Annotated in this window: 54 protein-coding genes and 1 pseudogene (2 of these 55 cut by a window edge); 28 read left to right on the forward strand and 27 right to left on the reverse strand. The window is 72.2% G+C overall.

The features are described from left to right. The 3 genes in view from KF708C_RS10995 to KF708C_RS11005 are tightly spaced (at most 45 nt apart) and all read left to right on the forward strand, a layout consistent with a single transcriptional unit that may run on beyond the window. Positions 1-456, forward strand: the 3' end of a protein-coding gene (locus tag KF708C_RS10995; protein ID WP_059411787.1) for a copper oxidase. It extends 855 nt beyond the left edge of the window; only the last 456 of its 1,311 coding nucleotides appear in the window; the start codon falls outside the window, past its left edge; it ends in the stop codon at positions 454-456. A gap of 14 nt (positions 457-470) precedes the next feature. Further along, positions 471-965, forward strand: coding sequence for a cupredoxin domain-containing protein (locus KF708C_RS11000; RefSeq protein WP_059411788.1), 495 nt, complete (start codon positions 471-473; stop codon positions 963-965). 45 nt (positions 966-1,010) lie between these two features. Beyond that, positions 1,011-1,358, forward strand: coding sequence for a copper-binding protein (locus tag KF708C_RS11005; protein ID WP_059411789.1), 348 nt, complete (start codon positions 1,011-1,013; stop codon positions 1,356-1,358). Between the two features lie 78 nt (positions 1,359-1,436). On the opposite strand, the gene KF708C_RS11010 is transcribed toward KF708C_RS11005, so the two are convergent. The 7 genes from KF708C_RS11010 to KF708C_RS11040 form a co-directional block, all read right to left on the reverse strand. Then, positions 1,437-1,760, reverse strand: coding sequence for an H-NS family nucleoid-associated regulatory protein (locus KF708C_RS11010; protein WP_029044000.1), 324 nt, complete (start codon positions 1,758-1,760; stop codon positions 1,437-1,439). Between the two features lie 285 nt (positions 1,761-2,045). Continuing rightward, positions 2,046-3,008 (reverse strand): phosphatidate cytidylyltransferase, encoded by a 963-nt coding sequence (locus tag KF708C_RS11015; RefSeq protein ID WP_020204855.1) that lies wholly within the window; start codon positions 3,006-3,008, stop codon positions 2,046-2,048. Positions 3,009-3,013: 5 nt separating this feature from the next. Beyond that, complete coding sequence (locus KF708C_RS11020; protein WP_020204854.1) at positions 3,014-3,649, reverse strand: lysophospholipid acyltransferase family protein; 636 nt, start codon at positions 3,647-3,649, stop codon at positions 3,014-3,016. 6 nt (positions 3,650-3,655) lie between these two features. Then, entirely contained in the window at positions 3,656-4,135 is a 480-nt protein-coding gene (locus tag KF708C_RS11025) for a hypothetical protein (RefSeq protein ID WP_231586440.1), read from the reverse strand. After that, positions 4,116-5,519: a phosphatase PAP2/dual specificity phosphatase family protein gene (locus KF708C_RS11030; RefSeq protein WP_059411791.1), complete on the reverse strand. Its 1,404-nt coding sequence runs from the start codon at positions 5,517-5,519 to the stop codon at positions 4,116-4,118. Before KF708C_RS11030 ends, KF708C_RS11025 begins: the two co-directional genes overlap by 20 nt. Then, entirely contained in the window at positions 5,519-7,315 is a 1,797-nt protein-coding gene (locus KF708C_RS11035) for a bifunctional alpha/beta hydrolase/class I SAM-dependent methyltransferase (protein WP_231586442.1), read from the reverse strand. The genes KF708C_RS11030 and KF708C_RS11035 overlap by 1 nt, the downstream gene beginning before the upstream one ends. Before the next feature lie 6 nt (positions 7,316-7,321). Next, positions 7,322-7,981: a CDP-alcohol phosphatidyltransferase family protein gene (locus tag KF708C_RS11040; protein WP_059411792.1), complete on the reverse strand. Its 660-nt coding sequence runs from the start codon at positions 7,979-7,981 to the stop codon at positions 7,322-7,324. Positions 7,982-8,438: 457 nt separating this feature from the next. Here KF708C_RS11040 and KF708C_RS11045 point away from each other — a divergent pair, with 457 nt between their 5' ends. Continuing rightward, entirely contained in the window at positions 8,439-8,714 is a 276-nt protein-coding gene (locus tag KF708C_RS11045; protein ID WP_059411793.1) for a hypothetical protein, read from the forward strand. 32 nt (positions 8,715-8,746) lie between these two features. On the opposite strand, the gene KF708C_RS11050 is transcribed toward KF708C_RS11045, so the two are convergent. Together KF708C_RS11050 and KF708C_RS11055 are read right to left on the reverse strand one after the other, a co-directional pair. Continuing rightward, entirely contained in the window at positions 8,747-9,589 is an 843-nt protein-coding gene (locus KF708C_RS11050) for a 3-keto-5-aminohexanoate cleavage protein (RefSeq protein WP_059411794.1), read from the reverse strand. A gap of 49 nt (positions 9,590-9,638) precedes the next feature. Continuing rightward, a complete protein-coding gene (locus KF708C_RS11055; protein ID WP_059411795.1) occupies positions 9,639-10,613 on the reverse strand; it encodes a 3-hydroxyacyl-CoA dehydrogenase family protein in 975 nt (324 codons plus the stop codon). A 160-nt stretch (positions 10,614-10,773) separates the two neighbouring features. Here KF708C_RS11055 and KF708C_RS11060 point away from each other — a divergent pair, with 160 nt between their 5' ends. From KF708C_RS11060 to KF708C_RS11070, 3 genes are all read left to right on the forward strand, one after another. Next, positions 10,774-11,700: a LysR family transcriptional regulator gene (locus tag KF708C_RS11060; protein ID WP_020204846.1), complete on the forward strand. Its 927-nt coding sequence runs from the start codon at positions 10,774-10,776 to the stop codon at positions 11,698-11,700. Positions 11,701-11,938: 238 nt separating this feature from the next. Then, on the forward strand, positions 11,939-14,128 hold the full coding sequence (locus KF708C_RS11065; protein ID WP_059411796.1) for a cation:proton antiporter: 2,190 nt from the start codon (positions 11,939-11,941) through the stop codon (positions 14,126-14,128). Between the two features lie 210 nt (positions 14,129-14,338). Further along, the gene (locus tag KF708C_RS11070; RefSeq protein WP_020204844.1) at positions 14,339-14,827 is read left to right on the forward strand and encodes a hypothetical protein; all 489 of its coding nucleotides are present in this window, start codon (positions 14,339-14,341) and stop codon (positions 14,825-14,827) included. Positions 14,828-14,934: 107 nt separating this feature from the next. On the opposite strand, the gene KF708C_RS11075 is transcribed toward KF708C_RS11070, so the two are convergent. After that, a complete protein-coding gene (locus tag KF708C_RS11075) occupies positions 14,935-15,324 on the reverse strand; it encodes a hypothetical protein (protein WP_020204843.1) in 390 nt (129 codons plus the stop codon). A 414-nt stretch (positions 15,325-15,738) separates the two neighbouring features. Between KF708C_RS11075 and KF708C_RS11080 the strand changes: the two genes are divergently transcribed. The 3 genes from KF708C_RS11080 (at position 15,739) to KF708C_RS34510 (ending at position 17,193) form a co-directional block, all read left to right on the forward strand. Further along, a complete protein-coding gene (locus KF708C_RS11080; protein WP_059411797.1) occupies positions 15,739-16,599 on the forward strand; it encodes an NAD(P)-dependent oxidoreductase in 861 nt (286 codons plus the stop codon). A 212-nt stretch (positions 16,600-16,811) separates the two neighbouring features. Next, entirely contained in the window at positions 16,812-16,994 is a 183-nt protein-coding gene (locus KF708C_RS11085; protein ID WP_059411798.1) for a glycine zipper 2TM domain-containing protein, read from the forward strand. A gap of 40 nt (positions 16,995-17,034) precedes the next feature. Then, positions 17,035-17,193 (forward strand): DUF3309 family protein, encoded by a 159-nt coding sequence (locus tag KF708C_RS34510; protein ID WP_020204840.1) that lies wholly within the window; start codon positions 17,035-17,037, stop codon positions 17,191-17,193. 156 nt (positions 17,194-17,349) lie between these two features. Here the strand turns inward: KF708C_RS34510 and KF708C_RS11090 are convergent, their stop codons facing one another. The 4 genes from KF708C_RS11090 to KF708C_RS11105 all read right to left on the reverse strand — a co-directional run bounded on the left by KF708C_RS11090 (position 17,350) and on the right by KF708C_RS11105 (position 21,027). Next, on the reverse strand, positions 17,350-18,522 hold the full coding sequence (locus KF708C_RS11090) for an acyl-CoA dehydrogenase family protein (RefSeq protein ID WP_059411799.1): 1,173 nt from the start codon (positions 18,520-18,522) through the stop codon (positions 17,350-17,352). A 7-nt stretch (positions 18,523-18,529) separates the two neighbouring features. Continuing rightward, on the reverse strand, positions 18,530-19,522 hold the full coding sequence (locus KF708C_RS11095) for a tripartite tricarboxylate transporter substrate binding protein (RefSeq protein ID WP_370552803.1): 993 nt from the start codon (positions 19,520-19,522) through the stop codon (positions 18,530-18,532). A gap of 66 nt (positions 19,523-19,588) precedes the next feature. Next, positions 19,589-20,566, reverse strand: coding sequence for a Bug family tripartite tricarboxylate transporter substrate binding protein (locus KF708C_RS11100; protein WP_059411801.1), 978 nt, complete (start codon positions 20,564-20,566; stop codon positions 19,589-19,591). Between the two features lie 65 nt (positions 20,567-20,631). Further along, positions 20,632-21,027, reverse strand: a complete 396-nt coding sequence (locus KF708C_RS11105; RefSeq protein ID WP_020204836.1) for a cupin domain-containing protein — start codon at positions 21,025-21,027, stop codon at positions 20,632-20,634. A gap of 292 nt (positions 21,028-21,319) precedes the next feature. Between KF708C_RS11105 and KF708C_RS11110 the strand changes: the two genes are divergently transcribed. From KF708C_RS11110 to KF708C_RS11135, 6 genes are all read left to right on the forward strand, one after another. Beyond that, entirely contained in the window at positions 21,320-22,003 is a 684-nt protein-coding gene (locus KF708C_RS11110; protein ID WP_020204835.1) for an ABC transporter ATP-binding protein, read from the forward strand. Next, positions 22,000-22,797 carry an ABC transporter permease gene (locus KF708C_RS11115; protein WP_020204834.1) on the forward strand — a complete coding sequence of 266 codons (798 nt, stop codon included), beginning with the start codon at positions 22,000-22,002 and terminating at the stop codon, positions 22,795-22,797. Before KF708C_RS11110 ends, KF708C_RS11115 begins: the two co-directional genes overlap by 4 nt. A 25-nt stretch (positions 22,798-22,822) precedes the next feature. Further along, the gene (locus tag KF708C_RS11120) at positions 22,823-23,506 is read left to right on the forward strand and encodes a response regulator (protein ID WP_020204833.1); all 684 of its coding nucleotides are present in this window, start codon (positions 22,823-22,825) and stop codon (positions 23,504-23,506) included. Next, on the forward strand, positions 23,503-24,858 hold the full coding sequence (locus KF708C_RS11125) for an ATP-binding protein (protein WP_059411802.1): 1,356 nt from the start codon (positions 23,503-23,505) through the stop codon (positions 24,856-24,858). The genes KF708C_RS11120 and KF708C_RS11125 overlap by 4 nt, the downstream gene beginning before the upstream one ends. Positions 24,859-24,957: 99 nt before the next feature. Next, positions 24,958-26,010, forward strand: coding sequence for a bifunctional UDP-4-keto-pentose/UDP-xylose synthase (locus KF708C_RS11130; protein ID WP_059411803.1), 1,053 nt, complete (start codon positions 24,958-24,960; stop codon positions 26,008-26,010). Positions 26,011-26,041: 31 nt separating this feature from the next. After that, positions 26,042-26,809, forward strand: a complete 768-nt coding sequence (locus KF708C_RS11135) for a COG4705 family protein (protein ID WP_059411804.1) — start codon at positions 26,042-26,044, stop codon at positions 26,807-26,809. A gap of 12 nt (positions 26,810-26,821) precedes the next feature. Here the strand turns inward: KF708C_RS11135 and KF708C_RS11140 are convergent, their stop codons facing one another. Continuing rightward, positions 26,822-27,820: a GlxA family transcriptional regulator gene (locus KF708C_RS11140; RefSeq protein ID WP_059411805.1), complete on the reverse strand. Its 999-nt coding sequence runs from the start codon at positions 27,818-27,820 to the stop codon at positions 26,822-26,824. Positions 27,821-28,084: 264 nt separating this feature from the next. Between KF708C_RS11140 and KF708C_RS11145 the strand changes: the two genes are divergently transcribed. From KF708C_RS11145 to KF708C_RS11175, 7 genes are all read left to right on the forward strand, one after another. After that, positions 28,085-29,143, forward strand: a complete 1,059-nt coding sequence (locus tag KF708C_RS11145) for an ABC transporter substrate-binding protein (protein ID WP_197090341.1) — start codon at positions 28,085-28,087, stop codon at positions 29,141-29,143. Further along, positions 29,124-30,158 (forward strand): ABC transporter permease, encoded by a 1,035-nt coding sequence (locus tag KF708C_RS11150; RefSeq protein WP_063922991.1) that lies wholly within the window; start codon positions 29,124-29,126, stop codon positions 30,156-30,158. The genes KF708C_RS11145 and KF708C_RS11150 overlap by 20 nt, the downstream gene beginning before the upstream one ends. Beyond that, on the forward strand, positions 30,152-30,958 hold the full coding sequence (locus KF708C_RS11155; protein ID WP_020204940.1) for an ABC transporter ATP-binding protein: 807 nt from the start codon (positions 30,152-30,154) through the stop codon (positions 30,956-30,958). Before KF708C_RS11150 ends, KF708C_RS11155 begins: the two co-directional genes overlap by 7 nt. Positions 30,959-31,000: 42 nt before the next feature. Next, on the forward strand, positions 31,001-31,918 hold the full coding sequence (locus KF708C_RS11160; RefSeq protein ID WP_020204941.1) for a transporter substrate-binding domain-containing protein: 918 nt from the start codon (positions 31,001-31,003) through the stop codon (positions 31,916-31,918). 55 nt (positions 31,919-31,973) lie between these two features. Next, entirely contained in the window at positions 31,974-33,245 is a 1,272-nt protein-coding gene (locus tag KF708C_RS11165) for an acyl-CoA dehydrogenase family protein (RefSeq protein ID WP_059411806.1), read from the forward strand. Between the two features lie 7 nt (positions 33,246-33,252). Further along, complete coding sequence (locus tag KF708C_RS11170; RefSeq protein ID WP_059411807.1) at positions 33,253-34,698, forward strand: FAD/NAD(P)-binding protein; 1,446 nt, start codon at positions 33,253-33,255, stop codon at positions 34,696-34,698. A gap of 225 nt (positions 34,699-34,923) precedes the next feature. After that, the gene (locus KF708C_RS11175) at positions 34,924-36,153 is read left to right on the forward strand and encodes a GGDEF domain-containing protein (RefSeq protein ID WP_059411808.1); all 1,230 of its coding nucleotides are present in this window, start codon (positions 34,924-34,926) and stop codon (positions 36,151-36,153) included. Positions 36,154-36,166: 13 nt separating this feature from the next. On the opposite strand, the gene KF708C_RS11180 is transcribed toward KF708C_RS11175, so the two are convergent. The 5 genes from KF708C_RS11180 to KF708C_RS11200 form a co-directional block, all read right to left on the reverse strand. Further along, complete coding sequence (locus KF708C_RS11180; RefSeq protein WP_059411809.1) at positions 36,167-37,441, reverse strand: TolC family protein; 1,275 nt, start codon at positions 37,439-37,441, stop codon at positions 36,167-36,169. Further along, on the reverse strand, positions 37,438-40,578 hold the full coding sequence (locus KF708C_RS11185; protein WP_059411810.1) for an efflux RND transporter permease subunit: 3,141 nt from the start codon (positions 40,576-40,578) through the stop codon (positions 37,438-37,440). The genes KF708C_RS11180 and KF708C_RS11185 overlap by 4 nt, the downstream gene beginning before the upstream one ends. Continuing rightward, positions 40,578-41,645 carry an efflux RND transporter periplasmic adaptor subunit gene (locus tag KF708C_RS11190; protein WP_020204947.1) on the reverse strand — a complete coding sequence of 356 codons (1,068 nt, stop codon included), beginning with the start codon at positions 41,643-41,645 and terminating at the stop codon, positions 40,578-40,580. The genes KF708C_RS11185 and KF708C_RS11190 overlap by 1 nt, the downstream gene beginning before the upstream one ends. A 94-nt stretch (positions 41,646-41,739) precedes the next feature. Continuing rightward, complete coding sequence (locus KF708C_RS35585) at positions 41,740-42,225, reverse strand: hypothetical protein (RefSeq protein WP_052165978.1); 486 nt, start codon at positions 42,223-42,225, stop codon at positions 41,740-41,742. 8 nt (positions 42,226-42,233) lie between these two features. Beyond that, the gene (locus KF708C_RS11200; protein ID WP_059411812.1) at positions 42,234-43,337 is read right to left on the reverse strand and encodes an AraC family transcriptional regulator; all 1,104 of its coding nucleotides are present in this window, start codon (positions 43,335-43,337) and stop codon (positions 42,234-42,236) included. 168 nt (positions 43,338-43,505) lie between these two features. On the opposite strand from KF708C_RS11200, the gene KF708C_RS11205 reads away from it, so the two are divergent. From KF708C_RS11205 to KF708C_RS11225, 5 genes and pseudogenes are all read left to right on the forward strand, one after another. After that, positions 43,506-44,639 (forward strand): acyl-CoA dehydrogenase family protein, encoded by a 1,134-nt coding sequence (locus tag KF708C_RS11205; protein WP_020204950.1) that lies wholly within the window; start codon positions 43,506-43,508, stop codon positions 44,637-44,639. Positions 44,640-44,705: 66 nt separating this feature from the next. Beyond that, a complete protein-coding gene (locus tag KF708C_RS11210; protein ID WP_059411813.1) occupies positions 44,706-46,232 on the forward strand; it encodes a CoA-acylating methylmalonate-semialdehyde dehydrogenase in 1,527 nt (508 codons plus the stop codon). A 25-nt stretch (positions 46,233-46,257) separates the two neighbouring features. Continuing rightward, a complete protein-coding gene (gene mmsB / locus KF708C_RS11215; RefSeq protein WP_020204952.1) occupies positions 46,258-47,154 on the forward strand; it encodes a 3-hydroxyisobutyrate dehydrogenase in 897 nt (298 codons plus the stop codon). Further along, a pseudogene (locus KF708C_RS11220) lies at positions 47,151-47,922 on the forward strand (enoyl-CoA hydratase). The gene mmsB and the pseudogene KF708C_RS11220 overlap by 4 nt, the downstream one beginning before the upstream one ends. 10 nt (positions 47,923-47,932) lie before the next feature. Next, a complete protein-coding gene (locus KF708C_RS11225) occupies positions 47,933-49,066 on the forward strand; it encodes an enoyl-CoA hydratase/isomerase family protein (RefSeq protein WP_059411814.1) in 1,134 nt (377 codons plus the stop codon). Positions 49,067-49,079: 13 nt separating this feature from the next. Here KF708C_RS11225 and KF708C_RS11230 read toward each other — a convergent pair whose 3' ends face one another. The 7 genes from KF708C_RS11230 to KF708C_RS11260 form a co-directional block, all read right to left on the reverse strand. Further along, positions 49,080-49,913 carry an IclR family transcriptional regulator gene (locus KF708C_RS11230; protein ID WP_059411815.1) on the reverse strand — a complete coding sequence of 278 codons (834 nt, stop codon included), beginning with the start codon at positions 49,911-49,913 and terminating at the stop codon, positions 49,080-49,082. Between the two features lie 59 nt (positions 49,914-49,972). After that, positions 49,973-50,740, reverse strand: a complete 768-nt coding sequence (locus tag KF708C_RS11235; protein WP_197090342.1) for an amino acid ABC transporter ATP-binding protein — start codon at positions 50,738-50,740, stop codon at positions 49,973-49,975. An 11-nt stretch (positions 50,741-50,751) separates the two neighbouring features. Continuing rightward, positions 50,752-51,444 (reverse strand): amino acid ABC transporter permease, encoded by a 693-nt coding sequence (locus tag KF708C_RS11240; protein WP_020204958.1) that lies wholly within the window; start codon positions 51,442-51,444, stop codon positions 50,752-50,754. Between the two features lie 64 nt (positions 51,445-51,508). After that, on the reverse strand, positions 51,509-52,309 hold the full coding sequence (locus KF708C_RS11245) for an ABC transporter substrate-binding protein (RefSeq protein WP_020204959.1): 801 nt from the start codon (positions 52,307-52,309) through the stop codon (positions 51,509-51,511). A 65-nt stretch (positions 52,310-52,374) separates the two neighbouring features. Further along, a complete protein-coding gene (locus tag KF708C_RS11250) occupies positions 52,375-53,292 on the reverse strand; it encodes an arginase family protein (RefSeq protein ID WP_059411891.1) in 918 nt (305 codons plus the stop codon). A gap of 557 nt (positions 53,293-53,849) precedes the next feature. After that, on the reverse strand, positions 53,850-55,106 hold the full coding sequence (alaC, locus tag KF708C_RS11255) for an alanine transaminase (protein WP_020204961.1): 1,257 nt from the start codon (positions 55,104-55,106) through the stop codon (positions 53,850-53,852). Between the two features lie 154 nt (positions 55,107-55,260). Continuing rightward, positions 55,261-55,606: the 3' portion of a winged helix-turn-helix transcriptional regulator gene (locus KF708C_RS11260; RefSeq protein ID WP_059411816.1), read on the reverse strand. It continues 134 nt past the right edge of the window; only the last 346 of its 480 coding nucleotides appear in the window; its start codon lies off the right edge, out of view — the gene reads right to left on this strand; it ends in the stop codon at positions 55,261-55,263.

The raw sequence follows: 55,606 nt of genomic DNA on the forward strand, positions 1-55,606 counted from the left end.
GCGCGCTGGCCCGAAGTCACCGCCGACGTGGCCGTGGGCCAGATGCGCGCCATCGAGTTCGTGGCCGACAACCCGGGCGACTGGGCCTTCCACTGCCACAAGTCGCACCACACCATGAACGCGATGGGCCACCAGGTTCCCACCATGATCGGCGTCCGGCAAGAAGAGCTCACCAAACGCATGAGCGCGCTGGTGCCGGACTACATGTCGATGGGCGAGGCCGGCATGGCGGACATGGGCAGCATGGAGATGCCGCTGCCCGACAACACCCTGCCGATGATGAGCGGGCAAGGCCCGTTCGGGCCGATCGAGATGGGCGGCATGTTCAGCGTGCTCAAGGTGCGCGCCGGCCTGGGCCGCAACGACTACCGCGACCCGGGCTGGTACCGCCATCCCAAGGGCACGGTTGCCTTCGAATACACCGAGTCCGCCGGCAAGCCGGCGCGACGCCCCTGACCAGGAGACCCGACATGAACCGACCGAAATCCCGCGCGGCCCGCGCACTGCTGGCGCTGGCCGGCGCGCTCGCGCTGTCTTCCACGCTGTCTTCCGCGCTGGCCGCCGGCAACCATGCCGGCCACCATGACGATGCCGGCACCGCCGGCCAGCCCGGCGACGCCGCCCGGGTCACGCGCACCATCGCCATCGACATGGGCGACGACATGCGTTTCTCGCCGCCGCACGTCGAGGTCCGCGCCGGCGAAACGATCCGTTTCGTGGTGCGCAATGCCGGCCGGCTGCGCCATGAGATGGTGATCGCCGACGAGGCCGACCTCAAGGCCCATTACGCCGCCATGCTGAAGATGCCGGAGATGGAGCACGCCGATCCCGGCGCCGTCACGCTCGACGCCGGCCAGAGCGGCGAGCTGGTCTGGCGCTTCCCGCGGGGCGGCCGCGTGCCGTTCGCGTGCCTGCAGCCCGGCCACTACGACGCCGGCATGCGCGGCGAAGTGCGCGTGCGCTGAATCGGGCCGCGCCTGCTGAATATCAACACACAAGGAAAACACGACATGAAGACCAGTCGATACCTGATCGCCCTGCTGGCGCTGCTCGGCGCCGCCGCCGCGCTGCCCGCCGTCGCAGCCGGCAACACCGGCGCTGACGCCACCGCCGCCGCGCAGGCGCAAACCCCGCTGACCGAAGGCGAAATCCGCAAGGTGGATGCCGCGGCGGGCAAGCTGACCATCAGGCATGGCCCCATCGTCAACCTCGACATGTCGGCCATGACCATGATCTTCCGCGTGCGGGACCCCGCCATGATCGGGCGGGTCAAGGAAGGCGACCGCGTGAGATTCACCGTGGAGCGCGTCGACGGCGCGCTGACGGTCACGGCGCTGGAGGTGGCGCCGGCGCAATAGGCGCGCCTTGCCGCGCGCGAACCGGCGGCTGTCCGGCGATTGTCCGCCGATTATCTGGCGGCGCGTGGCTGCCGGCGGCTATTCGACCCGGAAGAACTCCACCGACTGGCCGGCGTTTACCGCGCGCTGCAGCCATTCCGGGCGCTCGCCGGTGCCGTCCCAGCTCTGCCCGAGGGCGTTGCGGTAGAGGGGCTTGGCCGGCTTCGGGGCTGCCGGGAGCGTGGCCGCTTCCGCCGCGCCGGCCGCCGGCGCACTCGGCGCATCGGGCTCGTCGCCCTCGTCCGGCTGCGCTTCGGCAAAACAGCCGGCTTCAACCAAATCGTCGAACGTGAGGCCGTGGCGATCCATCTGCTCACGGACCCACGCCGCCGCGGCTATTCTGGCTTCATCAGACTCTGACATGGACTTTCGTAATTGACCTTGCCGGCAAGGATGGGCCGGCAAAGCGAAGGAAGGGGGGTAATCCGGCGGGTCGTGCCGCCTGTCGCCCGAGATTTTACAGGGTCTTGCGCCAATGCTGGCAGAGACAATTCCTACGGATTATTTCACGACAGGTTCCGCGCCCGCATGGCCGGGCCAAGGCGCGCCGGCGCTTGCACCACAATGGCGCCAGTTGCCCTTGATCCCCCTCATGCCGGCAGGGAATTTCCGCCAGAGGCATCAGGCCGGCAAAATCCCGGCGGCGCCTCAGGGCACCCACCAGTAGCGCGTGATGTGGAAGAACACCGGCGCGGCGAACACCACCGAGTCGAGCCGGTCGAGCATGCCGCCGTGGCCCTGGATCATGTGGCCCCAGTCCTTGATGCCGCGGTCGCGCTTGATGGCCGACATCACCAGCCCGCCGAGAAAGCCCATCAGCGCGATCACCAGCGCGATCAGGCCAGCCTTCCACGGCGAGCCGTAGGGCGTGATCCACCACAGCGAGGCGCCCAGCGCGGTGGCGCTGGCCACGCCGCCGACAAACCCTTCCACGGTCTTGGACGGCGACAGCAGCGGCGCGATCTTGCGCCGGCCGCACAGCTTGCCCCACACGTACTGGAGCACGTCGCTGCCCTGCACCACGATCACCAGGAAGGCGATCAGCAGCAGGTTGCGGTCCTCGAAGCCGGGAATCGGCAGCGTCAGCAGCGCGGGCACGTGTGAGACGCAGAACACGCACACCATCACCGCCCACTGCACGCCCGCGCAGCGCTCCAGGAAGCGCGTGGTTTCCTCGGAGAGCGCCGACAGGATCGGCAGGATCAGGAAGGCGTAGACCGGGATCAGGATCGAGAACAGCCCGTACCAGCCGATGTAGACCAGCACGTATTGCAGCGGCAGGAACACGAAGAACGCCGCCACGATGGCGCGGTGGTCGCCGCGCCGCGTGGTGGTGATGGTGACGAACTCGCGCAGCGCGAAGAACGACAGCAGGTAGAACAGCACGATGATGGCGGTGCGCCCCAGCACGAAGGCCACGCCCAACACGCCGATCATCCACCACCACGCCGACACGCGCGCGCCGAGGTTGTCGATCACCGCGTGCGGGCGGCCGCCGGCGACGCGCCAGCGCAGCAGCGCCGTCACCGCGGAGGCCAGCACCAGCACGCCGAACACCGCCGCGAACAGCAGCCAGGTCTCGCGCAGCACAGCCGGATACGAATGCATCATGGTCCTTACTCCAGCGCCGGCGCCAGCGCCAGCAGGCCCGCGCGGCAACGCGCCAGGAAATCGTCCTTGGCTTCTTCCGCGCCGAGGGTCAGCGGCTTGCCGAACGTCACCGTGCACAGCAGCGGCACCGGCACCACCTCGCCCTTGGGCATCACGCGGTTGAGGTTGTCGATCCAAACCGGCACGAACTCCACGTTGCCGCACACGCGCGCCAGGTGATAGATGCCGCTCTTGAACGGCAGCAGCCGCGCGTCGGTGGTGTTGCGCGTGCCCTCGGGAAACAGGATCAGCGAATCGCCCCGCAGCACCGCCGCCTTCATCAGCGCCACCGGGTCGGTGGCGCCGCCCTCGTGGCCGCCGCCGCTGCGGTCGATCAGCAGGGCGTTGAACACGTCCCGCCCGATGAAGCGGCGCACGGCCGACCGGTTCCAGTAGTCCGCGCCAGCCACCGGCCGCGTCAGCCGGCGCAGGTCCGGCGGCAGGCAGCCCCAGATCAGCACGAAGTCGCCGTGGCTGCTGTGGTTGGCAAAATAGACGCGCTGCACGGCCGCCGGCAGGCAGCCGTTCCAGCGGGCCTGCATGCCCGTGAGCAGGCGCGCGAACAGGATGATGGCGCGCGCCACCAGCTTGGAAAACCACATGGCTCGTTATCTCAGCAGAAGCAACAGCAGGGCCGCCAGCAATTGCAGCGCGGCCAGCGCCGCGGCCCACGGAAGGAAGCGCAGCGCGCCGCGGGCGCGCTGCGCGAGACTGCGGCCGGGCTCGCCCGGCGCGGCGCGCCGCAGCCAGCCCAGTTGCCGCAGCGCATGGTCCAGCGCCGCCAGCGGCGCGCCGGGCGCGGGGTCCGCCGCCAGCGCCGCGAACAAAGGCCGGTCGATGGTGACGCGCACCAGCAGCCACAGTTGCAGCGCGCCGGCCAGCGCGGCGACGATGCCCAGCGCCAGGTAGACCGTGCCCGCCGGCGACAACGTGCCGGCCAGCAGCACGTTGATCAGCGCCAGCACCAGCCCGGCCCAGGTCAGCCGGGCCGCGGCGTCGAGGCCACCCACCGCGGCCAGCGCGACCCAGCGCGCGGCCTCGGCGTCGCGCCGGCTGTCGTCGTCCTCGTTATCCAATGCGTCCGGCATCGCTTGCCTCTCCCGAAAACTGCGCGGCCTGCCTGCGGCCGATGAATGCCGCCAGCGCCGCCACGCTGTCCGCTCCCAGCACCACCTGCGGGCGGCGCTCGCGCAGCAGCGCCAGCGGCTCGCCCGTGGCGCGCGCGGCCAGCCACGCGGCGGCCACCAGCGCGCTGCGCGAATAACCGAGCGCGCAGCAGACCAGCACCTTGCGGCCCTGGCCGTGCCATGCCTCCAGTATGGCCACCGCTTCGTCCAGTTGCGCGGGCGGCGGCACGGTCAGGTCCAGCACCGGCACGCAGCGGTAGGCCACGGCGGCGGGCGCCAGCCGCGGCAGCTCCGCGGTCAGGTCGAGCACGGCGTCGGCGCCGAGCCGGCGCAGTTCCGCCGCATTGGGGAAGCGGCCCACCCACACGCCCGGCGCGATCTCGCTGGCCTGCGGCCGGCGGCGCGTCCACCAGCGCGAATTGGCGAAGGCGCCGAGCTGGTACGGCGCCAGCACCCAGCGCGCGGCCATCGGCATGCTGCCGTCCGCCTGCTTCTGGAACAGCGCCGGCAGACCCTGCCGGTAGATCGCCGCGACGCAGCCGAGCGCCAGCGCCAGCCAGCCCAGCAGCAGCGCCGCCGGCACCGAGCCCGGCAGCGCCAGCCAGGCCAGCGCGGCGGCCGCCAGCGCGCCGGCGGCGTAGCGCAGCGCAAGCCGGCGCGTGCGCGCCGCAGGTTCGGCCGCGGCGTGGCGCGCGCCGAATGGAAACAGGAAGACGCACAGCCAGCCCACCAGCCAGCCGGTCGGCACGTCGATGGCGTGATGCTGGTAGGTGGTCAGCACCGAGACGCCGATCAGCGCGAACCAGCCATGCAGCAGCCAGCGCCAGGCGCCGCGCGCGTGCATGGCATAGGCCACCCACAGGATCACCAGCAGGCTGATGTGCAGCGACGGCGCCTGGTTGAACGGCTTGTCGAAGCCGCCCAGCAGCGTGAACAGCTGCCCCGGCAGGCCGTCGGCGGCCGGGCGCTCGAAGGCGAAGCGCAGCGGGAACGCGATGAAGCACGCCACCGAGATCAATTGCGCCGCCAGCAGCCGCTTCGCGTGCGTGAGGAGCGCCGCGCGCGTGCGCCACAGGAAGAAGGACAGCCCGTAGAGCAGGTCGATGGACCAGTACGGCACGATGCTCCACGGCACGAACGGAATATGGCGCTCCCACGCGAAATGGAAGTACGGCACCGCCGCGCGCTGGCTCGCCAGCCAGTTGGCCAGCCCGTAGGACGAGAAGAACAGCGCGCCCATGCCGGCGAGCAGTACCAGCGCCAGCGCCCAGGGACGGCCCTCGGCGGCATCGGTCGATGCCGCACGCGCCCTCCGCGCGCGGCCGCCTTCGGCTGCCTGCCGCATCACGCGACCCGGCGCGCCAGGCTGACCGTGAAGATGCCCCACGGATCGATGCGCTGCGCGATCTTCTCGAAGCCGGCCTGGCGCACCAGTTCGTCCATCTCCGCCTGCGGGCGCCGCCGCATGACCCAGGCCGAGCCCGCGCGGTGGCTGGTCAGCGCGCGCGCGATGAACTCCAGTTGCGGATGCCACGGCTGCCCGGTATAGACCAGGTAGCCGCCCGGCGCCACCGCGCGCGCCAGCCCGCCCAGCGAGCGCGCCACCAGCGCGTTGTCGCCGAACAGCTCGTACAGGCCGGAGACGATGGCCAGCGTGGGCGCGGGGTCCAGCGCGGCGAGGCCGTCGCCGTCGAAGGCGTCGCCCTTCTCGAAGCGGGCGATGTCCGCCAGCCCCTTGGCGCGGATCAGCGCGCGGCCCTGCGCGACGTTGATGTCACTGTAGTCGCGCAGCAGGATGCTCTGCACGTGCTGCGCGGCCGAGCCGTTGAACGTCCGGGCGGCGAGCGCCTCCAGCACGTAGCGGCCGTGGCCCGCGGCGATGTCGACGATGCGCACCGGCACGCCCGCGCCATGCAGCGCGCCGATGGCCTGGCCGAGCAGTTCCTCGACATGCACCTTGCGCTGGCGGATGCCGCGCCAGCCGATGGCGTCCAGGTAGCCGCGGTCGACCAGCGCGCCGATGCCGAAGCGGCCCCGCGCCTGGTTGCAGTACACATAGTCCAGCGTGGAGCCGGAATCGAAGCCGGTCTGGTGGCCGAGCCGCACGCCCTCGGACAGCAGGCCGCCGAACTTCAGGCCGGCCCGCGTCAGCGCCCAGTACAGACCGGCGGGGCTGGCCACCGCCAGCGGCCGGGCCAGGCGCTCGGACTCCTCCTTGAACGCGCCGCGGCGGTCCGCGTCGAGCAGCGAGACCGGCGCCGTCGGCGAGGCGAACTCGCGCGCGATGAAGCGCCGCGCCGCCGCCACCGCCACCGCCTGCGCGCGGTCGCGCTCGCCGAGGGTGTCGTGGTAGAAGCCGTCCAGCACGATGCGTTCCTTCACGGCCGAGCCGAGCCGCTCGAAGAAGGCGTCCTGCGGCGCGCGGTGCACCACCCAGTCGGCGCCCGAGATCAGCAGCTGCGTGGGCACCGTGATGGCGGCGGCATCGGCCACGATGCGCTCGGCGGTCTCGTACAGGTCCAGCAGCACGTTGACGGCGATCGGGCGCGTGATCAGCGGATCCTGCTCGAAGCTGGCGATGCGCGCGGGATCGTGCGTGAGGAATTTCGCCTTGACGTAGCTGTTGACGAAGAACTTGCCGCGCAGCTTGTGCAGCAGCTTCAAACCCGGGCGCGCCAGCGGCACGTAGAGCTTGACCTTGAACGCCGGCGAGGCCAGCACCAGCGCGCGGATCGGCGGCGCGTAGTCATGCACCCAGGTGGCCGCGAGCACCGCGCCCACGCTCTGCGCCACCACCGCGATGCGGCTGGCCGGAATGCCGTGCACGGCGGCGATGTGGTCGACGAAGGTCTGGATGTCGCGCACCGAGGTGGCCAGTCCCGGGCTGTAGCCGCGCTCGCCGGGCGAGCGGCCGTGGCCGCGCGCATCCCACGCGAAGAAGGCGTGGCCGGGCAGGTCGAGCTCGTCGACCAGATGGGCGATGCGGCCCGAATGCTCGTGCCCGCGGTGGAACAGCACCACGGCGCCCTGCGCCGCGCCGCCGCTGGCCGGCCAGTGGCGATAGAACAGCGACTGGCCATCATGCGTCTCGAACTGCGCCTCGACGGCGGTGCGCCCGGTTTGACTATCCAGACTGTCCACGTAGCTTTACTCCACGGGTTGCGAAGACGGTTCCGCGGGCGGCGGCGTGGCGGCGCGGCGGGCCTGCCCGGCCTCCTCCACGCCGTGGCGCACCCGGTTGACGATGGTCGCGACGGACAGCAGCGAAAGCAGCCCCCACAGCCAGTGGGCCGCCGGCGCCACGCCCAGGCCCAGCCCGATCCACAGGCCGAGCGCGCCGAGCACCAGCGCGCGGTCGCTCTTGCCGAGCGGGCCGTCGTAGCGGCGGCTGGCGCCGGCCAGCGGCCCGATCAGCCCCGCGCATTCGACCACCACCGCCAGCAGCGCGAAGCCGACCACCTCGCCGGCGCCGAAGGGTGCCACGGCAGCGAACGGCAGGATCAGCGCCAGATCGGAAACGATGTCGCCGAGTTCGTTGAGATAGGCGCCGAGCACGCTTTGCTGGCCATGCTCGCGCGCCAGCATGCCGTCGATGGCATTGAGGCCCATGCGCAGGAACAGCCACAGCGGCATCAGCAGGAACACCGCCGGCAGCCACGCCAGCGCCGCCGTCAGCGCGCCCACCACCAGCGAGCCGCCGGCGGCCGCGAGCGTGACCTGGTTGGCGGTCACGCCGCGCGCGGCAAGGCGCTTCACCAGCGGCCGCAGCAGCGCCTGGAATTTAGGTTTGATCTGATAAAGCGTCATGTTCGGGGCCTTTCCGGCGTCCGCCGGGGCCTTATGGTTCTTGGTCTGTCCGTCACGATCACCAGCATGGTTTGGCTACCGCCATGCCAGCGCCCTGCCTCCCGGGGCGCCTTGCGGGGGTGCGCAAAGCCCGACAATCGGCCAAGCATAGCCGGATTGTGCGTTTCCGCCAATCATTAAGAACTTACGAGATTTTTGGCACATTTTCGACACAGTTGCGCGGAGGCCCGGCCGCCTTGCCGCCCCCTTGAGCGAAGATGCCGGCCAGTACGCGAATCCGGAATGCCGGAAGACGGGCGTTGCGCGAAGCTGCGGGAAAAACGCGATGCGTATCGCGGGCGGCCATTGATGCATGACAGCATTGTCATGCCGGAGTCATGTTGTCGTGGGCGCGCCGTTCCTAGACTCGCTTCCGTGGTCGATCGATGGCGATCGGCAAATCCCAAGGAGAACAACGATGCGTACTCTCAAGCTCAGGCAAGCCCTTCTGCTCACCGCCACTGCCGCCACGCTGGCCGGCGCCGCCGGCCTCGCCAGCGCCGCGCCGCGCAGCGTGGACCCTTACCTCGACGGCGCCGCCACCGCGCAGCGCGCCGACATGGTCTCGCAGAGCGCCAACCCGCACGGCCCGCGCGACCCGTACACCGACGGCGGCGGCAACATCAGCCCGCGCGACGTCTACGTCGACGCTTCCCGCAACGGCCCGCGCGATCCGTTCACCGACGGCGCCTGAAGCCGGCGCCCACGCGGGGCGAGCGGCCCGGCTCAGCGGATCGCGCCGTAGAGGCCGCGCGCCTCGGCGGCCGAGGCCAGCGGGCGGCCCAGCGCCCGCGCCCCTTCCGCGGCCTGCCGGACCAGCGCCGCGTTGCCCGACGCGATGCTGCCGTCGCGCAATTTCAGGTTGTTCTCGAAACCCACGCGCACATGCCCGCCGAACGCCGCCGCGGTAGTCACGCAGGCATGCTCCTCCTGCCCGAAGGCGCAGATCGCCCACGGCAGCGAGCCATCGAACACCTGCAGGAACGGCAGCAGGTCGCGCGGCGACGAGACCTGGCCGGCCGCGTACCGGCCCAGCACGAACAGCACCGACCACGCGCCCGGCGGCACCAGCCCCCGGGCGCGCAGCGCTTGCCAGCGCGCCACGTCGGCGGCGTCGTACAGGATGATCTGCGTCATCACGCGCTCGCGCGCGAGCCACGCCAGGAAGGCGGCCAGCTCGGCCTCGGGGATGTCCGGCACGGCGATCTCGCGCAGGCCGATGGACACCGCCTCGGGCCGCAGTTCGCGCACCATCGCGATCTGCTCGGCGGCGCGGTAGACGCCGGCGGCCTCGCTCGTCACCTGCACCAGCAACCGGTCTCCCACCGCCTGCTTCACCGCGGCGAGCGCCTCGCGGTAAAGCTGCGCGTCGAGCGAGTGGCGGCCATCGGGCTGGCGCACGTGCATGTGCATCATGGCGGCGCCCGCATCCAGGCAGGCGCGCGCCTCGGCCGCCAGGGCCGCGGCGGTCAGCGGCACGGCCGGGTGGTCGGCGGCGGTCTTGTAGGCGCCGTTGGGCGCGACGGTGATGATCAGCGGCGAATCCGCCAGCAGGGCTTGTCCGGTCATGTGGCTTCGGTAGGGATGGTGGGGGGAGCGTGGGGAACGTGGCTGCGGCTCAGGGTTCGATCTTCGGCAGCTCGGGCGCGATCAGGTCCAGCCCCGCGCGCAGCAGCCGGTCATAGCGCTGCCGCTCGGCCGCGACCGACTGCGGCGTCCACGGGTAGAAACCTTCGCCGGCCTTCATGCCGTGGCGGCCGTCCGCGGCGCGCTCGCTCAGGCAGCGCGCCGGCTCGGCGGCGTTGCAGAACGTGGGGTACATGGTGGCGCCCGCGGCGGCGTGCACGTCGATGCCGGCATGGTCGCGCTGCAGGACCGGGCCCGCGGCCAGGAAGCGGAAGCCGAAACCGAAGCGCACCGCCGCGTCCACGTCCTCGGGCGAGGCAATGCCGCGGTCGATCAGGTCGAAGGCCTCGCGCGACAGCGCGTGCTGGAGCCGGTTGGCCAGGAAGCCGGGCAGGTCCTTCCTGACCTTGACCGGCACCATGCCGCAGCGGCGCATGAAGGCGATCAGCGCGTCGGCGCCGGCTTCGTCGCTGTCGTCGCCCATCACCACTTCCACCAGCGGCACCAGGTGCGCCGGCATGAAGAAATGCAGGCCGAACATGCGCTCGCGCGTGGCCAGTCCCGCGCCGATGGCGCTGATCGGAAAGCTGGAGCTGTTGCTGGCCAGCACGGCGTCCGGGCGCGCCCGCCGCACGAGGTCGGCGAACAGCGCGCGCTTGAGGTCGAGGCGCTCGGGAATGCACTCGATCACCAGGTCCACCGCGCGCCAGTCGATGGCCTCGGGCGACGCCGCCACGGCCAGCCCGGCCATGCCTGCCTCGGCATGCGGCCCGATCGCGGCCAGGTTGGCGCCGACCCGGGCCGACACCGCAGCGGCGCGCCCGGCGTCGGGCTCCACCACGGTGACGCGGCAATGCGCGCGCGCCAGCACCACGGCCACGTCGGCACCCATCGTGCCGCCGCCGGCCACCACGGCGTGGGCCTTGCCGGGCGCGGCGAGCGGGGAAGTTGCGGGGGTGTCCGGCATGGGAGGGAATCCTTGTCTGTCGTGGCTGGCGTTTTGTGGCTGGCGGTATCCGCCGGCGTTGTCCGCCGGCGTTCCGAATCGGACCGCCAGTGTAGACAAGGCGCTTTGATTGATGAATCAGTATTTACGGATAAACTGATCTACAAACGAGATCAATCGCATGAAAATCAACCTGTCGATGCGCGACATCGAGACCACGCTGGTGCTCGGCCGCACCCTCAACTTCCGCCAGGCCGCCGCCCAGTTGTACCTGTCGCAGTCGGCGCTGTCCACGCAGATCCTGCGCATCGAGGAAGCGCTCGGCGTGCGCCTGTTCGACCGCACCACCCGCACGGTGCGGCTCACCGCCGCCGGCGAGGTCTTCCAGCAGCAGGCCGCCGTGCTGCAGGCGGCTTTCCGCGATGCCATCGACGCGGTCGGCGGCATCGCCAGCGCCGAGCGCGGCCAGGTTGCCGTGGCGGCCCTGCCCTCGCTCGCGGCGCGCCTGCTGCCGCGCGTGCTGATGGCCTTCCGGCGCGGCCACCCGGCGGTGGCGCTCAAGGTCTGCGACACGCTGTCCGGCCCCGCCTTCGACCTGGTGCGCGCGGGCGAGGTGGACTTCGCGCTGACCGCCGCCGACCCGCAGCAGGCCGACCTGCACTACGAGCCGATGATGTCGGACCGCTTCGTGCTGCTGATCCCGGCCGGCCACGCGCTGGCGCAAGGCGCCGGGCCGCTGCGCTGGGCCGACACGCTCGACGCCGAGCATGTCTCGATGACCCATCCCAGCAGCGTGCGCCAGTACGCCGAGTGGGCCTTCCTGCAGAACCGCATCCGCTTCCAGCCCGGCTTCGAGGCCGAGCACCTGGCCACCATCGCGGCGATGGTCGAGTGCGGCTTCGGCGTGGCCGCGCTGCCGGAGATCGCGGCGGGCACGGTGCGCCAGCCCGGCATCGTCGAGCGGCTGCTGACCGAGCCCGTCACCGAGCGCTCGATCGGCCTGGTGACGCCGCGCAACCGCAGCCTGTCGCCGGCCGCGGCCGCGCTGGTGGCCGTGCTGCGCGAGCACCTGGCGCAGGCCGGCGGCGGCGTACGCGAGGCGAACTGACGCGCGCCGGGGCCGCGCGGCGCTTGAATGTGCGCGGCAATTCGCGGTATGGTCTGAACCGGCAGCCGCCCGAGGAACCCGCAGTGACATCTCCAGCCACAATCCCCGCCGTACCCCTTGTCTGTGCCGCCGGCGCGGCCATGTCCGTCGCCATGCCCGCCGCCATGCCTGCCTCCATTGCCGCCGCCATCTCCACCGCCATTCTCGCCGCCCTTCCCGCCGCGGTACGGAGGCGCGCTTGAACATCGTCGTCGACGTGCTGATCCTGGCCGGCGCGCTGCTGGCCATCGTGGCCGTGGTGCAGGTCGCCGCGGCCAGGCTGACGCTGCCGGAGTCCACGCTGCTCTCGGCCATCGGCATCGCCATCGGCGCGGGCTACGTGGCCATCGACGCCGCCGCCCCGCAGTTCGCCCAGCATTTCCTCCATCCGCTGATCGACCCGGCGCTGCCGCCCGAGGCCTACCTGTGGATCTTCCTGCCGCCGCTGCTGTTCCACGCCGCGCTGACGGCCGACGTGCGCAACATGCTGCCGGACGCCGCGCCCGTGCTGCTGCTGGCCATCGTCGCGGTGATCGTGGCCACCGGCGTGATCGGGCTGGTCACTTCGCTGGCCAGCGGCACCAGCCTGGTGGTGTGCCTGCTGCTCGGCGCGGTGGTCGCCACCACCGACCCGGCCGCGGTGATCGCCATCTTCCGCGACGTGGGCGCGCCGGCCCGGCTGATCCGGCTGGTCGAGGGCGAGAGCCTGCTCAACGACGCGGCCGCCATCGCCATCGCCGGCGTGCTGGTGGCCATGCTGACCGGCCACGGCACCGAGGCCACGCTCGCCGCCGGCCTGCGCCAGCTCGGCTGGTCCTTCGCCGGCGGCGTACTGTGCGGCGCCGTGGCCGGGCGGCTGGTGGCCGACCTGCTGCCGCGCCTGGCCGGGCTGGCGATGGCCGAGGGCGCGCTCACGCTGGCGCTGCCCTACCCGCTCTACCTGCTGGCCGAGCAGATGCTGGGCGTGTCCGGCGTGGTGGCGGTGGTGTGCGCCGGCCTGATGGTCAGCGCGCTCGGGCCGACCCGCCTGAGCCCGCGCAACTGGGGCCACCTGCGCATGATCTGGGAGCAGTTCGCCGGCATCGCCGGGGCCATCGTCTTCCTGCTGGCGGCGGTGCGGGTGCCGTCGCTGCTGGCCGGCGTGACGCCGCACCACGGCCTGATGCTGGCCGTGCTGGTGCTGGCGGCGCTGGCCGCGCGCCTGCTGACGCTGTTCGGCCTGCTGCCGCTGCTGTCCTGGCTCAATCTCAGCACGCCCATCAACGGCGCCTACAAGCTGGCCATCGCCTGGGGCGGGCTGCGCGGCGCCGTCACGCTGGTGCTGGCGCTGGACATCGCCGAGAACGCGTCGCTGCCCTACGCATCGCGCCATTTCATCGCCATCCTGGCCACCGGCTTCGTGCTGGTCAGCCTGCTGCTCAACGGCACCACGCTGCGCTGGCTGATCCACCAGCTCGGCCTCGACCGGCTCTCGCCGCAGGACCTGGCGCTGCAGCGCCAGGCCATCCAGCTCTCCACCGAGGAGGTGGAGACCACGCTCAACCACATCGCCGAGACCTTCGTGCTGCCGCCCGCGGCGGCGCGCGAGGTGGCGCTGCACTACCGGCGCGAGATCGAGCTCGGCTCGGTGGAGTTCGACTTCGACACCGCGCTGTCCGAGCGCGACCGCCTCAGCATCGGCCTGGTCACGCTGGCCACGCGCGAGCGCGAGCTGATCCCCGAATACGGCGACGGCGTGATCTCGGTCGCCAACCTCGACGCGATGGTACGCAACACCACGCGCATGATCGACGCCGCGCGCGAGCAGGGCCGCCTCGGCTACAACCGCGCCGCCCGCCATATCCTCGACTACCAGCTGGGCTACCGCATCGCGCTGTTCCTGCACCGCCGCCTGTCGGTCGACCGCCCGCTGGCGCGCGCGCTGGCCGACCGCTTCGAGCTGCTGGTGTGCCGCCAGACCGTGCTCGAGCGCCTGCGCCAGTACAACCGCTCGCTGCTCACGCCGGTGTTCGGCGTGCGCCTGGCGACGGTGCTGGACGGCGTGCTGGCCGAACGGAACAAGGCGGTGCTGGCCGGCCTGGACGAGATGCGCACGCAGTTCGGCGGCTACACGCTGGCGCTGGAAAAACGCCTGCTGATGCTGTTCGCGCTGCGCAAGGGCGAACGCTCGCTGGAAGCCATGCGCGAGGAGAACGTGATTTCCAAGGAGGCCTACAACCAGATCGCGCAGGTCATCCGGCGCGCCTGGCAGGCCAACCTGGCGCGCCCGCCGCTGCGCAGCGCGTGGGACGCCGCGCCCGCGGCGGCGCCGGCGGGCACCAGCGCCCCGCAGACGCCGTCGCCGCAGCCCCAGCCGCAGCCCGTGCCGGAAACGCGCGAGCCTTACTAGCGCTGGCGCCGGCAACCTCCGCGGCATCGCCAGCCGGCCCGCCGGCGCCACCCCGTGTGACGGCCGCTGCGCGCGCGCCGGCGCGTTTCACGTCTTGACTCCGGGTCGAATCCGCCTATGCTGACTAGCAGCGATGCTGCGGCGCAGCAGGCCACCATGCCGCCCCGGGAATCCTTCCGGGCGCCGCTTGTCGCATTCCCGGAGACATTCATGGCGCAACCCTCTCGCTCCGCTGCCGTCGAGGCGGAACTGTCGTACCGCGGCCCGCTGCTGGGCCTCTCGGACATGTGGGCGCAGGCGGCGGAGAAGATCGGCGCGCTGAACGCGCAGACGGCGGCGGCGCTGTTCGCCGAAGGCGCGGAGTACGCGGCCGAAACCGCGGCGCGGCCATTCTCGTTCGGCATGTTCCGGCCGGAGATGACCGACGTGATCGGGCAGCGCATTGCCGCCTATGTCACCAGCCTCAACGAGATCCTCCATGCGGCCCACCAGCAATGGGCGCAAGGCGTGCAGCAGCAGTTCGCCTTCATGACCGGCGGCGACCCGTTCCAGTTCTGCGTGATGGGCCGCGACTTCCTGCCCGAAGGCACCTCGCTGCCGGCCGTGGGCGAGGCGATGACGCAATGGGTCACCGCCTGCCTGCCCGGCGCCGCGCCGCTGCTGCCGGCCCCTGCCGGCGACGGCGCGGCGCCGGCCTGAGCGGCGCTGCCGAGAGGACAATGCCGGTGTCGCTGCGCGGCGCGGCAGATGCCACCTGACTTGTACCTCCGGCGGCCGCGCGAAGCATGCTTCCTTCCCGATGGCGCTCAATGGCAGGCGGTCCCCGGCACCGGCTTGCCCGAGTTGGTCGCGCCCTGGCAGGCGCCGCCCACGGCGGTGTCGGCGGGCAGGCTGCCGTATGGGCGGAGCTTGCCGGCCACGGTGCAGCAGAACAGCGGATCGTCGGCGGCCGGCGGCGCGCTCCGGCTAGCGCGGGCCGAGGCGGGGGTCGCGGTGGCGGGTGGCACCTGGGCGGATCGGGACGCTGGCGGGCGGGCCTGGTCCCCGTCCGTATCGTCGTCGGGCGCGACGCACTGTCCCTGCTGACAGATCCGCTCGCCCTTGCACTGCATGTCATATTGACAACCCGCCGCGCCCGCGCGCAGCGGCAACGCCATCGCCACCGAGGTGGCCAACAGCAAGCCCAGCGTTCTCATACACCCTCCTGCACAACCGCCAGCGCGCAATGCCCGCGCCAGGCATCGGCATGCCGCCGCCGCGTCGGTGCGGGCGCGGCTTGCCTTACTACGCCTTAAGCATAGGCACCGGCGCCGCGCGCGGGGAACCTCGCCGCGCGGGCTTGTGAGCGCCGTCCCACCATCGGCATCGGCGCCGCGGCGGCATGCGCGCGCGCACGTTCATCGAGGCCGGCGCGGCGCCCCGCGAAGCCGGGCGGACCGTCAGCGGCACGCCTGCGCCGGCGCGGTTGACGTTGCAGTGCAAGAATGGCAGCATTCGCTGCTTCGGCGGGCTTGCCGCCCGGTTCTTCATGCGCGTGCGGGCCGCCACGGCCGCACCGCACCACGCGCAGGCGCGCAACGTCGGCCTGCCGGTCTCGGAGTTTTCCAGTCATGCGTGTTGCATTTATCGGCCTCGGCGTCATGGGCTATCACATGGCGGGCCATCTCGCCGCCAAGGGCCATCAGGTCACGGTCTACAACCGCACGGCCAGCAAGGCCGAGCGCTGGGTCGCCGAGTTCGGCGGAAAGTCGGCCGCGACGCCGGCGCTGGCCGCGCGCGATGCCGAAGTGGTCTGCGCCTGCGTGGGCAATGACGACGACCTGCGCGCGGTGATGACCGGCGCCGACGGCGCCTTCACCGAAGCGCCGACCGGCTGCGTGTTCGTCGACCACACTACCGCCAGCGCCAACGTGGCGCGCGAACTGGCCGCCGCCGCCGCGCAGCGCGGCCTGCATTTCGTCGACGCGCCGGTCTCCGGCGGCGAAGTGGGCGCGCAGAAGGGCATCCTCACCATCATGTGCGGCGCCGACCCGGCCGTGTACGAGCGCGTCGAACCCGTGCTGGGCGCCTACGCGCGCGCCGTCACCCGCATCGGCGACAGCGGCGCCGGCCAGTTGGCCAAGATGGTCAACCAGATCTGCATCGCCGGCCTGCTGCAGGGACTGTCCGAAGCCATCGCCTTCGGCGAGCGCGCCGGGCTGGACATGAAGGTGGTGCTGGACGTCATCAGCAAGGGCGCCGCCGGCTCGTGGCAGCTGGAAAACCGCGGCCCGACCATGATCGAGAACAAGTTCGATTTCGGCTTCGCGGTGGACTGGATGCGCAAGGACCTCGGCCTGTGCCTGGACGAGGCGCGCCGCAACGGCGCCAGCCTGCCGGTCACGGCCGTGATCGACCAGTTCTACGCCGACCTGCAGCAGGACGGCTGCGGCCGCGCCGACACCTCGTCGCTGATCAAGCGGCTGCGCTAAGCCCCCTCAGTCCCCTCAGTCCCCTCCCTCCTTCGCGCGCCTCCCGCGCCGGCGGCGCCGCACCCGCGGCGTCGTCCGATTCCTACAGCCATATCAGCGCCCGCCCCGCAGGGCGCGGCGCCCTGCCCGGCTATCCTCGAAGCATGGCGAGTGCGTCCTGCGCGCCGCGCCCATCACCAGGAAGGCACCAACCAGGCATGTAGGAGACCACCATGTTGAGACTCGCAAGCGCGCTCGTCGCGGGCGCGGCCCTGCTGATCGGCCTGAACGGCTGCACCGCCACGGGCGCGGTGGCCGGCGGCGTGGCGGGGCATGAACTCTCCCACGGCAATACGGCGGCCACCATCGGCGGTGCCGTGGGCGGCGCCGTCATCGGCCACGAGCTGGGCAAGTAAGCCCGCCCGGCGCAGACCTCCAACCGGAAAGGAGCCCATCATGGCCATCGGCACGATCCTGCTCATCATTCTCATCCTGCTGCTGATCGGCGCGCTGCCGGCGTGGCCGTACAGCACCGGCTGGGGTTATTACCCCAGCGGCGGCCTCGGCCTGGTCGTGCTGATCGTGGTGATCCTCGTGCTGATGGGCCGCCTGTAGCTTGTGGAGCCTGGAACCCGACACAGGACACGACACGCAACGCGCCGCCGGCGACGGCGGCGCGTTTTTCATTATTTTCATCGCTGAAAGAATGGCGGCCCCGGAGACGGGATTGCGGGGCAATCGCTAAAGAGTCGCCCCGTCCGGCGCGCGCGGTCAGTACGACTTGGGCAGCCCCAGCACGCGCTCGGCGATATGGCACATGATCAGTTGGGCGCTGACCGGCGCGATACGCGGGATATACGACTCGCGCAGGTAGCGCTCCACCTGGTACTCGCGCGCGTAGCCCATGCCGCCCAGCGTGAGCACCGCGGTCTGGCAGGCCTGGTGCGCGGCTTCGGCGGCGAGGTACTTGGCGGTATTGGCCTCGGCGCCGCACGGCTTGCCCTGGTCGTATAGCCACGCGGCCTTCCACACCATCATGTCCGCCGCTTCCAGCGCCATCCACGCCTGCGCGAGCGGATGCTGGATGCCCTGGTTCTGCCCGATCGGGCGGCCGAACACGGTGCGCTCCTTCGCGTAGCGCGTGGCCGCCTCCAGCGCCGCGCGGCCCAGCCCGACGGCCTCGGCCGCGATCAGGATGCGCTCGGGATTGAGGCCGTGCAGGATGTACTCGAAGCCGCGCCCTTCCTCGCCGATGCGGTCTTCGACCGGCACCCGCAGCCCGTCGATGAACAGCATGTTGGAGTCCACCGCGGCGCGGCCCATCTTGTGGATCTCGCGCACTTCGACGTGCCGGCGGTCCAGCGCCGTGTAGAACAGGCTCAGGCCCTGCGTGGGCTTGGCCACCTGGTCCAGCGGCGTGGTGCGCGCCAGCAGCAGCATGCGGTCGGCCACCTGCGCGGTGGAGATCCAGATCTTGCGGCCGTCGACGCGGTAGTGCGTGCCGTCGGCCGACAGCACGGCCTGGGTCTTGAGGTGCGTGGTGTCGAGCCCGGCGTCCGGCTCGGTCACGGCGAAGCACGCCTTCTCGGCGCCGGCGATCAGCGGCGGCAAGGCGGCCTGCTGCTGGCGCGCACTGCCGAACACCACCACCGGGTTGAGCCCGAACACGTTCATGTGGATGGCCGAGGCGCCCGAGAAACCGGCGCCCGACCGCGACACCGCCTGCATGATCAGCGCCGCCTCGGTGATGCCCAGCCCGGCGCCGCCGTAAGCCTCCGGCATGGCGATGCCGAGCCAGCCGGCCCTGGCCATCGCCTGGTGGAAGGCCTCGGGAAACCGGCCCTGCTCGTCCAGCGCCGACCAGTAGTCGGCGCCGAAGTCGCCGCACAATTGCGTCACCGCCTCGACGATGGCGCGCTGCTCCGGGGTTCTCTCAAAGTTCATGCCTGCCTCATTCCGGCTGGATGCCGGCGTCCTTGACCAGCTTGGTCCACTTGACCAGCTCTCCCGCGACGAAGCCGGAGAACTGCCTGGGCGACTGCCCGAATGCCTCGAAGCCCAGCGCCTCGAAGCGCGGCGCCACCTCCTTGCTCGCGGCGATGCGCGACAGCGCCTGGTTGAGCTTGTCCACCACCTCGGCCGACGCGTGCGCGGGCGCGAACACGCCGTTCCACGAGGTGATGTCGAATCCCTTGAGCTCCGGCGCGTCCGCCAGCGGCGGCAGGTCCGGCAGCAGGCGGCTGCGCTGCGCGGTGGTCACCGCCAGCGCGCGCAGCTTGCCGGCCTTGACGTTGGCGATGCCGGCGGCCACGTCGACGAACATCATCGGCACCTGCCCGGCGATCACGTCGGTCATGGCCGGCGGCGTGCTCTTGTACGGCACGTGCAGCAGGTCCAGCCCGGTCAGCCGCGCGAAGGTGGCGCCCGAGACGATGCCGGTGCTGTTGCCGCTGGCGTAGGACATGCCCGGGTGCGTGCGCGCATAGGCGATCAGCTCCGGCACCGTCTTCACCGGCAGCTTCGGGTTGATGACCAGCATGAACGGCAGGTTGCCCATGCGCGCCACCGGCGTGAAGTCGCGGATCGGGTCGTACGGCAGCTTCTTCATCAGCGACGGATTGGCCGAATGCGTGGTGTTGGTGGTCATGAACAGCGTGTAGCCGTCCGGCGCCGCCTGCGCCACGATCTCGGCGGCGATCGCGCCGTTGGCGCCCGGGCGGTTGTCCACCACCACGTTCTGCCGGAGCGCATCGCCGAGCTCCTTGGCGGTGATGCGCGCCACCGCGTCGGTGCCGCTGCCGGCCGCGAACGGCACCACCATCCGGATCGGCTTGCTGGGATAGGCATCCGCGGCGGTGGCGAGCGGCGCGGCCAGCGCCAGCGACGCCAGCACCAGCGATGGGAAGGAAAGCGCCGCGCGCCGCAGCGTGGTAAGCATTGCCATGTGTCTTGTCTCCTGTTGCCGCCGGCTGTCCTGGTCGCGCCGGCTGTTGGTGAGGGGCCGCCGCGCTCACGGCGCGGTCTTGTCCTTGTAGTTGGTGTCCTTGACCAGCCTGGCCCAGCGCGCCGCGTCGTCGGCGATGACGGCGGCGAACTGCTCGGGCGTGCTGCCGACCGCTTCGTAGTCGATCGCCGCCAGCCGCGCCTTGATCTCGGGCTCGGCGACGATGCGCACGATTTCCTGGTTCAGCCGCTCCACGATCTCCTTCGGCGTACCGGCCGGCGCCAGCAGGCCCGCCCACGAATTGAAATTCAGCCCCTGGATGCCCGCTTCCTGCATGGTCGGCACCTCGGGCAGCGCCGGCGAGCGCTTCGGCGACAGCACCGCCAGCGGCCGCAGCCGGCCGGCGCGGATCATCGCCATCCCGTTGAACGGGTCGATGGTCATGTCCACCTCGCCGGCCACCACCGCCTGCATCTGCGGCCCGGTGCCGCGGTAGGACACGCTGACCATGTCCGGCGTGCCGGCGGTGGCCTTGAAGGTCTCGCCGATCAGCTCGATCATGCTGCTGCCGGCCGACAGGCTCAGCGGCCGGCTCTTGCTGCGCGCCAATGCCACGAATTCCTGCACGGTCTTGGCCGGCACCGACGGATGCACCACCATCACGAAACCGATGCTGCTGATCAGGCTGACCGGCGCGAAGCTCTTGAGCGGGTCGTAGCCCGCCTTGTAGAGCACCGGGCTGAGCGTCTGCGCGCCGGCCGTGTTGAGCAGGATGGTGTAGCCGTCGGGTGCGGCGCGCGCCACCGCGTCGGTGCCGATAATGCCGTTGGCGCCCGGGCGGTTTTCCACCACCACCGGCTGCTTCAGGGCCTCCGACAGCTTCTGCGAGACCAGCCGCGCCACCATGTCGGTGGCGCCGCCGGGCGCGTAGGGCACCACCATGCGGATCGGCTTGCTGGGATAGGCGTCGCTCCACGCGGTGACCGGCAGGCCGGCCGAGAGCGCGGCGCACAACAGCCAGCGGCGTCGGGAACACAAGATCATCTGCATCTCCTTCCAGGCTTGGACTACGAACGTCGCAAGGGCACGCCCGCGGCGTGCGCCGGGGCTCACGCCGGACGGATCACGCGCTGCGGCGATTCCTCGTACGGCGGGGCATAGATCACCAGCAGCTTGACCGGCTCGTCGCTGATCACGGTGAACACGTGCATGGCGTCGGCCGGGAAGAAGCAGCAGTCACCCGGGCCCAGCTCGCGCGACTGGCCGTTGACCTCGGCGCGCGCCCGCCCCTCCAGCACGTAGCAGACCTGCTCGATGCCCGGGTGCGCGTGCGGCAAGGCGCCCTTGCCGCGCTCGATGGTGCCGTGGATGACCTCCAGCTGCGTGGCGCCCACGTTCTCGCGGCCGATGATGCGGCGGTTCAGGGTGCCGACGTGGTTGGCGGGGTGATAGCCCGCGACCTCCTCGGTGCGGACGAAATAGGCGGGCGCCGGTGCTGCGGCCATCGATGGTCTCCTTGCCAGCCGGGCCGCTGCCGCGCGCTTGGCGGGCGGGCCGGGTCCGGCATACTGTTTTTCATGTTTGTGAATTAAATTTTATCCCTATGAAAAATCTAGTCAACTACTAAAAACACCGATACCGCCGCCGGCACGCCCGAACCCGGTGCCGCCGCCGCGCCGGCGCCTCTTAATTCTTCCTTAAGCCGCCATGCCCTATCCTTGCGGCGTTGCCCGCCACCATCCTGGCCGCCCGCCGGCGGCGCGACCGCGCGCCACCCGCGCGCGGATGGCCCTACCGATGACAGACACCGACGCCGCTCCCACGCTGACGCCCATGCCCGCCCGCGCCCCGCTCGCCGGCCTCTCCGACCTCGCCGGCCCGGCCAGCCTGCGCGTGCGCGCCGTGAGCGGCGCGGGCCGCGGGCCATTCAGCCTGTGCGTGGCGCCGGGCACGTGCGCGATCGTCTCCGGCGCCTCCGGCACGGGCAAGAGCCTGTTGTTGCGCATGATCGCCGACCTCGACCCCAGCCAGGGCCAGGTGAGCCTCGGCGACATGCCGCGCGAGCGCTTCGGCGGCCCGGCCTGGCGCCGCCAGGTCATGTACGTGGCGGCCGAGTCCGGCTGGTGGAGCGACCACGTGCTGGAACACATGGAGGACGTGCCCGCCGCCACGGCGATGCTGGCCCCGCTGCGGCTGCCGGCCGACATCCTGCGCGCGCCGGTCGGCCAGTTGTCCACCGGCGAGCGCCAGCGCCTGGCGCTGGTGCGCGCGCTGGTGCGCCGCCCGCGCTTCCTGCTGCTCGACGAGCCGACCTCGGCGCTGGACCGCGACAGCACGCTGGCGGTGGAGGCGCTGCTGCGCACGCGCCAGCAGCTGGGGCTCGGCCTGCTGGTGGTCTCGCACAACCCGGAGCAGGCCGCGCGCCTGGGCAACCGCCACTACCTCTTGGGCGCCGCCGGCCTGGAGGCGCTGCCCGCATGACGCCGATTCCGCTGTCGCTCTACGACCTCGCCATCGCCAGCCTGCTGGTGCTGGCCGGCGCCGGCGCCTCGCTGGCGCTCTCGCTCGGCGTGCACCGCGCGCTGCTGTGGACGGCCGCGCGCATGATCGTGCAGCTGCTGCTGGTCGGCCTGGTGCTGCGCGCGGTGTTCGCATGGTCGTCGCCGCTCGTCACCGCGCTGGTGGTGGCCGCCATGATCGCGGCCGCCGCGCGCGAGGCCGGCAGCCGCCAGGAGCGGCGCCTGGCCGGCCCGTGGCAGGCGCTGATCGGCACCGCGGCGGTGAGCGTGCCCACCCTGGCGGTGACGGTGCTGGCGCTGACCACCGCGCTGCGCCCGTCGCCCTGGTACGATGCCCGCCACGCCATCCCGCTGGCCGGCATCGTGCTCGGCAACGCGATGAACGCGGCCAGCCTGGCGCTCGACGGCGCCTTCACCGCGGCCTGGCACCAGCGCGCCGCCATCGACGCGCGCCTGGCGCTGGGCGACGACCGCCGCGCCGCGCTGGGGCCCATCGTGCGCCAGGCGGTGAAAAGCGGCCTGCTGCCCACCTTGAACACGATGGCCGCGGCCGGCATCATCACCATGCCCGGCATCATGACCGGGCAGATACTCGCCGGCATGGACCCGCTCGCCGCCGCGCGCTACCAGATCCTGCTGATGTTCCTGCTCGCCGGCGGCAGCATGCTGGGCGCGGTCCTGGCCGCCACGCTGGCGGCGCGGCGCCTGACCGACGAGCGGCACCGCCTGCGCCTGGACCGGCTGCGGCGGCGCTGATGCCCCAACCCGAGGAACCCGGACCATGCGCCTGCTGCTGGTGGAAGACGACCCGATGATCGGGGAAAGCGTGGAAGAAGGCCTGCGCGGCGAAGGCTACGCCGTCGACTGGGTCAACGACGGCCGCCTCGCCGCGGCCGCGCTCACGGCCAACGTGCCCGACACCTATGACGCCGTGCTGCTCGACCTGGGCCTGCCCGGCCGCTCGGGCGAGGACGTGCTGCGCCTGCTGCGCGGGCGCGGCATGGCGATGCCGGTGCTGATCCTGACCGCGCGCGACGCCACCGCCGACCGCGTGCGCGGCCTCGACGCCGGCGCCGACGACTATCTCGTCAAGCCGTTCGACCTCGACGAGCTGTTCGCCCGCATCCGCGCGCTGATCCGGCGCAGCGCAGGCCGGGTCGGCACGGAACTGGCGCATGGCCGCGTGCGGCTCGACCCCGCCACGCGCGAAGTGCGCTGCGGCGGCGACATCGTGGCGCTGTCGATGCGCGAGTTCATGGTGCTGCAGGCGCTCATGGAGCAGCCCGGCCACGTGGTCACGCACGAGCGCCTGCGCGAGGCGGTCTACAACATGAACGAGGAAATCAGCAGCAACACCGTGGAAGTGCACATCCACGCGCTGCGCAAGAAGCTCGGCGCCGAGTTCATCCGCAACGTGCGCGGCATCGGCTACAAGCTCGGGAATGTAGCCGGGAACGCCGCATGAGGACCATCCGCGCCAAGCTGCTCGCCGGCCTGCTCGTCACCATGCTGGCGTGCGCGCTGGTCGCCGGCGCCGCGGCCTACTTCAAGGTGCGCCACGAAGCCAGCGAGGTCTTCGACGGCCAGCTGCAGCAGGCCGCGCGCATGCTGCCGCGCGAGATCGCGCCGCAGGCCACGCCGCCGCTGGGCAGCCACGAGCTCGACGAGGAGATCGTGGTGCAGTCCTGGGACGACAACGGCCGGCTGACCTTCGCTTCCCATCCGCTCACGCTGCCGCGCGCCAGGCTGGCCGGCTTTCACGACATGCGCGTGGCCGGGCACGAATGGCGCGTGTACGGGCTGCTGGAAGACGGGCGCTACGTGCAGGCGGCGCAGTCGGCGGCGTTCCGCAGCAAGCTGGCGGCTTCGCTGGCACTGGGCGCGCTGCTGCCCGTGCTGGCGCTGGTGCCGGTGCTGGGGCTGCTGATCCACCTGGTGGTCAGGCGCTCGCTGCGCCCGGTCGACGACATCGCGCGCGCCATGAGCCAGCGCTCGGCCGAGGCCCTGGTGCCGCTGCCCGCGCACGGCTGGCCGCCCGAGCTGGTGCCGGTGGTGGCCGCGCTCAACGACCTGCTGGCGCGCCTGCGCCAGGCGATGGACACGCAGCGCGCCTTCGTCGCCGACGCCGCCCACGAACTGCGCACGCCGCTGGCCGCGCTCAAGCTGCAACTGCAGCTGGCGCTGCGCGCCGACAGCGAGGACAAGCAGCGCCAGGCGCTGGTCAAGCTCGGCGAGCGCCTCGACCGCACCACCCACCTGGTGGCCCAGTTGCTGACGCTGGCGCGCAGCGAGGACGGCACCCCGGCCGCCACCGCCGCCCTTGCCGACGTATCGCTGCGCGAGGTGGCGGTGCAGGTGGTGCGCGAGCTGCTGCCGATGGCCGAGGCCAAAGGCGTGGACCTGGGCCTGGACGCGCGCGAGGCGGACTGCCGCGTGCGCGCGGTGGCGGCCGACCTGTTCATCCTGCTGCGCAACCTGGCCGACAACGCGGTGCGCTACACCGGCCCGGGCGGGCGCGTGGACCTGCGCATCGAGCGGCGCGACGGCGTGCCCACGCTGGGCGTGAGCGACACCGGCCCGGGCATCCCTCCGGCGGAGCGCGAGAACGTGTTCCGGCGCTTCCACCGCGGCGAGTCCGGCGACGCGCACGGCAGCGGGCTGGGCCTGGCCATCGTGCGCAACATCGCCGTGCGCCACGGCGCCACGGTGGTGCTGGAGGACGGCCCCGGCGGCCGCGGGCTGACCGTGTCGGTGCTGTTCGCGGGGCCGGCGGCCCAGGCTTCCGGCCCGGCATCCGGCCCGGGACTTCCCGCTTAAGACTTCCTGCTTAAGACTTCCTTAAGGCAGCGGCCCCTACACTGGCCGCCTTTGCCCGCCCACCGCGCGGCTCGCGCCGCCCAGCATCCGAATCATCACATGAAGCGAGTCCTGATCCTCGGCGTCAACGGCTTCATCGGCCACCACCTGACGCGCCGCATTCTCGAAACCACGCCGTGGGAGGTCTACGGCATGGACATGGCCAGCGACCGCCTCGGCGACCTGATCGACCACCCCCGCATGCACTTCTTCGAGGGCGACATCACCATCAACAAGGAGTGGATCGAGTACAACATCCGCAAGTGCGATGTCGTCCTCCCCCTCGTCGCCATCGCCACCCCGGCCACCTACGTGCGCCAGCCCCTGCGCGTGTTCGAGCTCGACTTCGAGGCCAACCTCCCCATCGTCCGCGCCGCCGTCAAGTACGGCAAGCACCTCGTCTTCCCCTCGACCTCCGAGGTCTACGGCATGTGCCACGACGACGAGTTCGACCCCGAGACCTCCGAACTCATCTGCGGCCCCATCAACAAGCCCCGCTGGATCTACGCCTGCTCCAAGCAGCTGATGGACCGCGTCATCCACGCCTACGGCATGGAACAGGGCCTCAACTACACCCTGTTCCGCCCGTTCAACTGGATCGGCGCCGGCCTCGACTCCATCTTCGAATCGAAGGAAGGCTCCTCCCGCGTCGTCACCCAGTTCCTCGGCCACATCGTGCGCGGCGAGCCGATCAAGCTGGTCGACGGCGGCGCCCAGAAGCGCGCCTTCGCCGACATCACCGACGGCATCAGCGCCCTCATGCGCATCATCGAGAACCCGCAAGGCGTCGCCACCGGCAAGATCTACAACATCGGCAACCCGGCCAACATCCACTCGGTGCGCGAACTCGCCGAGATGATGCTCAAGATGGCCGCCGACTACCCGGAATACGCCGAACTCGCCCGCCAGACCCAGATCGTCGAGACGTCCTCCGGCGACTTCTACGGCAAGGGCTACCAGGACGTGCAGAATCGCGTGCCCAAGATCGACAACACCATCGAAGAGCTCGGCTGGAAGCCCGCCGTCAGCATGGAAGACGCGCTGCGCGCCATCTTCGAGGCCTACCGCGGCAAGGTCGTCGAAGCCCGCACCCTGGTCGATTCGGCCAACTGAGGCCCGCGCCGATGGCACGCAGGAGCACACCGTGAACGCATCCCCGACGCCGCCGGACGCGGCGGCCAGCAAGGTGCCGGCCGTCACGCTGGCCTTCTGGATCACCAAGATCGCCGCCACCACGCTGGGCGAGACCGGCGGCGACGCGCTGTCGATGTCGCTCGGCCTGGGCTACCTGCTGAGCACGGCGATCTTCGCCGGGCTGTTCCTGCTGGCCGTCTCGGCGCAGGTCTCGGCGCGGCGCTTCCATCCACTGCTGTACTGGACCACCATCATCGCCACCACCACGGTCGGCACCACGCTGGCGGATTTCGCCGACCGCTCGCTCGGCGTCGGCTACGCCGGCGGCACCACCATGCTGGCGCTGCTGCTGGCCACCTCGCTGGCGCTGTGGCACTGGCGGCTGGGCTCGGTCTCCGTGCACGCCGTGCAATCGCCGCATGCCGAGATGTACTACTGGGTGACCATCATGTTCTCGCAGACGCTGGGCACGGCGCTGGGCGACTGGACCGCGGACAGCGCCGGGCTGGGCTACCTGGGCGGCATGGCGGTGTTCGGCGCGCTGCTGGCGGCGCTGGCGGCGGCGTACTACCGGACTTCGGTCTCGCGCACCGCGCTGTTCTGGGCCGCCTTCATCCTGACCCGCCCGCTTGGCGCCGTGGTGGGCGATTTTCTCGACAAGCCGCTGCACGCGGGCGGCCTCGCGCTGAGCCGCTTCTCCGCCTCGGCCGCGCTGCTGGCCTTCATGGCCGTCTGCCTGCTGCTGTTCCCGCAGCGCGCCGCCACGCGCCCGCACTAGCCGCCGGCCGGCCTAGCGCCCGCCCGGCCCGAAGCGCTCGCGGTAGTCGCGCGGCGTGATGCCCATCTGCCGCAGGAACGCGCGCCGCAGCCCCTCGTCCGAGCCGAAGCCGGTGCGCGCGGCGATCGCCTTGAGCGGCAGGTCGCCCTGCTCCAGCAGGCGGCGCGCGCCTTCGATGCGGGCCGACTCGATGAACGCCATCGGGCTGGCGCCCGTCTCCTTCGCGAACACGCGCCGGAAATTGCGCTCGCTCATGGCCACGCGCGCCGCCATCTCGGCCAGCGTGAAGTCGCGCGCGAGGTCGGACAGGATCCAGTCCTGCAGCCCGCGGATGCCGGCGTGGCTGGTGGCCTGGCTGGCCAGGTGCAGGCTGTATTGCGACTGCCCGCCCGGGCGCTTGAGATAGACCACCAGCTCGCGCGCCAGGTCCAGCGCCAGCTCGCGGCCCAGGTCTTCCTCCACCACCGCCAGCGCCAGGTCGATGCCGGCCGTCACGCCGGCCGAGGTCCACAGGTTGCCCTGGCGGATGAAGATGGCATCGGCGTCGACCTCCACCGCCGGGAAGCGCTGGCGCAGCAGCGCCGCCACGCTCCAGTGCGTGGTGGCGCGGCGCCCGTCGAGCAGGCCTGCCGCGGCCAGGAAGAAGGTGCCCGAGCACAGCGCGATCAGCCGGCCGATGCGCGGCGCCACCGCGCGCGCCCACGGCACGATGCCGTGCGCCTCGCCCATCGCGCGCTCGATGTCGCGCGCGCCCACGATCAGCGCGATGTCCGGCAGCAGCACGGTGTCGAGCCGGGCGGTGGCCTCCAGCGTCATCAGCGTGTCCGAGCGCACCGGGCCGGTCTCCAGCGCCACCACGCGCGTGGCGTAGGCCGGCGGCTGGCCGCGCTGGGCCACCCGCACGTTGGCGTAGTCGAACACGGTCATCGGGCCGACCGCCTCCATCGCCTTGAATCCCGGGTACACCACGATGTCCACCCGCCGCGGGGCGGTGTTCGGCTGCGCTTGCATCGGCCTCGTCCGCAATCAAAGCGCCGATCTTAACCCGGCGCGCACCCGCCTTCGAAGGTTATGCGCCCACCGCCTAAAGCGCTGCGCGTGCAAGCTTGCGCCAACAAATTCGTTCTGTTGCGCTGAACCATTTCTTAGCATGGTGCATGCCGTCGCGGTCCGGCCACCGGTTTGACCACCGATCTGGCCACCCGACTTCCGCCATCCGTCCCCATTCCGCCGCCCGCGCGACCACGCCAGCGGGCAGCCCAACCGAGGAGCGCCATGCATCACCAGCCCGAGCAGCCGTCCGCCATCAACCGTCCCGCCGCGACACCACCGGGCGGCGGCACCCTGAGCCGCCGCGGCTGGCTGAAAGCCGCCGGCACGCTGGCCGTGGCCGGCGGCGTGGCGCCCTTCGTCTGGGCGCCGCGCGCCCGCGCCGCCGGGCAGCTCAAGCCGATCAAGCTGGCCTGGAACGCCAGCTCGGTATGCTTCGCGCCGGTGGCCGCGGCGATCAAGGAAGACATCTTCCGCAACCACGGCCTCGACGTGGAGCTGATCAACTTCGGCGGCTCCACCGACCAGTTGCTCGAAGCCATCGCCACGCGCAAGGCCGATGCCGGCGTGGGCATGGCGCTGCGCTGGCTCAAGCCGCTCGAGCAGGGCTTCGACGTCAAGCTCACGGCCGCCACCCACGGCGGCTGCATGCGCCTGCTGACCACGCGCAACTCCGGCGTGACCGACCTCAAGAGCCTCAAGGGCAAGACCGTGGCGGTCAGCGACATGGCCAGCCCGGCCAAGAATTTCTTCTCCATCCTGCTGGCCAAGCGCGGCATCGACCCGGTGCGCGACGTGGAATGGCGCCAGTACCCGGCCGACCTGCTCGGCATCGCGCTGGAGAAAGGCGAGGCCCAGGCCGCCGCCGACGGCGACCCGCGCACCTACCTGCTGCGCAAGGAGCGCAGCCTGATCGAGGTGGCCACCAACCTGTCCGACGAATACGCCAACCGCGCCTGCTGCGTGCTGGGCATCCGCGGCAGCCTGATCCGCGAGGACAAGGCCACCGCGGCCGCGCTCACGCATTCGGTGCTGCAGGCGCAGGAATGGACCGTGGCGCACCCCGAGGAAACCGCGCGCCACTTCGCCGAGTTCGCCAAGGTGCCGCAGGCCGACGTGGTGGCCATGCTCAAGAGCCACACCCACGGCCACCACCCCACCGGCGGCGACCTGAAAAAGGAACTGGCGCAATACACGGACGAGCTCAAGCTGGTGTCGGTGATCCGACCCGGCACCGATTCCACCAAGTTCGCGGACCGCATCTATGCCAACGTACTCAGCTGACGGGCAGCAAGGCACGCCGGAGGCGTTCGACGCCCACGACGACTTCCTCGCCCTGCCCGCGCCGGCGGTGCCGCGCGTGTGGCTGGGCGGCGCGCTGGCCGCGGCCGGCTGGCTGGCGGTGGCCGCCACCGTCAGGTTCTGGCCCGAGGCCGAGGACTGGCCGCTCACGCAGGAGACCGCGCAACTGTTCGCCGCGTTCGCCGGGCTGCTGCTGGTGCTGGCCTTCGTGCAGCACCGCCTGGGCCGCGCCGGCGCCGCGCTGCGCCGCGCCGGGCCGTGGCTGGTGGTGCTGGCGCTGCTGACCTTCGTGTGGGAGGTGGTGACCGCCAAGCTCGGCCTGCTGCCAAGGCCGTTCTTCGCGCCGCCGCAGGCGCTGCTCGAAGTGTTCCTGGACGACTACGCCAAGCTGGCCGACGCCGTGGCGCACTCGCTGCGCCTGCTGGCCACCGGCTACCTGCTCGGCGCGCTGGCGGGCTTTCTCACCGGCGTGGCGATCGGCTGGTCCAGCCGCGCCGGCTACTGGGTCCACCCGGTGCTGCGCCTGCTCGGGCCGCTGCCGGCCACGGCCTGGCTGCCGATCGTGTTCTTCGCCTTTCCCAGCAGCGCCAGCGCGGCCACCTTTCTGGTGGCGCTGGCCACGTGGTTCCCGGTCACGGTGCTGACGTGGTCCGGCGTGGCGGCGGTGGACCCGGCCTACTACGACGTGGCGCGCACGCTCGGCGCCCGCGAGCGCTTCCTGGTGCTCAAGGTGGCCGTGCCGGCCGCGCTGCCGAGCGTGTTCGTGGGTCTGTTCATGGGCCTGGGCGCCTCGTTCTCGGTGCTGGTAGTGGCCGAGATGCTGGGCGTCAAGTCGGGCCTGGGCTGGTATCTGCAATGGGCGCAGGGCTGGGCCGCCTACGCCAGCATGTACGGCGCGCTGCTGGTCATGGCGATCCTGTTCTCGGGCCTCATCACGCTGCTGTTCCGCTCGCGCGACCGCCTGCTGGCGTGGCAGAAAGGAGTCGTCAAATGGTAAGCGCCGCCGCTCCCGCCATCGTCACCGAACCGGCCGCCGCCAGCAATGGCGTGCGCCTGACCATCGATCAGGTCAGCCATCATTTCAGCCTGCGCGACCAGGTCCTGCCGGTGCTCAACCGCGTCAGCCTGACCGCCGAGCCGGGCGAGTTCGTGGCCCTGCTCGGCCCCAGCGGCTGCGGCAAGTCCACGCTGCTGCGGCTGGTGGCCGGGCTGGAGCCGCCGCGGCGCGGCACGCTGGCCGTGGACGGCGTGCCGATCACCGGCCCCGACCCGAGCCGCGTGGTGGTGTTCCAGGATCCCACGCTGTACCCGTGGCGCACCGTGTGGGACAACGCCGCGCTCGGGCTGGAAGCGCGCGGCCTGCTCTCCACCCAGCGCCAGCGCGTGGACGACGCGCTCGCGCGCGTGGGCCTGAGCGATTTCGCGCGCGCCTATCCGCGCCAGCTCTCCGGCGGCATGGCGCAGCGCGCCGCGCTGGCGCGCGCGCTGGTCAACGAGCCGCGCCTGCTGATCCTGGACGAGCCGCTCGGCAAGCTCGATTCGCTCACGCGCCTGAGCATGCAGGGCGAGCTGGTCTCGCTGTGGCAGCGTTCGGGCTTCACCGCGCTGCTGGTCACGCACGACGTGGAAGAAGCGCTGCTGCTGGCCACGCGCGTGATCGTGTTCAGCGAGCGCCCCGCGCGCATCACCGCCGAACTCAAGATCGACCGCGCCTACCCGCGCCACCGCGACGACCCCGAACTGATCCGCCTGCGCCGCGAGATCCTCGGCCTGCTCGGGCTGGGCGAAGGATGGTAGGCGCGCCCACGCGACTGCTGCCGGCAAGCGCGCGGAGCCGCCATGCCGGATGAGCTCTGGCACCTGCACGGCGCCTGGTGGCTGGGCGCGGACGTGCTGCCGGGGCGCGCCGCGGCGGCACGTCCGGCAAGCGCCGCGCTCCGGCTTGCCGGCTTTGCCCTCCTCTTCCTCGTGCCGCTGTGGTGGCTGCTGGCCGGCCTGCCGTGGCGCGGCCAGCCGGCGCCCGGCCCGCTGCTGCAACAGGCGCAGGCCCGCGGCGAGCTGGTGGTCGGCGTGCACGCCTATCCGCGCGCCACGCCGCCGGGCCGGCCGCTGGTGCCCGAACCCGATCCCGCCGAGGCCGCGCTCGCCGCCGGACTCGGCCGCGCGCTGGGCGTGCCGGTCAGGCTGCGCCACCTGCCCGCCGACGGCAACGGCGCGCCGCCGGCCGGCCTCGACCTCGCCTTCGGCAACGGCGGTTTTACGCAACCACGCACGCAACCGCGCGCGGCCCAGGTCCGCGCGCCCGCCATCGCGCCCGGCACGCTGCTGACGCTGCGCTTCACGCCGGTGGACCGGCTCGGCGCGCTGGCCGGCAAGACCGCCTGCGTCAGCCAGGACAGCCCCTACCAGGCCGCGCTGGCCCGCGCCGGCGCCACGCTGCGGCGCTATCCGTCGCCATTGCAGACGCTGCTGGCCTTCCGCCGCGGCGATTGCGCGGCGGTGGCGGAAGACGCCGCGCTGGCCGCGCGCGTCATGCGCCTGCCCGAATGGCGCTTCTTCGTCGCCGCGCCGCTGCTGGTGGACGGCGCCGGGGCGCTGCTCGCGCTGCCCCGCGCCGACGCGCAGTCCGCGCGCTGGCTCGAACAATGGCTGGCCGGCCGGCGGCGCGACGGCCTGCTGGCGCGCTGGCGCGACGCCGCCGCCGGCGACGCGGCCTTCAACATGATGCTGGTCGAAAGCGGGCTGATCTGCCACTGAACCGCGCCGGCGCACACACGACACACATGCAGCACCACACCATCCAGGAGCAACAATGAGTTTGTCATCGAGCGGCGCCAGCAGCCACCAGCGGATCTCCGAGTGGCATCGCGCCAGCGGCTTCGCCGCCGCCGGCCCCGAGACGGATGCCGCCGCCACACCGCGCCCCCTGCCCACCGACGACACCCTGCGCGCGCTGTCCGCCCGCTTCGCCGCGCGCGCCGCCGCGCACGACCGCGACGCCAGCTTCGCCCACGAGAACATCGCCGAACTGCACGCGCTCGGCCTGCTCGCGCTCACCGTGCCGCGCGCGCTGGGCGGCGCCGGCGCCGGGCTGGCCGAGGCGCGCCGCGTGATCCACCACGTGGCCATCGGCGATCCGTCCACCGCGCTGGTGCTGGTCATGCAGACGCTCACCCACCGCAGCCTGGCCAACGACACGCAATGGCCGCAGGCCGTGCGCGAGGCCGTGCAGCGCAGCGCAGTGGCGCAAGGCGCGCTGATCAACTCGCTGCGCGTGGAGCCGGAGCTGGGCTCGCCCGCGCGCGGCGGCCTGCCGGGCACGGTGGCGCGCCGCCACGGCGACGGCTGGGCGCTGTCCGGCCACAAGATCTATGCCACCGGCATCCCCGCGCTGGGCTGGCTGGCGGTGTGGGGCCGCACCGACGAGCCCAGCCCGCGCACCGGCGTGTTCCTGGTGCCGCGCGACGCGCCCAGCATCACCGTGCTGCCCACCTGGGACCATCTCGGCATGCGCGCCACCAGCAGCCACGAGGTGATCTTCGACAACACCCCGCTGCCGGCCGACCACGCCGTGGACCTGCGCCTGCCCGCCGCCTGGGCCGACCGCGTCGACCCGGCCTGGGCCGCGTGGTCCTCCACGCTGCTCGGCACGCTCTACGACGCCGTGGCGCGCGCCGCGCGCGACTGGTTCGCCGGCTGGCTCAACCTGCGCGCGCCGGGCAGCCTGGGCGCGCCGCTGGCCACGCTGCCGCGCTTCCAGGAAGCGGTGGGCCGCATCGACGCCTGGCTGCTGGCCAACCGCGTGCTGCTCGACCGCTTCAGCGCCGACGCCGACGCGGGCGCGCCGGCCAGCGTCACCGACAGCAACCTGCTCAAGCTCAACGTCACCGACAACGCCATCGCCGCGGTGGAACTGGCGCTCAAGCTGGCCGGCAACCCGGCGCTGTCGCGCGGCAACCCGCTCGAGCGCCACTACCGCAACGTGCTGTGCAGCCGCATCCACACCCCGCAGAACGACGCCATCCTGGCGGGCGCGGGCGCGCAGGCCCTGCGGGCCGCCGCCGAGACGCCCGCCGCAGCCTGAGACCACCATGACCCGATTCCGCCCCGCCACCGAACCCGGGCCGCGCCGCATCGCCATCGTCGGCGGCGGCATGGCCGGCACCCTGACCGCCATCCGTCTGCTGCGCGACACCAGCGCGCCGCTGGCCATCCAGCTTTTCGAGCCGCGCGCCGAGGTCGGCCGCGGGCTGGCCTACAGCACGCCCGACCCGGCCCACTACCTGAACGGCCCCGCGCTCAACTTCAGCCTGTTCCCGGAAGCGCTGGACGACTTCACGCACTGGCTGGCGCGCCACGGCCTCGCCGCCGATGCCGGCAATACCTTCGCGCCGCGCCGCGTCTACGGCGACTACCTGCAGGACACGCTGGCGCGCGCGCTGGCCGGCGCCGCCGGGCGCGCCACGCTGGAACACATCCGCACCGAGATCACCGACCTGACCATCGGCGTGCCGCACCGCGTGCGCGGCGCCGACGGCCGCGCATGGGAGGCCGACCACATCGTGCTGGCCACCGGCGTGCAGTCGGCCCGCCCGGCGCTGGCGCAGGACCCGGCACTGGAAGCCGACGGCCGCTACGTGCCCGATCCGTGGCAGCCCGAGGCGCTGGCCGCGCTGGCCGGCGCGCGCGCCGTCGCGCTGGCCGGCACCAGCCTGACCATGCTCGACGTGGTGGCCACGCTGGAGCGGCTCGGCTTCACCGGCACCTACCATGCGTTCTCGCGGCGCGCGCTGCTGCCGTGGCTGCGCCACGGCGTGGGCCCGTGCGACGACTTCCTCGGCGCCGCCGGGCCGGCGCTGGCCAGCCCCACCACGCGCGGCGTGGTGCGCCGCGTGCGCGACCAGTGCCGCGCGCTGAGCGCGCAGGGGCTGGACTGGCAGAGCGTGCCGCCCGCGCTGCGCGAGCACATCGGCCCGCTGTGGGCCGCCGCCAGCGTGCCGGAGCGCCAGCGCTTCCTGCGCCACGCGCGCCCGTTCTGGGACAACCTGCTGCACCGCGCGGCGCCGCCCACCCATGCCGTGCTCGCCGCGGTGCGCGCGCAGGGCCGGCTGCAGGTCCATGCGGCGCGGGTGACGGGGGTGGAAGACACGGGCGTGGAAAACGCCGGCGGCCGGCTGGCGCTGCGCCTGTCGCGCGCGCTGCCGGCGGTGCCCGCGGTCGACGCGCTGGTCAACTGCACCGGCGCGGAATACGGCTGGCACGCCGGCAACGCGCGGCCGCTGGTGCGCAACCTGCTCGCGCGCGGCATCGTGCGCCCCGCCGCGGCCGGCTCCGGCCTCGACGGCGACGCGCGCGGCACGGTGTTCGACCGCGGCGGGCGCGCCGTGCCCGGCCTGAGCGCCCTGGGCGCGCCGCTGCGCGGCGCGCTGTGGGAGTCCGGCACCATCATCGACGTGCGCAACCAGGCCGCGGCGGTGTCGGCGCGGCTGGCGCAGGAACTCGGGCTGGCGGCCCGGCCCGAGGCCCAGGCCGCCTAGCCGGCGGTGGTGGCGGGGCCATGCGCCGGCCCGCCATCGCCCCTATCTGGCGCCCGCGGCCGGTCCGCATTCCACCCAATATCCCGCCTCCACGCGCCGCCGGCCGCCCCACACCCCACCTGCGTAGGTGAAATGGGGTGCCCGGCATGCGGTATTCTCCGTGGCTTCGCCTGCCCGCCGCGCCCGCGGCCGGCGCGCTCACGCCACCCCGGAGGAACCCGGCCGATGTCCGACCCGATCGCCCTGCTGGCCGTCACGACGCTGCTCAGCGTCATGATGCTGGGCATCGTCTGGTCGCTGCGCCGCTGCGGCCAGCCGGGAGTGACGCTGTGGCTGTACAGCAACCTGACCGCGATGGGCGCGCTGATGCTGTTTACGCTGCGCGGCACCATCCCCGACGTGCTCGGGATCGTGGTGGCCAACGGCGCCCTCGCCTGGGCGCTGGCGCTGTTCTACGCCGGCACGCTGCGCTTTTGCGGGCGCGCGCCGCCGTGGCGGCTGCTGGCGGCCTGCACGCTGGCCGTGGTGGCCGGCATCGTGACGTGGCGCTACGTGTTCCCCGACTTCAACACGCGCGTGGTGATCGTGTCGGCTTTCCATGCGTGGTTCTGCGCCGCCACCGGCGTGGCGCTGGTGCGCGGGCGCCCGCGCGCGCATGCCGCCAGCCACCACCTGGCCACCGCCGGCTTCGCCTTCTTCCTGGCGGCGGCGCACGTGCTGCGCGGCATCCTGTCCGCGCTGTCGGTGATGGACGATCCCGCCACGCTGGTGTCGCCGGGGCTCAACGCGATCTTCCTGGTGCTGGGCGCGATCGCCTGCCCGGCGCTCACGATGGGCGCGGTGCTGATGATCCACGACGCGATGGTGCGCCGGCTGGAGGCCATCGCCAACACCGACTTCCTGACCGGCGTGCTGTCGCGCAAGGCCTTCGAGGACGAAGCCGCGCGCGAGCTGGCGCGCGCCGCGCGCGGGGGCGGCCCGCCGGTGCTGCTGATCGTCGACATCGACCACTTCAAGCTGGTCAACGACACCTTCGGCCACGCCACCGGCGACGCCGTGCTGGCCGGTTTCGCGCGGCTGGCGGCGGCATCGCTGCGCGCCACCGACCGCATCGGCCGCATCGGCGGCGAGGAGTTCGTGGTGCTGCTGCCGGGCAGCTCGCTGGACGAGGCCGGCCACGCCGCCGAGCGCATCCGCGCGCAGGCCGAGGCCAGCCGCGTGGGCCACGCCGGCGGGCAGGCCGGCGTGGTGCGCTATACCGTGAGCGGCGGCTACGCGGCGTGGCAGCCCGGCGAAACGCTGGCGCAGCTGACCGCGCGCGCCGACACCGCGCTCTACATGGCCAAGCTGTCCGGGCGCAACCGCATGCTGCCGTACACGGCCGGCCACCGCGCGCAGATGGCCGCGGGCGGGCGCAACGGGCGCGACGGGCGCAGCCGCGCGGCGGCGGGCTAGCGCCGCCCGCCGGCTACTCGTCGAAGTCCCACATGCGGTGCAGGTCCAGCCGCAGCCGGCTGTCGGCCTCGAGCGCGTCGACCAGCGCCGTGCGCTCGGCCAGCGTGGTGTCGGCCAGCGTGCGCCGGACCATCAGCAACTCGCCCAGGCCCGACTCGCCCGCCTTGTACGCGCGCCCGGTGCGCTCGGCGGCGCTGCGCTGCAGCGCCAGCGCCTGCGCCAGCGCCACGGCGGCGGCGCGCTTGCCGGCCAGGCCCTGGTACAACGCATCGAACTCGGCGCCGATGCGGCGCTCCGCCACCAGCCGGCGCTGCGCCGCGGCCTGCGCGTCCGCCGCCGCGGCCAGCGCCGCCGAGCGCCGGTGCGCGGAGCCCAGCGGCATGCTGACGCTCACCCCGGCGATGCGCTCGGCGCCGCCGCGCTCGACCGCGACGAACACGCCCACGGTCGGATCGGGCTTGCGCTCCAGGTCGGCGCGGTACGCCTGCCGCTGGGCCTGCGCTTCCTCGGACAGGGCCAGCCGGAATTCATGACTGTCCTCCACGTAGTGCGTGCGCAGCGCCTCGGCGGATTCATCCGGCAAGCCCTGCGGGCCGATGCCGGCCGGCAGGCCACCGGGCACGCCCAGCCCCGGAAAGCGCGCGCGCAGCGCCGCCTGCGCCACCGCTTCCGCCGCGCGGGCGCTGGCCAGCATGGCGGCGGTGCGGGCGCGCTCGGCCAGCGAGAGCTCGTGGTCCATGCGCGCGGCGTCGCCGGCCTGCACGCGCCGCGCGGTCACGGCGGCCAGCTCCGCGGCGAGCTCGTCGTTGCCCTGGGCCGCCAGCCTGGCCTGCTGCGCGCGCAGCGCGCCGAACCACAGCGCCAGGATCTGCCGCGAGACCTCGTGGCGCGCATCCATGAGCGCGAGCTGGCCGCTCTGCACGGTGGCGTCCGCCAGCGCGCCGTCGGCCTCGGACTTGCCCCACAGCCGCAGCGGCCGCTCCAGCGTCAGTTGCCCCTCGGCATGCCGCTCGGACGGCGCGCGCGCCTGCCGGCCCTGCCCGGTGGCGCGCACCACGGCCTCGGCGGTGCCGGCGCGGATGCCGGCGGCGCGCGCCTGCGCCGCATCGCGGCCGGCCTCGGCCATGCGCACCTCGGGCGACTGGCCCACCGTGTCGCGCACCACCGCCTCGGCGGGCAGCACGCCCGCCTCCGCCTGCGGCACGGCCTGCGCCCTCGCGGCGCCGATCATGCCGGCCACGGCGGCGGCCAGCGCCGCGCTCATGGCCCTCTTGCCTGCGCGGTTCATTGCGCCTCTCCTTGTGTCATGGGGTCATGCCGCCCGCGGCGCTGGCGCGTCACGCCAAAGCGCTTGAACAGCAGCGGCAGCAACAGCAGCGTCAATGCCGTGGAACTGACCAGCCCGCCCGAGACCACGATGGCCAGCGGGCGCTGGATCTCCGAGCCGGGGCCGCTGGCCAGCAGCAGCGGGATCATCCCCAGCGCGGTGATGCAGGCGGTCATCAGCACCGGCCGCAGGCGGTCGCGCACGCCGGTGCGCACCGCCTCGTCCACGGGATGCCCGGCTTCGAGCAGCGTGTTGAAATGCGAGACCAGCACCACGCCGTTGAGCACGGCGATGCCGAGCAGCGCGATGAAGCCGACCGAGGCCGGCACCGAGAGGTACTCGCCCGCCGCCCGCAGCGCGGCGATGCCGCCCACCAGCGCGAACGGGATGTTGACGATCACCAGCACCGCCTGGCGCACCGAGCGGAAGGTCAGCATCAGCAGCAGGAAGATCGCGCCGAGCGCGAGCGGCACCACCACCGCGAGCCGCGCGGCGGCGCGCTGCTGGTTCTCGAACTGCCCGCCCCACACCACCCGCAGCCCTTTGGACATGCCTTGCAGAGCGGGCAGGCCGGCCACCGCGGCGCGCGCCTCCTGCACGAAGCCGGTCAGGTCGCGCCCTTCCACGCTGACCTGGATCACGGCGAAGCGGCCGCCGTCCTCGTGGTTGATGCGCACCGGCCCGTCCACCCGCCGCACCCGCGCCAGCGAGGTGAGCGGCCAGGGCTTGCCGTCCGGCGCCGTCACCTGCAGGGCGGTGAAGCGCTCGGGCGTCTGCCGCAGGCTCTCGCCGCCGCGCAGGATCAGCGGCGTGCGGATGGTGCCCTCGGGCACGATGCCGACGCGCTCGCCCTCCACCTGCGCGCGCAGCAGCGCCTGCAGCGCATCGCCCGAGAACCCGGCGCGGCCCACGGCGGCGCGGTCCAGCGCCAGCGTGAGGTACTGCACGCCCTCGTTGCCCGGCGCGATCACCTCGGCGGCGCCGGGGATCTTGCGCACGCGCGCGGCGATCGCCTGCGCGGCGGCGTCGATCGCGCCGAGCTCGTTGCCGAAGACCTTGATCGCCACGTCGCCGCGCGTGCCGGTCAGCATCTCCGAGACACGCATCTCGATGGGCTGGGTGAAGCCATAGACCACCCCCGGAAAGCGCGCCATCACGGCGCGGATGGCTGCGGCGATGTCGTCCTTGCTGCCGCGCCACTCGCTCTTGGGCCGCAGCACGAGGAAGGTGTCGGTCTCGTTGAGCCCCATCGGGTCGAGGCCCAGGTCGTCGGAGCCGGAGCGCGCGACGATCGAGCGGATCTCCGGCACCTCGGCCAGCAGCGCCCGCTGCACGCGCAGGTCCAGGTCCACCGCGGCGGTCAGCGAGACCGACGGCGCCTTCTGCAACTGCACGATCAGGTCGCCCTCGTCCATCGTCGGCATGAAGGTCTTGCCCACCGACACATAGAGCGCGACGGCCAGCGCCAGCGCCACGCCGGCCGCGGCGAACACCGCGCGCGGATGGCGCGCGCTGCCGTCCTGCAGGCGCGCGAAGCCGGCCGCCACCTTGCGCATCAGGTACGGCATCGTGCCCGCGTGCGGGCGCAGCAGCAGCGAGGCCAGCGCCGGCACCACCGTGAAGGCGATCACCACCGAGGACGCCAGCGCCAGCACGATGGTCAGCGCCACCGGCCCGAACAGCTTGCCCTCCAGCCCCTGCAGCGAAAGCAGCGGCAGGAACACGATGGCGATGATCGACACCCCGGCCAGCACCGGCGCCGCCACGCTGGCCACGGCGTGGCGGATCACCGCGCCGCGCAGCGCGGGATCGCTCTTGTGGTCGTGCGAGCGCGCCAGCGCCGACTCGATGTTCTCCACCACCACCACCGCCGCGTCCACCAGCATGCCCAGCGCGATCGCCAGGCCGCCCAGGCTCATCAGGTTGGCGGTCAGGCCGACGTAGCGCATCAGCAGGAAGGTCGCCAGCATCGACAGCGGCAGCGTGACCGCCACCACCAGCGCCGCGCGCAGGCCGCCGAGAAACAGGTACAGCGTCACCACCACCAGCAGGCTGGCCTCGACCAGCGCGCGCACCACGGTGCCGGCCGCGCGCGTGACCAGCTCGCCGCGGTTGTAGAACACGCGGGTCGACATGCCCTTCGGCAATTGCGGCGCCAGCTCGTCGAGCCGGGCCTGCACGGCGGCGACCAGCCGGCGCGCGTCGGCGCCGCGCAGGGCCAGCACCAGCCCTTCCACCACCTCGCCGCGGCCGTCCTTGCTGACCGCGCCGTTGCGCGTGGCCACGCCGAGCTGCACGGTGGCCACGTCGCCCACGGTCACGAGCGGCATGCCGCCGCCGGCGTCGCCGCCCGGCGCGGCCACCACGATCTGCCGCAGGTCCGCCACGCCGCGCGCGCCGCCCTCCACGCGCACCACCCAGTTCTCGTCGCCCTGCTCCACGCGGCCCGCGCCGTCGTTGCGGTTGTTGGCGTCGAGCGCCTGGCGCAACTGGTCCAGCGTGACCGCGCGGGCGCGCAGGCGCGCCGGATCGGGAATCACTTCGTAGCTGCGCACCTCGCCGCCGAGCGCGTTGACGTCGGCTACGCCGGGCACCGTGCGCAGGGCCGGGCGGATCACCCAGTCCAGCACGCGGCGGCGCTCGGCCAGCGAGAAGGCGTCGCCCTCTACCGTGAACATGAACATCTCGCCCAGCGGCGTGGTGATCGGCGCCAGCCCGCCGATGGCGCTGGGCGGCAGGTCGCGCGCCAGGCCGGCGAGCCGCTCCGAGACCTGCTGGCGCGCCCAGTAGCTGTCCACGCCTTCCTCGAAGTCGACCGTCACGTCGCTGATGCCGTACTTCGACACCGAGCGCACGATGGTCTTGTGCGGAATGCCCAGCAGTTCCTGCTCGACCGGCGTGGAGACGCGCTGCTCGACCTCCTCCGGCGTCATGCCGGGGATCTTCAGGATGACCTTGACCTGGGTCGGCGAGATGTCGGGAAACGCATCAATCGGCAACTGCAGGTAGGCCCATGCCCCGGCGGCGGCCAGCGCGCACGCGGCAATCAGCACCAGCACCCGCTGGCGCAGGGAAAATTCGATCAGGCCGGCCAGCATCATTCGCCTCCCGCCAGCATGCCCTTGAGCGCGGCCACGCCGGCGACCGCCACCCGGGCGCCGGCCGGCAGCGCGCCGCGCACGGTGGCCGTGGTGTCGTCGGCGGCCTCGACCGCCACGCGCTGGTAGCGCACGCCGGCCGCGGTCGCCACGAACACGCCGGGCGCGCCACGCCAGTAGGTCAGCGCGCCGGCCGGCACGCGCACGCGGGCGTCGCCGCCGGGCGCGCCGCGCAGGTACACGACCACGTTCACGCTCTCGCCGGCCTGCAGGCTGCCGCGCCGGTCGAGCACGGCCCGCACGCGCACCGCCGCGGTGCCGTCGGCGACCGGCACCACCCCGGCCACGCGCCCGGCCGCGCCGCGCTCGCGCACCTCCACGCGCTCGCCGCCGACCGGCGCCGGCAGGTCGCGGCCGACCAGCAGGTCCAGTTCCAGCGCGGCCGGATCGACGATGCGGAATAGCGGCGCCGCGCCGTCCACGCGCTGGCCCGGCACGGCATTCACCTCGGCGATCAGCCCGGCGCGGCCGGCCACCAGCTGCGGCTCGCCCGCGCCGCCCGCGAACACGATGCCCGCGGCGGCCATCTCGGCCTCGCGCGCGCGCACCGTGGCGGCGGCCTCGCCGGCGCGCGCCTGCGTGGCCTGCCAGCGGCTGCCCGCGATGATGCCGTCGTCGTGCAGGCCGCGGTCGCGCGCCAGCGCCTGCCGCGCCAGGCTGGCCTGCGAGCGCGCCTCGGCCAGCGCGCGCCCGGCCTCGAACAGTTGCGGGCTGGCGAAGGCCGCCAGCGGCTGGCCAGCGCGCACCGGCTGGCCGATCGCGACCAGCACGCGCGAGACCATGCCCGCATAGGGCGCGGCCACCACGTACTGCGCGTCGGGCCGCAGCACCACGCGCCCGCTGGCGCCGAGCTCGATCTCGGCCGCGCCGGCGACCGGGGCGAAGCGCACGCCGAGCGACTGCGCCTGGGAGGCCGACAAGGCCAGCGCCTGCGCGCGCGCCATGCCGACGGGAAGCAGCGCCGAGGCGATCAGCGCGCCGGCGCAAAGGAAACGATGGGAAAACATGCCTGACTCCGAAGCAGGATAAGACGCCCCGCGCGCGCGGCCGGGCTCGGCCGCGCGCGCGGGGACATGCTCCGCCGGCGTGGCCGGCGGGGAATCAGTTGGCGAAGGGAGGGGCGTGCGCGGGCGGCGGCCGGCTGTCGCCGCCGCGCCAGCGCTGCGGCGCGCGTTCGCGCCACCGCATGCGCCGCGGTGCCTGCCGTGGCGGCGCGGCGCACAGCAGGAACGCGAAGACCATGCCGACGATCATGTCGGCGGCCTGCACGTGGAGGGAAAAGGCAACCGGCCCGATGGCGGTCTGGACGTCGACCTCGAGCGGCTCGACCGCGCTCAGCGCGCCGTCGGCATGCGCGCCGGACGGCCCGGCGGCGGGATGAGAATCGGAGGGAGAATAAGAACCAACCTCACCTTGCAGCGCTGTGTGTACGTGCAGGCCGTGGAGCTTGGGGGTTCCGACGTGGCCATGCAGCAGCGGGGCGAGCAGTTGCAGTGCGAAAAGCAGCAGCAGCAGCGCTCCCCGGAAGAAGGATGGGCGTTCTGCGCGAAGCATGGCGCGATTGTAGCCGACTTCGCCCGCCGGCATGCGCGCAGCTACGCGCGCGCGCCGGCGCGGCCGGCGGCGCTGGTGGCGCGGTAGGCGCCGGGGCGCAGCCCGGTCCAGCGCCGGAACGCGCGGTGGAACGCGCCCGGCTCGGCAAAGCCGAGCCCGGCCGCGATCTCCGCCAGCGAGCGGCTGGAATGGCTGAGCGCCTCGATGGCGAGGTCGCGCCGCATCTCGTCCTTGATCTGCTGGTAGGTGCCGCCCTCCTCCATCAGCCGCCGCCGCAGCGACGACGCAGACATGTGCAGCCCCTGCGCGAGCTGCTCGAAGGTCGGCCAGCGCTCCGGCGGCTGGGCCCGCAGTTGGCGCCGCACGCGCGCCATGACGCTGGCGCGGTCGCTGTACTTGACCACCACGTTGTGCGGCGCCTCGCGCAGGAAGGCCTTGAGGCTGCGCTCGTCCTGGTGCACCGGCTGCGCCAGCCAGCGCGCGTCGAACACCAGCGCCGTGGCGGGCTGGCCGAACGCGAGGTGGCGCGAGTACATGCGGCGGTACTCGGCCGCGTAGGGCGGCTCGGCATAGCTGAACGCGGCCAGCAGCACCGGCACGCGGCGGCGCAGCAGCCAGCTCATCAGGCCATGCAGCATGATGAGCATGGTCTCCTGCGCGAACACGCCCGGCGCGCGGCCCGAGGGCGCCGTCAGCACCAGCGCCGCGCGTTCTTGCCCACGCTCGTGCCCGCGTTCGTGCTCACGCTCATGCCCGTCCCGCGGCGCGGCCAGCGCGGCGCCGGCCGCCTCGCCCTCGCGCACCAGGCGCACGCCGATGTCGTCGAGCAGCAGCCCGAAATAGCGCGCCACCCGCTCCAGCCCCTGCGCCAGCGTCTTGCTGCCCGCCACCGCGTGGCACAGCATGGCGAAGCTGCCGCGCTTCATGCGGCGCGAATCCTGGCCGAAGAATTCATCGTCGAGCGCGGCCGCCACCTCCATCCACAGGACGCTGTAGCTGGCCGCCGACACGCGCGCCTGCGGCACCGACAGCAGCGCCGGCGCGATGCCGGCGGCCTGCAGCACCGGCTCCGGCGCGATGCCGCGCGCGCGCAGCCCGCCGATGGCGTGGTGGACGAAGCAGATGGCGACGCTGTGTTTTTCCATTGGCATGACGGGCGTGGACGGGCCAGGAGACTGGCAAACGAGTTCAGCAAATCTGGCGGATTCTGGCATACCGCCGCCCCGGGCGTCTTCCTACACTGCTGCCAACGCCCCTTGCCGGCACGCCCCTCCCCGCCGCCGGCGCCACGCCATCCTCACCGCGATCCGCCCATGCAACACGAATTCACCGAACAGCAAGCCATGATCCGCGACACCGCGCGCGCCTTCGCCAGCGAGCGCCTCGCGCCGCGCGCGGCGGCCTGGGACCGCGCCGGCCACCTGCCGCCCGAGGTGGTGGCGGAGATGGGCGCGCTCGGCCTGCTCGGCATGATCGTGCCGGAGGAATGGGGCGGCACCTATACCGACTACGTGGCCTACGCGCTGGCCATCGAGGAAATCGCCGCGGGCTGCGCGGCCTGCGCCACGCTGATGAGCGTGCACAACTCGGTCGGCTGCGGGCCGATCCTGCACTACGGCAGCGAGGCGCAGAAGACGCGCTACCTGCCCGCGCTGGCCGCCGGCGAGATCATCGGCGCGTTCTGCCTGACCGAGCCGCAGGCCGGCTCCGAGGCGCACAACCTGCGCACCCGCGCGCGCGAGACCGAGGACGGCTGGGTGCTCGACGGCAGCAAGCAGTTCGTCACCAACGGCCAGCGCGCCGGCGTGGCCATCGTGTTCGCCGTCACCGAGCCGGCGCAGGGCAAGCGCGGGCTGTCGGCCTTCGTGGTGCCCACCGACACGCCCGGCTTCATCGTGCACGCGCCCGAGCGCAAGCTCGGCATCCGCGCCTCCGACACCTGCGCCATCACGCTGGAAGACTGCCGCGTGCCGCGCGATGCCCTGCTCGGCGAGCCCGGCGAGGGCCTGCGCATCGCGCTGTCCAACCTGGAGGGCGGGCGCATCGGCATCGCCGCGCAGGCGCTCGGCATCGCGCGCTCGGCCTTCGAGGCGGCCTGCCGCTACGCCGCCGAGCGCGTGCAGTTCGGCCGCGCGCTGCGCGAGCATCCGCCCATCGCCAACATGCTGGCCGACATGGCCACCGAGCTCAACGCCGCGCGCCTGCTGGTGCACCGCGCCGCGCGCATGCGCACCGCCGGCCTGCCGTGCCTGTCCGAGGCCTCGCAGGCCAAGCTCTATGCCTCCGAGCTGGCCGAGCGCGTGTGCTCCAAGGCGCTGCAGATCCACGGCGGCTACGGCTACCTGGAAGACTACCCGGTCGAGCGCCACTACCGCGACGCGCGCATCACCCAGATCTACGAAGGCACCAGCGAGATCCAGCGCATGCTGATCGCGCGCAGCCTTTGAGCCGCGCAGTACCCGCATCCCGCATCCCGCATTCAGAAACCAGAAACCAGAACCGACGGAGACAAGATGAGTGCCCAATCCGCAAACACGGCCGCCGCAGCGCCCGCCGTCAAGCTGCTGATCAACGGCGAGTGGGTGGAGTCCGCCGCCACCGAGTTCCGCACCGTGGTCAACCCGGCCACGCAGGCGGTGCTGGCGCGCGTGCCGCTGGCCACGCCGGCCGAGGTCGATGCCGCGGTCGGCGCCGCGCAGCGCGCCTTCGCCACCTGGCGCCACACGCCGCTGGGCGCGCGCCTGCGCATCATGCTGCGCTACCAGGCGCTGATCCGCGAGCACAGCAAGCGCATCGCCGCCATCCTCACCGCCGAGCAGGGCAAGACCCTGGCCGACGCCGAGGGCGACATCTTCCGCGGCCTCGAAGTGGTGGAGCACGCCTGCTCGATCGGCACGCTGCAGCAAGGCGGCTTCGCCGAGAACGTGGCTGCCACGGTCGACACCTACACGCTGCAGCAGCCCATCGGCGTGTGCGCCGGCATCACGCCGTTCAACTTCCCGGCCATGATCCCGCTGTGGATGTTCCCGATGGCCATCGTGTGCGGCAACACCTTCGTGCTCAAGCCGTCCGAGCAGGACCCGCTGTCCACCGTGGAGCTGGTCAAGCTGGCGCTGGAAGCCGGCGTGCCGGCGGGCGTGCTGAACCTGGTGCACGGCGCGCGCGAGGTGGTCGACGCCCTGTGCACGCACCCGGACGTCAAGGCGGTCTCGTTCGTCGGCTCCACCGCGGTCGGCACCCACGTGTACGAGCTGGCCGGCGCGCACGGCAAGCGCGTGCAGTCGATGATGGGCGCCAAGAACCACGCCGTGGTGCTGCCCGACGCGCACCGCGAGCACACCCTCAACGCGCTGGCCGGCGCCGCCTTCGGCGCGGCCGGGCAGCGCTGCATGGCGACCTCGGTGGCGGTGCTGGTCGGCGCGGCGCGCGACTGGCTGCCCGAACTGGTGGCCAAGGCCGCCACGCTCAAGGTCGGCGCCGGCCACGAGCCCGGCACCGACGTCTGCCCGGTGGTCTCGGTGGCGGCGAAGCAGCGCGTGACCGGCCTGATCGACGCCGGCGTGCGCGAAGGCGCCACCCTGCTGCTGGACGGGCGCGGCGTGCAGGTGCCGGGCTACCCGGACGGCAACTTCGTCGGCCCGACCGTGTTCGCCGACGTGACCACGGAGATGTCGATCTACACGCAGGAAATCTTCGGCCCGGTGCTGGTGGTGATCGGCGTGGACACGCTCGACGAAGCCATCGCGCTGGTCAACCGCAACCCGTTCGGCAACGGCACCGGCGTATTCACGCAGAGCGGCGCCGCGGCGCGCAAGTTCCAGAGCGAGATCGACGTGGGCCAGGTCGGCATCAACATCCCGATTCCGGTGCCGGTGCCTTATTTCAGCTTCACCGGCTCGCGCGGCTCCAAGCTCGGCGACCTCGGCCCCTACGGCAAGCAGGTGGTGCAGTTCTACACCCAGACCAAGACCGTCACGGCGCGCTGGTTCGACGACGCGACGGTAAACGACGGGGTGAATACCACCATCAGCCTGCGCTGAACGGCGCCACCACCAAGGAGCACACATGCATATCGCCTTCATCGGCCTCGGCAACATGGGCGCGCCGATGGCCCGCAACCTGCTCAAGGCGGGCCACGGCCTGACCGTGTTCGACCTCAACCCCGCCGCGCTCGCCTCGCTGCGGGCCGACGGCGCAACGGTGGCGCAATCGGCGCGCGAGGCTGCCGCCACGGCGGACTTCGTCATCACCATGCTGCCCGCCGCGGCCCACGTGCGCGCGGCCTACCTGGACCAGGACGGCGTGCTGGCCGGCGTGCGGCCGGGCGTGCCGCTGGTGGATTCGAGCACCATCGACCCGGCCACCATCCGGGCGCTGGCGGTGGAAGCCGGCAAGCGCGGCAACCCGATGGCCGACGCGCCGGTCTCGGGCGGCACCGGCGGCGCGCAGGCCGGCACGCTGACCTTCATGGTGGGCGCGCCGCCCGACCTGTTCGAGCGCATCCGGCCGGTGCTGGCCGGCATGGGCCGCAACGTGGTGAGCTGCGGCGACACCGGCACCGGGCAGGTCGCCAAGATCTGCAACAACCTGATCCTCGGCATCTCGATGATCGGCGTGTCGGAGGCGATGGCGCTGGGCGTGCGGCTGGGCATCGACGCCAACGTGCTGGCGGGCATCGTCAACACCTCCACCGGGCGCTGCTGGGCGGCCGATACCTGCAATCCGTACCCGGGCGTGATCGAGACCGCGCCGGCCTCGCGCGGTTATACCGGCGGCTTCGGCGCGGACCTGATGCTCAAGGACCTCGGCCTGGCCGCCGACGCGGCGCGCGGCGTGCGCCAGCCGCTGTTCCTCGGCGCGCTGGCGCAGCAGGTCTACCAGGCCATGAGCCAGGCCGGCGACGGCCAGCTCGACTTCTCCGGCGTGATCCGCCGCTACCTGGACACGGAGCGCGCGGCATGATCGAGCACGTCATCGACGGGCACGTCGCCCGCCTCACCCTCAAGCGCCCGCCCGCCAACGCCTTCACCGCCGAGGGGCTGGAACAGCTGCGCGCGCTGGTCGGCGCGCTCGATGCCGACGCGCGCGTGCGCGCCATCGTCATCACCGGCGACGGCGGCAAGTTCTTCAGCGCCGGCGCCGACCTCAACGGCTTCGCCGAGGGCGACCGCGCCCATGCACGGATGATGGCGCAGCGCTTCGGCGCCGCCTTCGGCGGCGCTGCAGAACGCGCGCGCGCTCGTGATCGCCGCCATCAACGGCTATGCGATGGGCGGCGGGCTGGAATGCGCGCTGGCGTGCGACGTGCGCATCGCCGAGGAGCAGGCGCAGATGGCGCTGCCCGAAGCCGGCGTGGGCCTGCTGCCGTGCGGCTGCGGCACGCAGACGCTGCCGTGGCTGGTCGGCGAAGGCTGGGCCAAGCGCATGATCCTCACCGGCGAGCGCGTCGATGCCGCCACCGCGCTGCGCATCGGCCTGGTCGAGGAAGTGGTGCCCGCCGGGCAGGCGCTCGACGCGGCGCTCAGGCTGGCCGGGCGCGCCTGCAACGTCAGCCCGCGCGCGGCCGCCTACAGCAAGCAGCTGGTCCACCTGGCGCGCCAGGGCGTGCCGCGCGGCCCCGCGCTGGCGCTGGAGCGCGAGCGCTTCGTCGACCTGTTCGACGGCGAGGACCAGCGCGAGGGCGTCAACGCCTTCCTGCAAAAACGCGCGCCGCAATGGCGCAATGCCTGAGGAACACGCCATGCGCCTGAACCCGGACGACGCCGGCAGCGCCGCGCAAGCGGCGGCCGAAGTGCGCTTCGAAGAGATCAACGGCGTGGGCGTGGCCACGCTGGACCGCCCGCGCCAGCTCAACGCCCTGTCCTACCCCATGATCGGCGCGCTCGACGCGCGGCTGGCGGCCTGGGCCGCGCAGTCGGACATCCGCGCGGTGCTGCTGCGCGGCGCCGGCGGCAAGGCCTTCTGCGCCGGCGGCGACATCCGCGCGCTGTACGACAGTTTCCACGCCGGCACGCCGCTGCACCGCCAGTTCTTCGTCGACGAATACCGGCTGGACTACCGCCTGCACCGCTATCCCAAGCCGGTGGTGGCGCTGATGGACGGCATCGTGATGGGCGGCGGCATGGGCCTGGCGCAGGCCGCGCGCCTGCGCGTGGTCACGGAGCGCGCGCGCGTGGCCATGCCCGAGACCGGCATCGGCCTGGTGCCGGACGTGGGGGCGAGCTTCTTCCTCGGCCGGCTGCCGCTGGCGCTGTCGCTCTACGTGGGACTGACCGGCGTGACGCTGGGCGCGGCCGACGCGCTGCTGTGCGGGCTGGCCGATATCGCCGTGCCGGCCGCGCGCCTGGACGACCTGGACCAGACCCTGGCCGCCGTCCGCTGGAGCGGCGACCCGCTGGCCGACCTGCGCGCGGCCTTGCAGCCGCCCGCCGATGCCGCGGCAGCCACGGCCGGGCAGGCGCCGTTGCAGCCGGTGCTGCCCGCCGTGCACAGGCACTTCCATGCCGACGCCGGCGTGGCCGGCCTGTTCGCCTCGCTGGCGGCGGAAACCGATCCGCGCTACGCGCAGTGGGCCGCCGACACGCTCGGCATCCTGCGCAAGCGCTCGCCGCTGATGACGGCGGTCACGCGCGCGCTGCTGCTGCGCGGCCGGGAGCTCGACCTGGCAAGCTGCTTCCGCATGGAGCTCGGCGTGGTCTCGCGCGCGTTCACGCAGGGCGATTTCATCGAGGGCGTGCGCGCGCTGATCGTGGACAAGGACAACGCGCCGCGCTGGCGCGTGCAGGCGCCGGAGGCGGTCGGCGAGGCCACGGTGCAGTCCTTCTTCGACAGCCCGTGGCCACCCGCGGCCCATCCGCTGGCGGCGCTGGGGTAAAGCCCCCCGCCGCCTACGCGCCGCCGGCTTTGCCGCGGCGGCGCAACTGCCGGACCGCGCTGCTGGAGCCGATCGCGCGCGCGGCGGCGACCACCTGCGGCCCCAGCCCGGCGCACGCTTCCTCGAACGACCAGCGGCTCGACGGCGCCGACACGTTCACCGCGCCGAGCGGCTGCCCGCTCGGCCCGAGGATGGCCGCGCTGACCGTGATGTCGCCGGTGTAGTACTCGCCGTTGGTCGAGGCGAAGCCGTCCTCGCGCGCCTGCGCGACCGCGCTGCGGATCTCGGCGATGCGCGTCAGCGTGGTGGGCGTGTAGGCCACCCGCTCGCTCTGCTCCAGGATCTCGGTCACTTCCTTCGGGTCCAGGTGCGACATGATGGCGCGCCCGCCGGCGGTGCAGTACATGGGGATGCGCATGCCGAGCGGCATGTTGACGAACATCTCCTTGTGCGTGGGGAAGCGCGAGATGTACGTCATGTGCAGGCCGTCGCGCTCGGACAGCGTGGTGGTTTCCTCGCAGGTGCGCACCAGCGCGTGGAGATACGGCGTGGCCGAGTTCAGCAGCGCGCTGGTCTGCAGGTAGCGCAGCCCCACTTCGAGCGTGCGCGGCGCCAGCGCGTATTCCTTGGTGAGCGGGTCCTTCTTGAGGTAGCCGACCGCCAGCAGCGTATGCGTGAAGCGCTGGATCGCGCTCTTGGTCATGCCGGTGGCGTCGGCCAGCTCCGCCAGGTTCATCGACGGCTTGCCTTCCCAGAAGGCGGTCAGCACGTTCAGGCCGCGGGCGAGCGAGGTGACGAACAGGCGCGATGCCTCGGGCGACTCGTCCGGGCTGTTTGGGTCTGTCATGGCAGGCTTGGCTGACAAGGAAAACTCCGCATGTTAATGGATACGCCGCCGGCGGGCTGCTAGCCGTGCAGGATCTGGCCGAGGAATTCGCGCGCGCGCGCCGTGGCGGGCGCGCGGAAGAAGTCCTCCGGCGCCGCCGATTCGACCACGCGCCCCTTGTCCATGAAGATCACGCGGTCGCCGACCTGCCGCGCGAAACCCATCTCGTGCGTGACGCAGATCATGGTCATGCCGTCGTCGGCCAGCGAGATCATGGTGTCCAGCACTTCCTTGACCATCTCCGGGTCGAGCGCCGACGTGGGCTCGTCGAACAGCATGATCCGCGGTTCCATGCACAGGCTGCGCGCGATCGCCACGCGCTGCTTTTGCCCGCCGGACAACTGGCCCGGATACTTGGCCGCGTGCTGCGGAATCTTCACGCGCTCCAGGTAGCGCATCGCGCGCGCCTCGGCCTCGCGCCGGGGCACCTTCCTCACCATCATCGGCGCGAGCGTGCAGTTCTCCAGCACGCTCAGGTGCGGGAACAGGTTGAAATGCTGGAACACCATGCCGACCTCGGCGCGGATGCGCTCGATGTTGCCCATGCCCGCGCTCATGGCCATGCCGTCGACCACGATCTCGCCTTCCTGGTGTTCCTCCAGCCGGTTGATCAGGCGGATGGTGGTGGACTTGCCCGAGCCGGACGGCCCGCACAGGATCACCTTCTCGCCGGCGCGCACCTGCAGCGACACGTCGTCGAGCACCTTGAAGTCGCCGTACCACTTGGAGACGTTGGTCATGCGGATGATCTCGTTGCCGGCATCCGCGCCGGCCTGCGTCGTGTTCATGTCGGTTCGCCTCATGCCTTGGACAGATGATCGTGGCCGGCCGCGCCGTCCCAGTAGCCGGGCACCGCGAGGCGCCGCTCGCCCCAGCGGAACGCGCCGGACACCACGCTGCACAGCAGGAAATAGACCGCGCCCACGAGGCTGTACACCAGCAGCGACTTGAAGGTCGCGCCGGCCAGCATCTCGCCCGCGCGCATCAGCTCGTAGACGCTGATCACGGCCACCAGCGAGCTTTCCTTGACCAGCACCAGCGCATAGTTGCCCAGCGCCGGGAAGATCATGCGGCCGGCCTGCGGCAGGATCACCGCGCGCAGCCGCTGCAGCCGGGTCAGGCCGAGCGCGCGCGCCGCCTCGTACTGGCCCGCGTCGACGGACTGGATGCCGCCGCGGAACAGTTCCGCCAGGTAGGCGGACAGATTGATGGTCAGCCCGATCACGCCGGCCACGAAGCCGGGCAGCACGATGCCGATCTCGGGCATGCCGTAGTAGATGAAGAACAGTTGCACCAGCAGCGGCGTGCCGCGGATGATTTCGATGTAGCCCTTGGCCACGCCGCGCACCAGCCCGTTGGAGGACATGCGGCAGAAACACACGACGAGGCCCAGCGCCACCGCGAGGAAAGCGGTGGGGAAAAACAGGGCGATCGTCGCGCTCGCACCCTCGGCGAGCGGGAACAGGTACATCTTCAGGGTGGCCAGGTCCACGGTCGAACTCCAGTCGATTCAAAAAACCCGGGACGGCCCGCGCGCGGGCGCCCCGGCATGCCTGCTACTTGGCGGCGACGTTGCCGGACAGCCCGCCGATGCCCCAGCGGCCGAGAATGGCTTCGATCTCGCCGCTCTTTTCCATGTCCTGCAGCGCGGCGTTGACCGCGGCCAGCAGCGCGGCGTTGTCCTTCTGCACCGCCATGCCGACCAGCCAGCGCTTGACCGGCTTGTAGCTGTCGTCGAGACGCACGCCGGGGATGCCCTTGGACTTGATCTGGTACGCGATGCTGGGCGGATCGACGATGCCCAGGTCGACGCGGCCGACGCGCACGTCGGTCAGCAGCGTGGGGTAGTCCTGGTAGGTCGAGACCTGCGTGCCCGGCAGGTCCTTCATCATGGCGAACTGCACGCTGTCGACCAGCGCGCCGACCTTGGCGCCCTTGAGGTCATCGAAGCGGGTGTACTTCCTGGCGGCCTTGTCGCTGACCACCACGCCCTCGCCCCAGCCATAGATCGGCGTGGAGAACGACACCGCCTTGGCGCGTTCCTCGGTGATGAACAGCGGCGCGGACATCAGGTCGGCACGGCCCGAGGTCAGCGTGGGAATCAGACCGGCGAACGGCACGTCGCTAAGCTTGACTTCCACGCCCAGGCGCTTGCCCACGCCCTGCGCGACCTCGACCATCACGCCCTTGAGCGTGCCGCTGGCGGGGTCCATGAAGCCGTGCGGCGGGCTGGCCGCGGTGGTGACGATGTTGATGGTCTTGCTGGCCTTGATCTCGTCCAGCGTGCGGGCCTGCGCGAGGCCCGACCAGGCGGCGGCGCACAGCGCGACGGCGGTGATGGCTGCGGTCAGTTTCATGTCGTTTCTCCGGGTGGTGCGATGGGGGATGGCGGAACAGATCGGCAAAAATCAGCGGCAAAAAATCAGCGCATCAGGTGCGCGAAGCGCTGCGGAAACACGCGCACCGTCTCCGCGGCGAGGCAGAGGAACTCCTGCATCACGGTGGCGGCGAGGAAGGCCGTCATGCCGCCCACGTCGTGCGGCGGCGAGACGGTGTTGACGTCGAAGGCGACGAAGTTCAGCCCGCGCAGCGCGCGCAGCAGGCTCAGCCCCTCGCGCGCGGTCAGGCCGCCCCACTCGGGCGTGCACACGCCGGGCGCGCAGGACGGGTCGAACAGGTCCATGTCGAAGCACAGGTAGACCGGGCGGTTGCCCACCTGCTCGCGGATGCGCACCAGCACCTCTTCCTGGCGCGGCGCGAACTCGCCGAACGGCACCACGTTGTAGCCCACCGAGCGGCCGAACGGGATCACGCCCGGCATGAAGGTGAGGCCGCGCGTGCCCACGTGGAAGCTGTTGGCGGGGTCGACCAGCTTCTCCTCGGCCGCGCGCGTGAAGGTGGTGGCGGTGTTGTAGCCGCCGATGTCGTAGGTGTCGGTGTGCGAATCGAAATGCAGCACCACGAGGTCCGGATGATGGCGCGCCACGGCGCGCATCTGCGGCAGGCTGACCGCGCCGTCGCCGCCCATCGTGACCGTCATCGCGCCGGTGCGCTGCACCTGCTCGATGGCCGCCTCGATCCGCGGGAACGAGGCCTCGACATCGCCCGGCGTGCACGCCACGTTGCCCAGGTCGGTCAGGCGCAGGAAGTCGAACGCGTTGTCGGTCTCGCCGGCGGGCGCCACGTCGTAGGGGCGCAGCAGGCGCGCCTGCTCGCGGATGGCGTCCGGGCCCTGCCGCGCGCCGATGCGGAACGCATGCGAGCCGCAATCGAACGGAATGCCGATGACCGTGGCCAGCGGCGGCAGCGCCGGGCGCTCGCGCGCGGCGGGTGCATTCATGAACGGCAGGGCCGGGGTGAACAGCGGGGAACCTCTTTGCATGCGGGCCTCTCAGGCGTGGGGGCCGACGCCCGGTGCGGCGCGGCCTGTGATCTTGCACTCGAATCTTGCACTCTCTTCATATCGCAATGCGATACGATCAGATTGCAGTTTCAGTCGCAACATTTATGCCACCCGGCGCGCACGCACGCCTATCGGCGTTTTTACCTAGGAAGGACGGGGCTTTGCGCGGGCGGCGGGCCGCCGCCGCCCGCTGCCGGCCGCGTGTGACGGACCGGCAGGAATGCACCGCCAGAAGGCATGCGCGCACGGCGATGGTGCCGGAGCGTGCGCGAAGAAGAGGAGGAAGAAGGGAAAGAGGAAAGGGAAAGTGAAGCCGAGGCCGGCGCGGTCGGCGCCGGATCGCCGGCAAACCCGGCGCCGGCAAATCCGAATTCGCCGGCGGCGCCAACGGTTCGCGCCCCCCGCCCATGCAATGGGAGAGGGGCGAACACAAGCGGCAAGCTGACTCTGCCGCCGGCCCGGAGCCGGCAACTGCCGCCCCGGCCCGCTCCGGCCTAGGTGCGCGCCTTGGCCGCGTGGCCGTGCGCCGCGTGCTCGTCCACGGGTACCTTGACCAGCCCGTCGGCGCGGAACATCGCCTTGATGCCGCGCACGGCCTGGCGGATGCGCCCTTCGTTCTCGATCAGCGCGAAGCGCACGTACTCGTCGCCATAGTCGCCGAAGCCGATGCCCGGCGACACGCAGACCTTGGCCTTGGCCAGCAACTGCTTGGAGAACTCCAGCGAGCCCAGCGCGCGGTACGGCTCGGGAATGCGCGCCCAGATGTACATCGCCGCCTTGGGAATCTCCACCGGCCAGCCGGACTCGATCAGCCCGCGCGCCAGCACGTCGCGGCGCGCCTGGTAGTGCGCGGCGATTTCTTTCACGCACTGCTGGTCGCCTTCGAGCGCGGCGATGGCCGCCACCTGCAGCGGCGTGAAGGTGCCGTAGTCGTGATAGCTCTTGATGCGCGTGAGCGCCGCCACCAGCTCCGGGTTGCCGACCATGAAGCCGATGCGCCAGCCCGCCATGTTGTAGCTCTTGGACAGCGTGAAGAACTCCACCGCGATGTCCTTGGCGCCCGGCACCTGCATGATCGACGGCGCTTTCCAGCCGTCGAACACGATGTCGGCGTAGGCCAGGTCGTGCACCACGAAGATGTCGTGCTTGCGCGCCAGCGCGATCACGCGCTCGAAGAAGTCCAGCTCCACGCATTGCGCGGTGGGGTTCGACGGGAAGCCCAGCACGATCATCTTCGGCTTCGGGTAGCTGCCGCGGATGGCGCGCTCCAGCTCGGCGAAGAAATCCACGCCCGGCACCAGCGGCACCGAGCGGATGTCGGCGCCGGCGATCACCGCGCCATAGATGTGGATGGGATAGCTCGGGTCCGGCACCAGCACGGTGTCGCCGCGGTCCAGCGTAGCCAGCATCAGGTGCGCCAGGCCTTCCTTGGAACCGATGGTGACGATGGCTTCGGTGTCCGGGTCGATCTCCACGCCGTAGCGCTCGCGATACCAGTGCGAGATGGCGCGGCGCAGGCGCGGAATGCCCTTGGAAGCCGAGTAGCCGTGGGTGTCGGGCCGCTGCGCGGCCTCCGTGAGCTTGGCGACGATGTGCGGCGGCGTGGCGCCGTCCGGGTTGCCCATGCTCATGTCGATGATGTCTTCGCCACGGCGGCGCGCCGCCATTTTCAGCTCGGCGGTGATATTGAAGACGTACGGGGGGAGACGATCGATGCGCGCGAAACGGCGCTTGCCTGCGGAGGCGGACATGTTTTTCCTTGAACGTAAGCGCCCGGAACCGTCCGAGCGACGCTGCCGGCCGTTGTTTGCGGCCGAACGGGAAAGATCTTAGCGGCGAACCCGCGCGGCGTCCAAGGATTTTCGCAACGCGGCGGCGCGCATCCGCATGCGGCGCATGCCGCGGCTAGCGCGCGGCATGCTCGTCCACTTTGCGCACCTCGCGCACCTTGCGCACCACCGCGTCGTCCGGCCCCAGCAGGCGGCCGTCGGCGGCGCGCACCTCGAGCGGCGGCACCGGCTGGCCGTCCGCGGTATCCACCAGCACGGAATGCGCCTCGCCGGGCGCGTAGAAGAAGGCTTCGCCCCACTGGCGCAGTCCCACCACCACAGGGAACAGCGCGCGGCCGCGCGGCGTCAGCACGTATTCCTGGTAGGCGCTGCCGTCGGAGGCCGGCGCCTGCTCCAGGATGCCGTGCGCGAGCAGCGTGCGCAGCCGGTCGGCCAGGATGTTCCTGGCCAGCCCGAGGTTG

This window comes from Cupriavidus basilensis (genome assembly GCF_000876015.1).
Lineage (GTDB): Bacteria > Pseudomonadota > Gammaproteobacteria > Burkholderiales > Burkholderiaceae > Cupriavidus > Cupriavidus basilensis_B.

Bases quoted from the DNA above. Each gene is read 5' to 3' on its own strand.
- KF708C_RS11020 (WP_020204854.1), bottom strand. From the start codon at position 3,649: ATGTGGTTTTCCAAGCTGGTGGCGCGCGCCATCATCCTGTTCGCGCGC.
- KF708C_RS11055 (WP_059411795.1), bottom strand. From the start codon at position 10,613: ATGCCGGACACCCCCGCAACTTCCCCGCTCGCCGCGCCCGGCAAGGCC.
- KF708C_RS11225 (WP_059411814.1), top strand. From the start codon at position 47,933: ATGCGCCTGAACCCGGACGACGCCGGCAGCGCCGCGCAAGCGGCGGCC.
- KF708C_RS11145 (WP_197090341.1), top strand. From the start codon at position 28,085: ATGCATCACCAGCCCGAGCAGCCGTCCGCCATCAACCGTCCCGCCGCG.
- KF708C_RS11250 (WP_059411891.1), bottom strand. From the start codon at position 53,292: ATGAATGCACCCGCCGCGCGCGAGCGCCCGGCGCTGCCGCCGCTGGCC.
- KF708C_RS11165 (WP_059411806.1), top strand. From the start codon at position 31,974: ATGAGTTTGTCATCGAGCGGCGCCAGCAGCCACCAGCGGATCTCCGAG.
- KF708C_RS11205 (WP_020204950.1), top strand. From the start codon at position 43,506: ATGCAACACGAATTCACCGAACAGCAAGCCATGATCCGCGACACCGCG.
- KF708C_RS11140 (WP_059411805.1), bottom strand. From the start codon at position 27,820: ATGCAAGCGCAGCCGAACACCGCCCCGCGGCGGGTGGACATCGTGGTG.
- KF708C_RS11120 (WP_020204833.1), top strand. From the start codon at position 22,823: ATGCGCCTGCTGCTGGTGGAAGACGACCCGATGATCGGGGAAAGCGTG.
- KF708C_RS11230 (WP_059411815.1), bottom strand. From the start codon at position 49,913: ATGACAGACCCAAACAGCCCGGACGAGTCGCCCGAGGCATCGCGCCTG.
- KF708C_RS11190 (WP_020204947.1), bottom strand. From the start codon at position 41,645: ATGTTTTCCCATCGTTTCCTTTGCGCCGGCGCGCTGATCGCCTCGGCG.
- KF708C_RS11025 (WP_231586440.1), bottom strand. From the start codon at position 4,135: ATGCCGGACGCATTGGATAACGAGGACGACGACAGCCGGCGCGACGCC.
- KF708C_RS11235 (WP_197090342.1), bottom strand. From the start codon at position 50,740: ATGAACACGACGCAGGCCGGCGCGGATGCCGGCAACGAGATCATCCGC.
- KF708C_RS11185 (WP_059411810.1), bottom strand. From the start codon at position 40,578: ATGCTGGCCGGCCTGATCGAATTTTCCCTGCGCCAGCGGGTGCTGGTG.
- KF708C_RS35585 (WP_052165978.1), bottom strand. From the start codon at position 42,225: ATGCCGGCGGGCGAAGTCGGCTACAATCGCGCCATGCTTCGCGCAGAA.
- KF708C_RS11015 (WP_020204855.1), bottom strand. From the start codon at position 3,008: ATGATGCATTCGTATCCGGCTGTGCTGCGCGAGACCTGGCTGCTGTTC.
- KF708C_RS11170 (WP_059411807.1), top strand. From the start codon at position 33,253: ATGACCCGATTCCGCCCCGCCACCGAACCCGGGCCGCGCCGCATCGCC.
- KF708C_RS11030 (WP_059411791.1), bottom strand. From the start codon at position 5,519: ATGCGGCAGGCAGCCGAAGGCGGCCGCGCGCGGAGGGCGCGTGCGGCA.
- KF708C_RS11175 (WP_059411808.1), top strand. From the start codon at position 34,924: ATGTCCGACCCGATCGCCCTGCTGGCCGTCACGACGCTGCTCAGCGTC.
- KF708C_RS11010 (WP_029044000.1), bottom strand. From the start codon at position 1,760: ATGTCAGAGTCTGATGAAGCCAGAATAGCCGCGGCGGCGTGGGTCCGT.
- KF708C_RS11160 (WP_020204941.1), top strand. From the start codon at position 31,001: ATGCCGGATGAGCTCTGGCACCTGCACGGCGCCTGGTGGCTGGGCGCG.
- KF708C_RS11040 (WP_059411792.1), bottom strand. From the start codon at position 7,981: ATGACGCTTTATCAGATCAAACCTAAATTCCAGGCGCTGCTGCGGCCG.
- KF708C_RS11060 (WP_020204846.1), top strand. From the start codon at position 10,774: ATGAAAATCAACCTGTCGATGCGCGACATCGAGACCACGCTGGTGCTC.
- KF708C_RS11245 (WP_020204959.1), bottom strand. From the start codon at position 52,309: ATGAAACTGACCGCAGCCATCACCGCCGTCGCGCTGTGCGCCGCCGCC.
- KF708C_RS11210 (WP_059411813.1), top strand. From the start codon at position 44,706: ATGAGTGCCCAATCCGCAAACACGGCCGCCGCAGCGCCCGCCGTCAAG.
- KF708C_RS11045 (WP_059411793.1), top strand. From the start codon at position 8,439: ATGCGTACTCTCAAGCTCAGGCAAGCCCTTCTGCTCACCGCCACTGCC.
- KF708C_RS11100 (WP_059411801.1), bottom strand. From the start codon at position 20,566: ATGATCTTGTGTTCCCGACGCCGCTGGCTGTTGTGCGCCGCGCTCTCG.
- KF708C_RS11150 (WP_063922991.1), top strand. From the start codon at position 29,124: ATGCCAACGTACTCAGCTGACGGGCAGCAAGGCACGCCGGAGGCGTTC.
- KF708C_RS11085 (WP_059411798.1), top strand. From the start codon at position 16,812: ATGTTGAGACTCGCAAGCGCGCTCGTCGCGGGCGCGGCCCTGCTGATC.
- mmsB (WP_020204952.1), top strand. From the start codon at position 46,258: ATGCATATCGCCTTCATCGGCCTCGGCAACATGGGCGCGCCGATGGCC.
- KF708C_RS11110 (WP_020204835.1), top strand. From the start codon at position 21,320: ATGACAGACACCGACGCCGCTCCCACGCTGACGCCCATGCCCGCCCGC.
- KF708C_RS11200 (WP_059411812.1), bottom strand. From the start codon at position 43,337: ATGGAAAAACACAGCGTCGCCATCTGCTTCGTCCACCACGCCATCGGC.
- KF708C_RS11005 (WP_059411789.1), top strand. From the start codon at position 1,011: ATGAAGACCAGTCGATACCTGATCGCCCTGCTGGCGCTGCTCGGCGCC.
- KF708C_RS11090 (WP_059411799.1), bottom strand. From the start codon at position 18,522: ATGAACTTTGAGAGAACCCCGGAGCAGCGCGCCATCGTCGAGGCGGTG.
- KF708C_RS11125 (WP_059411802.1), top strand. From the start codon at position 23,503: ATGAGGACCATCCGCGCCAAGCTGCTCGCCGGCCTGCTCGTCACCATG.
- KF708C_RS11180 (WP_059411809.1), bottom strand. From the start codon at position 37,441: ATGAACCGCGCAGGCAAGAGGGCCATGAGCGCGGCGCTGGCCGCCGCC.
- KF708C_RS34510 (WP_020204840.1), top strand. From the start codon at position 17,035: ATGGCCATCGGCACGATCCTGCTCATCATTCTCATCCTGCTGCTGATC.
- KF708C_RS11115 (WP_020204834.1), top strand. From the start codon at position 22,000: ATGACGCCGATTCCGCTGTCGCTCTACGACCTCGCCATCGCCAGCCTG.
- KF708C_RS11075 (WP_020204843.1), bottom strand. From the start codon at position 15,324: ATGAGAACGCTGGGCTTGCTGTTGGCCACCTCGGTGGCGATGGCGTTG.
- KF708C_RS11155 (WP_020204940.1), top strand. From the start codon at position 30,152: ATGGTAAGCGCCGCCGCTCCCGCCATCGTCACCGAACCGGCCGCCGCC.
- KF708C_RS11070 (WP_020204844.1), top strand. From the start codon at position 14,339: ATGGCGCAACCCTCTCGCTCCGCTGCCGTCGAGGCGGAACTGTCGTAC.
- KF708C_RS11050 (WP_059411794.1), bottom strand. From the start codon at position 9,589: ATGACCGGACAAGCCCTGCTGGCGGATTCGCCGCTGATCATCACCGTC.
- alaC (WP_020204961.1), bottom strand. From the start codon at position 55,106: ATGTCCGCCTCCGCAGGCAAGCGCCGTTTCGCGCGCATCGATCGTCTC.
- KF708C_RS11130 (WP_059411803.1), top strand. From the start codon at position 24,958: ATGAAGCGAGTCCTGATCCTCGGCGTCAACGGCTTCATCGGCCACCAC.
- KF708C_RS11095 (WP_370552803.1), bottom strand. From the start codon at position 19,522: ATGGCAATGCTTACCACGCTGCGGCGCGCGGCGCTTTCCTTCCCATCG.
- KF708C_RS11000 (WP_059411788.1), top strand. From the start codon at position 471: ATGAACCGACCGAAATCCCGCGCGGCCCGCGCACTGCTGGCGCTGGCC.
- KF708C_RS11080 (WP_059411797.1), top strand. From the start codon at position 15,739: ATGCGTGTTGCATTTATCGGCCTCGGCGTCATGGGCTATCACATGGCG.
- KF708C_RS11105 (WP_020204836.1), bottom strand. From the start codon at position 21,027: ATGGCCGCAGCACCGGCGCCCGCCTATTTCGTCCGCACCGAGGAGGTC.